This window comes from Ferranicluibacter rubi (genome assembly GCF_011603255.1).
GTDB classification, from domain to species: Bacteria; Pseudomonadota; Alphaproteobacteria; order Rhizobiales; family Rhizobiaceae; genus Ferranicluibacter; species Ferranicluibacter rubi.
Genome location: NZ_JAANCM010000016.1, coordinates 1 through 57,272, shown reverse-complemented (window position 1 = coordinate 57,272; position 57,272 = coordinate 1). Strand labels below are relative to the sequence as shown.

At 59.8% G+C, this 57,272-nt stretch carries 48 protein-coding genes, 8 pseudogenes and 1 other annotated feature (1 of these 57 running past the window's edge); of the genes and pseudogenes, 32 read left to right on the top strand and 24 right to left on the bottom strand.

The genetic code is table 11. The annotated features are described in order from the left end of the window. Positions 1-75 (top strand): IS5 family transposase gene (locus tag G8E10_RS22990; RefSeq protein ID WP_167130816.1) (it extends 680 nt beyond the left edge of the window). Within the gene, positions 1-75 belong to an annotated coding region that runs on past the window's edge; the region does not span the whole gene. A gap of 177 nt (positions 76-252) precedes the next feature. Here the strand turns inward: G8E10_RS22990 and G8E10_RS22985 are convergent. Next, positions 253-975 carry a Crp/Fnr family transcriptional regulator gene (locus G8E10_RS22985; protein ID WP_167130815.1) on the bottom strand — a complete coding sequence of 241 codons (723 nt, stop codon included), beginning with the start codon at positions 973-975 and terminating at the stop codon, positions 253-255. A gap of 435 nt (positions 976-1,410) precedes the next feature. Between G8E10_RS22985 and G8E10_RS22980 the strand changes: the two genes are divergently transcribed. Beyond that, on the top strand, positions 1,411-1,902 hold the full coding sequence (locus G8E10_RS22980) for a sigma-70 family RNA polymerase sigma factor (protein ID WP_167130814.1): 492 nt from the start codon (positions 1,411-1,413) through the stop codon (positions 1,900-1,902). Positions 1,903-2,004: 102 nt separating this feature from the next. Here the strand turns inward: G8E10_RS22980 and G8E10_RS22975 are convergent, their stop codons facing one another. From G8E10_RS22975 to tnpA, 4 genes and pseudogenes are all read right to left on the bottom strand, one after another. Next, positions 2,005-2,304: a hypothetical protein gene (locus tag G8E10_RS22975; protein ID WP_110808511.1), complete on the bottom strand. Its 300-nt coding sequence runs from the start codon at positions 2,302-2,304 to the stop codon at positions 2,005-2,007. Further along, positions 2,304-3,981, bottom strand: a pseudogene (gene tnpC, locus G8E10_RS22970) (IS66 family transposase). The gene G8E10_RS22975 and the pseudogene tnpC overlap by 1 nt, the downstream one beginning before the upstream one ends. Positions 3,982-4,040: 59 nt before the next feature. Next, a complete protein-coding gene (gene tnpB, locus G8E10_RS22965) occupies positions 4,041-4,391 on the bottom strand; it encodes an IS66 family insertion sequence element accessory protein TnpB (protein WP_062594513.1) in 351 nt (116 codons plus the stop codon). Next, entirely contained in the window at positions 4,388-4,792 is a 405-nt protein-coding gene (tnpA, locus tag G8E10_RS26370) for an IS66-like element accessory protein TnpA (protein WP_132449928.1), read from the bottom strand. Before tnpA ends, tnpB begins: the two co-directional genes overlap by 4 nt. 61 nt (positions 4,793-4,853) lie before the next feature. Between tnpA and G8E10_RS26135 the strand changes: the two genes are divergently transcribed. From G8E10_RS26135 to G8E10_RS22935, 6 genes and pseudogenes are all read left to right on the top strand, one after another. Then, positions 4,854-4,982, top strand: a complete 129-nt coding sequence (locus tag G8E10_RS26135; protein ID WP_281517762.1) for a hypothetical protein — start codon at positions 4,854-4,856, stop codon at positions 4,980-4,982. An 83-nt stretch (positions 4,983-5,065) separates the two neighbouring features. After that, positions 5,066-5,392: a hypothetical protein gene (locus G8E10_RS22950; RefSeq protein WP_167130793.1), complete on the top strand. Its 327-nt coding sequence runs from the start codon at positions 5,066-5,068 to the stop codon at positions 5,390-5,392. 96 nt (positions 5,393-5,488) lie between these two features. Beyond that, positions 5,489-6,982, top strand: a pseudogene (gene istA / locus G8E10_RS26130) (IS21 family transposase); the annotation flags it as partial. Positions 6,983-6,997: 15 nt separating this feature from the next. Continuing rightward, on the top strand, positions 6,998-7,792 hold the full coding sequence (gene istB, locus G8E10_RS26125; protein ID WP_281517768.1) for an IS21-like element helper ATPase IstB: 795 nt from the start codon (positions 6,998-7,000) through the stop codon (positions 7,790-7,792). A gap of 72 nt (positions 7,793-7,864) precedes the next feature. Beyond that, positions 7,865-8,017 (top strand): annotated as a pseudogene (locus tag G8E10_RS22940) (rhizopine-binding protein); the annotation flags it as partial. Between the two features lie 16 nt (positions 8,018-8,033). Beyond that, positions 8,034-10,178 (top strand): annotated as a pseudogene (locus G8E10_RS22935) (methyl-accepting chemotaxis protein). A gap of 386 nt (positions 10,179-10,564) precedes the next feature. Here the strand turns inward: G8E10_RS22935 and G8E10_RS22930 are convergent. The 3 genes from G8E10_RS22930 to G8E10_RS22920 all read right to left on the bottom strand — a co-directional run bounded on the left by G8E10_RS22930 (position 10,565) and on the right by G8E10_RS22920 (position 15,064). Continuing rightward, on the bottom strand, positions 10,565-12,421 hold the full coding sequence (locus tag G8E10_RS22930; RefSeq protein WP_167130812.1) for an EAL domain-containing protein: 1,857 nt from the start codon (positions 12,419-12,421) through the stop codon (positions 10,565-10,567). 177 nt (positions 12,422-12,598) lie between these two features. Further along, positions 12,599-13,804: a GGDEF domain-containing protein gene (locus G8E10_RS22925; RefSeq protein ID WP_167130811.1), complete on the bottom strand. Its 1,206-nt coding sequence runs from the start codon at positions 13,802-13,804 to the stop codon at positions 12,599-12,601. Between the two features lie 357 nt (positions 13,805-14,161). Next, a complete protein-coding gene (locus tag G8E10_RS22920; protein WP_281517766.1) occupies positions 14,162-15,064 on the bottom strand; it encodes a LysR family transcriptional regulator in 903 nt (300 codons plus the stop codon). A gap of 111 nt (positions 15,065-15,175) precedes the next feature. On the opposite strand from G8E10_RS22920, the gene G8E10_RS22915 reads away from it, so the two are divergent. Next, positions 15,176-16,345: an L-talarate/galactarate dehydratase gene (locus G8E10_RS22915; RefSeq protein WP_132449923.1), complete on the top strand. Its 1,170-nt coding sequence runs from the start codon at positions 15,176-15,178 to the stop codon at positions 16,343-16,345. Between the two features lie 9 nt (positions 16,346-16,354). On the opposite strand, the gene G8E10_RS22910 is transcribed toward G8E10_RS22915, so the two are convergent. Further along, entirely contained in the window at positions 16,355-17,380 is a 1,026-nt protein-coding gene (locus G8E10_RS22910; protein ID WP_132449922.1) for a LacI family DNA-binding transcriptional regulator, read from the bottom strand. Between the two features lie 239 nt (positions 17,381-17,619). Between G8E10_RS22910 and G8E10_RS22905 the strand changes: the two genes are divergently transcribed. From G8E10_RS22905 to G8E10_RS22885, 5 genes are all read left to right on the top strand, one after another. Then, positions 17,620-18,603 (top strand): Bug family tripartite tricarboxylate transporter substrate binding protein, encoded by a 984-nt coding sequence (locus G8E10_RS22905; protein WP_132449921.1) that lies wholly within the window; start codon positions 17,620-17,622, stop codon positions 18,601-18,603. Positions 18,604-18,665: 62 nt separating this feature from the next. After that, positions 18,666-19,142, top strand: coding sequence for a tripartite tricarboxylate transporter TctB family protein (locus G8E10_RS22900; protein WP_167130810.1), 477 nt, complete (start codon positions 18,666-18,668; stop codon positions 19,140-19,142). Positions 19,143-19,178: 36 nt separating this feature from the next. Continuing rightward, positions 19,179-20,678: a tripartite tricarboxylate transporter permease gene (locus G8E10_RS22895; RefSeq protein WP_167130809.1), complete on the top strand. Its 1,500-nt coding sequence runs from the start codon at positions 19,179-19,181 to the stop codon at positions 20,676-20,678. A 65-nt stretch (positions 20,679-20,743) separates the two neighbouring features. Next, entirely contained in the window at positions 20,744-22,480 is a 1,737-nt protein-coding gene (gene araD / locus G8E10_RS22890; RefSeq protein ID WP_132449918.1) for an L-arabinonate dehydratase, read from the top strand. Positions 22,481-22,502: 22 nt separating this feature from the next. Further along, positions 22,503-23,213 (top strand): ribonuclease activity regulator RraA, encoded by a 711-nt coding sequence (locus tag G8E10_RS22885; protein ID WP_132449917.1) that lies wholly within the window; start codon positions 22,503-22,505, stop codon positions 23,211-23,213. Between the two features lie 68 nt (positions 23,214-23,281). Here the strand turns inward: G8E10_RS22885 and G8E10_RS22880 are convergent. Beyond that, a pseudogene (locus G8E10_RS22880) lies at positions 23,282-23,716 on the bottom strand (ABC transporter ATP-binding protein); the annotation flags it as partial. 578 nt (positions 23,717-24,294) lie between these two features. Here G8E10_RS22880 and G8E10_RS22875 point away from each other — a divergent pair. Then, the gene (locus tag G8E10_RS22875) at positions 24,295-26,073 is read left to right on the top strand and encodes a sensor domain-containing phosphodiesterase (RefSeq protein ID WP_281517761.1); all 1,779 of its coding nucleotides are present in this window, start codon (positions 24,295-24,297) and stop codon (positions 26,071-26,073) included. 86 nt (positions 26,074-26,159) lie between these two features. Here G8E10_RS22875 and G8E10_RS22870 read toward each other — a convergent pair. Beyond that, positions 26,160-27,325: pseudogene (locus G8E10_RS22870) on the bottom strand (IS3 family transposase). Next, positions 26,886-27,000: a sequence feature (AL1L pseudoknot), on the bottom strand. (Overlaps the previous pseudogene by 115 nt.) A gap of 211 nt (positions 27,326-27,536) precedes the next feature. Between G8E10_RS22870 and G8E10_RS22865 the strand changes: the two are divergent. Beyond that, positions 27,537-27,800 (top strand): hypothetical protein, encoded by a 264-nt coding sequence (locus G8E10_RS22865; protein ID WP_167130844.1) that lies wholly within the window; start codon positions 27,537-27,539, stop codon positions 27,798-27,800. 11 nt (positions 27,801-27,811) lie between these two features. After that, positions 27,812-28,402, top strand: a complete 591-nt coding sequence (locus tag G8E10_RS22860; protein ID WP_167130807.1) for a nucleotidyl transferase AbiEii/AbiGii toxin family protein — start codon at positions 27,812-27,814, stop codon at positions 28,400-28,402. A 401-nt stretch (positions 28,403-28,803) separates the two neighbouring features. On the opposite strand, the gene G8E10_RS22855 is transcribed toward G8E10_RS22860, so the two are convergent. The 6 genes from G8E10_RS22855 to G8E10_RS22830 are packed head-to-tail and all read right to left on the bottom strand — an operon-like array spanning position 28,804 to position 34,322. Further along, positions 28,804-29,490: an amino acid ABC transporter permease gene (locus G8E10_RS22855; RefSeq protein WP_110802702.1), complete on the bottom strand. Its 687-nt coding sequence runs from the start codon at positions 29,488-29,490 to the stop codon at positions 28,804-28,806. Between the two features lie 19 nt (positions 29,491-29,509). Next, entirely contained in the window at positions 29,510-30,217 is a 708-nt protein-coding gene (locus tag G8E10_RS22850) for an ABC transporter permease subunit (protein ID WP_167130806.1), read from the bottom strand. A 53-nt stretch (positions 30,218-30,270) separates the two neighbouring features. Then, positions 30,271-31,095, bottom strand: coding sequence for an amino acid ABC transporter substrate-binding protein (locus G8E10_RS22845; protein ID WP_110802700.1), 825 nt, complete (start codon positions 31,093-31,095; stop codon positions 30,271-30,273). A 16-nt stretch (positions 31,096-31,111) separates the two neighbouring features. Continuing rightward, on the bottom strand, positions 31,112-31,852 hold the full coding sequence (locus G8E10_RS22840; protein ID WP_110802699.1) for an amino acid ABC transporter ATP-binding protein: 741 nt from the start codon (positions 31,850-31,852) through the stop codon (positions 31,112-31,114). Next, positions 31,846-33,327 (bottom strand): NAD(P)-binding domain-containing protein, encoded by a 1,482-nt coding sequence (locus G8E10_RS22835; RefSeq protein ID WP_132449881.1) that lies wholly within the window; start codon positions 33,325-33,327, stop codon positions 31,846-31,848. Before G8E10_RS22835 ends, G8E10_RS22840 begins: the two co-directional genes overlap by 7 nt. After that, positions 33,324-34,322, bottom strand: coding sequence for a LysR family transcriptional regulator (locus G8E10_RS22830; protein WP_167130805.1), 999 nt, complete (start codon positions 34,320-34,322; stop codon positions 33,324-33,326). Before G8E10_RS22830 ends, G8E10_RS22835 begins: the two co-directional genes overlap by 4 nt. Positions 34,323-34,484: 162 nt before the next feature. Between G8E10_RS22830 and G8E10_RS22825 the strand changes: the two genes are divergently transcribed. Both G8E10_RS22825 and G8E10_RS22820 read left to right on the top strand, forming a co-directional pair. After that, positions 34,485-34,967 carry a CMD domain-containing protein gene (locus G8E10_RS22825; RefSeq protein ID WP_132449879.1) on the top strand — a complete coding sequence of 161 codons (483 nt, stop codon included), beginning with the start codon at positions 34,485-34,487 and terminating at the stop codon, positions 34,965-34,967. Continuing rightward, a complete protein-coding gene (locus G8E10_RS22820; RefSeq protein ID WP_167130804.1) occupies positions 34,964-35,533 on the top strand; it encodes a peroxidase-related enzyme in 570 nt (189 codons plus the stop codon). The genes G8E10_RS22825 and G8E10_RS22820 overlap by 4 nt, the downstream gene beginning before the upstream one ends. Positions 35,534-36,043: 510 nt before the next feature. Here the strand turns inward: G8E10_RS22820 and G8E10_RS22815 are convergent. Together G8E10_RS22815 and G8E10_RS22810 are read right to left on the bottom strand one after the other, a co-directional pair. After that, positions 36,044-38,554 (bottom strand): glycoside hydrolase family 3 C-terminal domain-containing protein, encoded by a 2,511-nt coding sequence (locus G8E10_RS22815; protein WP_167130803.1) that lies wholly within the window; start codon positions 38,552-38,554, stop codon positions 36,044-36,046. 154 nt (positions 38,555-38,708) lie between these two features. Further along, on the bottom strand, positions 38,709-39,914 hold the full coding sequence (locus tag G8E10_RS22810; RefSeq protein ID WP_281517759.1) for an MFS transporter: 1,206 nt from the start codon (positions 39,912-39,914) through the stop codon (positions 38,709-38,711). 205 nt (positions 39,915-40,119) lie between these two features. On the opposite strand from G8E10_RS22810, the gene G8E10_RS22805 reads away from it, so the two are divergent. Further along, positions 40,120-40,794 (top strand): TetR/AcrR family transcriptional regulator, encoded by a 675-nt coding sequence (locus tag G8E10_RS22805; RefSeq protein WP_167130802.1) that lies wholly within the window; start codon positions 40,120-40,122, stop codon positions 40,792-40,794. A 143-nt stretch (positions 40,795-40,937) separates the two neighbouring features. On the opposite strand, the gene G8E10_RS22800 is transcribed toward G8E10_RS22805, so the two are convergent. Beyond that, the gene (locus G8E10_RS22800; RefSeq protein WP_110802692.1) at positions 40,938-41,351 is read right to left on the bottom strand and encodes a Fur family transcriptional regulator; all 414 of its coding nucleotides are present in this window, start codon (positions 41,349-41,351) and stop codon (positions 40,938-40,940) included. Between the two features lie 356 nt (positions 41,352-41,707). Here G8E10_RS22800 and aztA point away from each other — a divergent pair, with 356 nt between their 5' ends. The 7 genes from aztA to G8E10_RS22765 all read left to right on the top strand — a co-directional run bounded on the left by aztA (position 41,708) and on the right by G8E10_RS22765 (position 48,033). Next, complete coding sequence (gene aztA / locus G8E10_RS22795) at positions 41,708-42,514, top strand: zinc ABC transporter ATP-binding protein AztA (RefSeq protein WP_167130801.1); 807 nt, start codon at positions 41,708-41,710, stop codon at positions 42,512-42,514. After that, positions 42,507-43,373 (top strand): zinc ABC transporter permease AztB, encoded by an 867-nt coding sequence (gene aztB / locus G8E10_RS22790; protein WP_110802726.1) that lies wholly within the window; start codon positions 42,507-42,509, stop codon positions 43,371-43,373. Before aztA ends, aztB begins: the two co-directional genes overlap by 8 nt. Before the next feature lie 20 nt (positions 43,374-43,393). Next, complete coding sequence (aztC, locus tag G8E10_RS22785; protein ID WP_167130800.1) at positions 43,394-44,344, top strand: zinc ABC transporter substrate-binding protein AztC; 951 nt, start codon at positions 43,394-43,396, stop codon at positions 44,342-44,344. Between the two features lie 74 nt (positions 44,345-44,418). Then, positions 44,419-45,546, top strand: a complete 1,128-nt coding sequence (locus G8E10_RS22780) for a CobW family GTP-binding protein (protein WP_167130799.1) — start codon at positions 44,419-44,421, stop codon at positions 45,544-45,546. Then, positions 45,543-45,830, top strand: a complete 288-nt coding sequence (locus G8E10_RS22775) for a hypothetical protein (RefSeq protein ID WP_110802687.1) — start codon at positions 45,543-45,545, stop codon at positions 45,828-45,830. The genes G8E10_RS22780 and G8E10_RS22775 overlap by 4 nt, the downstream gene beginning before the upstream one ends. Positions 45,831-46,223: 393 nt before the next feature. Further along, the gene (locus tag G8E10_RS22770) at positions 46,224-46,814 is read left to right on the top strand and encodes a helix-turn-helix domain-containing protein (RefSeq protein ID WP_167130798.1); all 591 of its coding nucleotides are present in this window, start codon (positions 46,224-46,226) and stop codon (positions 46,812-46,814) included. Then, positions 46,807-48,033 carry a type II toxin-antitoxin system HipA family toxin gene (locus tag G8E10_RS22765; RefSeq protein WP_132449886.1) on the top strand — a complete coding sequence of 409 codons (1,227 nt, stop codon included), beginning with the start codon at positions 46,807-46,809 and terminating at the stop codon, positions 48,031-48,033. The genes G8E10_RS22770 and G8E10_RS22765 overlap by 8 nt, the downstream gene beginning before the upstream one ends. A 167-nt stretch (positions 48,034-48,200) precedes the next feature. On the opposite strand, the pseudogene G8E10_RS26120 reads toward G8E10_RS22765, so the two are convergent. Beyond that, a pseudogene (locus tag G8E10_RS26120) lies at positions 48,201-48,356 on the bottom strand (IS630 family transposase); the annotation flags it as partial. A gap of 81 nt (positions 48,357-48,437) precedes the next feature. On the opposite strand from G8E10_RS26120, the gene G8E10_RS22760 reads away from it, so the two are divergent. The 3 genes and pseudogenes from G8E10_RS22760 to G8E10_RS26365 all read left to right on the top strand — a co-directional run. Continuing rightward, a complete protein-coding gene (locus G8E10_RS22760; RefSeq protein WP_167130797.1) occupies positions 48,438-49,448 on the top strand; it encodes an IS110 family RNA-guided transposase in 1,011 nt (336 codons plus the stop codon). A 749-nt stretch (positions 49,449-50,197) separates the two neighbouring features. Next, on the top strand, positions 50,198-51,199 hold the full coding sequence (locus tag G8E10_RS22755; protein ID WP_167130796.1) for an IS30 family transposase: 1,002 nt from the start codon (positions 50,198-50,200) through the stop codon (positions 51,197-51,199). Between the two features lie 15 nt (positions 51,200-51,214). Further along, positions 51,215-51,357: pseudogene (locus tag G8E10_RS26365) on the top strand (helix-turn-helix domain-containing protein); the annotation flags it as partial. A 68-nt stretch (positions 51,358-51,425) separates the two neighbouring features. Here G8E10_RS26365 and G8E10_RS22750 read toward each other — a convergent pair. The 3 genes from G8E10_RS22750 to G8E10_RS22740 all read right to left on the bottom strand — a co-directional run bounded on the left by G8E10_RS22750 (position 51,426) and on the right by G8E10_RS22740 (position 54,473). Then, positions 51,426-52,601, bottom strand: coding sequence for a lactonase family protein (locus G8E10_RS22750; protein WP_245507238.1), 1,176 nt, complete (start codon positions 52,599-52,601; stop codon positions 51,426-51,428). A gap of 112 nt (positions 52,602-52,713) precedes the next feature. Beyond that, a complete protein-coding gene (locus G8E10_RS22745) occupies positions 52,714-53,694 on the bottom strand; it encodes a mannonate dehydratase (protein WP_167130795.1) in 981 nt (326 codons plus the stop codon). A 74-nt stretch (positions 53,695-53,768) separates the two neighbouring features. Further along, positions 53,769-54,473: a FadR/GntR family transcriptional regulator gene (locus G8E10_RS22740; protein ID WP_132449974.1), complete on the bottom strand. Its 705-nt coding sequence runs from the start codon at positions 54,471-54,473 to the stop codon at positions 53,769-53,771. A 134-nt stretch (positions 54,474-54,607) separates the two neighbouring features. Between G8E10_RS22740 and G8E10_RS22735 the strand changes: the two genes are divergently transcribed. Both G8E10_RS22735 and G8E10_RS22730 read left to right on the top strand, forming a co-directional pair. After that, positions 54,608-56,209 carry an ABC transporter substrate-binding protein gene (locus G8E10_RS22735; RefSeq protein WP_132449972.1) on the top strand — a complete coding sequence of 534 codons (1,602 nt, stop codon included), beginning with the start codon at positions 54,608-54,610 and terminating at the stop codon, positions 56,207-56,209. Positions 56,210-56,225: 16 nt separating this feature from the next. Next, on the top strand, positions 56,226-57,254 hold the full coding sequence (locus tag G8E10_RS22730) for an ABC transporter permease (protein ID WP_167130794.1): 1,029 nt from the start codon (positions 56,226-56,228) through the stop codon (positions 57,252-57,254). The last annotated feature ends 18 nt before the right edge of the window (positions 57,255-57,272 follow it).

Sequence of the window (57,272 nt, the reverse complement as noted above, 5' to 3'; positions counted from 1 at the left end):
ACACGATACGACCGATGCGCCCACACTTTCTTCTCAGCCATCTGCATCGCTGCAACCGTCATCTTCTGGATTTGAAACAATGAGTCTTGAGCCTAGTGGCAAAAGTCCTGATACCAAGCTCAAGCAAATTGCTGTCGATCACGAACAGCGCATGGTGGGAGTGACAGTAGCGCTCTGTGCCGTCTGTCGATATGGCTCTCTACATCGCAATATTGGGAAATGACGCTAATCGACGCGAAGCCCAGCGGACAATTATCGATATCGAAGCGCTACACCGATCAAACGCTCATATTCTCCTTCCGCCACGCCATAGCTTCCCCCCGCAATTTCCTCGAGCTTGGCCCTATCCAAAATTCGGATGTTGCCCCGTGTCGATCTGATCGCTCCAATACCTTCGAGCAGATGCAATTGATTGGTTATGCCCGATCGGCGAACGCCGAGCATGATGGAAAGGAATTGATGGGTGAGGCCGAGGTCCTGGCCAAGGCGGTCCTGGCACATCAGCAGCCAGCGCGACAAACGTTCGTAAATGCTAAAGCGGGCATTCGCCAACGCGGTATACGAGACCTGGATGTTAAACGAATGCAGATATCTCAGAACCAGAGTTTCGAAATCGGGTTGGGTGTCGAGCGTACACCTTACGATCGAAGTCGGAACCAAATATCCTGCTCCCTCGCCTTGTATAAACGTCCTAGTTGGTGATTGACCGCTATGGAGGGCCGTATGCAAACCGGTCGCTCCCTCAAAGCCAATATGTCCTACCTCGACCATGTCCTTCTCGTCGGTGACCGCAACGACAGAGGCCAGACCGCTGTCCAGAAAGCAGACAACATCGGTTGGTTCATCTGGCTCTACGAGCGTCAACTTAAGAGGCAGGTGAACGGAACGCATGTGCGGAGCGATCAGTGCATACGCATCCGGACTGGCGGCACGAAGCAAGAGATTCTGCACTAGGTCCTGCGAAGGTGGGTTCATTTCTCCCCCTCCAAGGGAAGAGCTGGAGCTCGTTGTTGTGATCTAATATCAACGGCTTATGCCGCAAGCTTCTTTCATTTTCCATAGCTTCGCGCTGTTGGTACGAAATCCGACAGACCGGAGATCTTGGCACCGCCGGCTCCAACAAGAGATTGTTCTGACGAGCCCTCAGTCGGATCGCTGGCGAGTGCAGCACCGTGAAAAACGTACGGAGGTACGGCTGGCAGAAACGCTATATCGCCTGACGTGTTGGCGTATCAATGGTCGCGCTGTGGAGAGGAGACAGCATGCAGTTGAGCAGAACGGTAGCTCGAGCTCAGCGAAGCGCATCACAATTGCTCGCGCCGGTTACGCCGTACTGCAATCCGTACGAAACCGCACCAGAACTAATGTTGGATACGAAAGTTTCCCGTCTGCCAGATCAGGGAGATGTATATGTTGAAGAATGGCAGTGCTCATGACAATTTCTCCAAGGATGTCCTAAACTGGCAGCCAGTCTTACAAAAATATGCCACGCGTCTAACGCGCGGCGGAAGCGAAGCGGAGGATCTCGTTCAGGAAACGATCGCTAAGGCGCTGAACGCGTCCGAGAGGTTCCATACGGGTACCAATCTGAAGTCTTGGCTGTTCAAGATCATGTTCAACACGTTTTGTTCGGCTTACAAAAATCGACAGCGAGAGGTTCTGGGGTTGGGCGATTGCGCGGCCCTACACCCGTCGGTACCGCCGTCGCAGGAATGGGCGATCCGACAGTCAGAGGTGGATGAGGCCTTGAAGGCTCTGCCAACGTCGATGCGCGAGGCGGTCCTGATCATAGCCTGCGGAACCTCCTACCAGGACGCGGCGATCGAGATGAATTGCGAAGTCGGCACAGTGAAGAGCCGGGTCTGCCGGGCGCGTAGCGCGCTTGTCTCGGCGCTCGGTTAGCCGCCATGCTCACCGACGATATCATCCGGCCGCCAGACGCTCACCTTCCCAACCTCCAGAGGGTGCTGGTGCATCGTATCCATCCGGCGAAGGCCGCGGAGCTTATGATTTAGGCTGGTCCGCCATGATGCGTTCGATCCTTTCCGGATCACATTGCTCGTCGATAAGGAACTGCCGCACACCTCCGTCCCAGGTGCGGATATCGGCGAGGAATTCCTGCAAGCTTTCGATCCCCCGGTCCGTGAAGGTGGTGATGCCCTCTTCGCTGCCGTCATGGACATGGATCATCTCGCCGTAGTCGATGTTGTCGGAATTGTTGGCGATTTTCTGGAGAAGTTCAATGTTCTCGCCGATCAGCGAGGCAACATAGTCGATCGTGTAGACATGCGTCGGGCGCGCCATCAGGCTGCTTTCTGGTGGACGTGGCCTGCGGAAGACCAGTTCCACGGCAACAGTTCAGGCAGCCGCGACACGGGGATGCCAGGCATGCGAGCGAGCACGTCCGCCATGCTCTTAGCCGACAGGCGCATGCTTGCATGCGCCGTAAGGCCAGGCCTGCGGATCGATGTCGTTCATCTTGGCCGTGACGATCAGGGAATACATGAAGGCAGCACGCTCGCCGCCGCGCTGGGAGCCGGCGAATAGCCACGCCTTTCTTCCGAGAGCTATCCCGCGCAGGGCGCGCTCGGCCGCATTGTTGGTCAGACATAGCCTGCCGTCATCGAGGAACCGGGTGAAGGCCTCCCAGCGTCCCTCCTTCTCGAACATGTAGTTGATCGCCTTGGCGACGGGATTGTGCTTCGACATCTGGGAACGCTGGGCCATGAGCCAGTCGCGCAGTTCCTCGGCGATCGGAAGCGCATGCTGCCGCCTCGCTACCAGTCTCTCCTCGGCGGACTTCCCATTTATGCCTCGCTCGATATCGAAGAGCGCGTCGATGCGGGCGACGGCCTCGAGCGCGACAGGCGATATCTCGTGGGCAGGTTTGCCCTTGCGCACATTGCCGGCGATATCGGCCAGTTCGAAGAACTTGCGCCGTGCATGGCTCCAGCAGAGCGCGCTCTTGACCGGTTCGGGGCGGCGATCCGCACGATAGAGATCGTTGTAGCCACCATAGGCATCCGCCTGCAGTATGCCGTGCCATCCGGCAAGATGCGTGTTGGGATGGGTCTTCTCCCGGTCCGGAGAAAAGTGGAAGAGCGCTGCAGGAGGCCCGCCGCCCGCAAAGGGACGATCATCGCGGACGTAGGTCCATAACCTTGCCTGCCTTGTTGCACCCCTGGCCAGAAGCGGCACGGTGGTGTCGTCACCATGCAGCCGAACGGCTGCCAGAACATGGGCACGGATCAGGTCATGGATCGGCTGGAGGGCGGTCGCGCAGGCTCCGACCTGGTCGGCCAACGTGGAGAGGCTGAGATCGACGCCTTCCCTGGCGTAGCGCTCGGCTTGGCGATTCAATGGCTGATGCTGGCCGAACTTCTCGAACAGGATCGTAGCGAGCAAGTTGGGACCTGCCCATCCCCGCGGTGTCGCATGGAACGGGGCCGGTGACTGGCTGATCTTCTCGCAGTCCCGGCAGGTGAACTTCTCCCGCACCGTCTGGATCACTTTCCACTGGCGCGGGATCGCCTCCAGCGTCTCGGTGACGTCTTCGCCCATCTTCACGATCCGGGCCGAGCCGCAGCAGGCGCATTGCGTGGGAGCTTCGATGACCAGGCGCTCGCGCAGCAGATGTTCGGGAAACGGCTTGCGGGCCGGCCGGCGGCGTTCGAAGGCGGAGACATTTGTGATCTTCGCTGCCACGCGTTCAGCCGCGATCTCGTCTTCGGTGGCGTCAGCTTCGAGTTCTTCGAGCTGCAGTTCCATCTGGTCGATCAGCCGGGCGCGCCGTTCCGAGCTCTGGCCATACTGCTCACGGCGCAGCTTTGCGATCTCGAGCTTGAGGTGCCGGATCATCGCCTCCGAAGTCGTCACGACGGCGCGCACCTGCGCGAGATCGGCCTCGGCGGAGGCGGCACGCGCTTCCGATACCGCAAGCGCGGCGCGCAATCTGGCTATCTCCGAAGCAGCATCATCCATGGCCGAAAGCTACCATGGAACCACAGAAAGCCCAACAAAAACAGTGGAACGGTTGGCGACTATCCTGCCGTTGCAGGTCGCTGCGTCCAGCGTGGATTGCGCCAGTCGATCCCTTCCAGAAGATAGCCGAGTTGCGCCGCCGACACTGGCACGGCGGAGCTATTCTGGCTGACCGGCCAGATGAACTTTCCAGCCTCAAGCCGCTTCAGGTAAAGCGACATGCCGATCCCGTCGTGCCACAAAACCTTGATCAGATCACCCTTGCGACCCCGGAAGCAGAAGACCTCACCGCCATGAGGATCGCGGCCAAGACCCTGTTGCACCTTCAGCGCCAGGCTGTTCATGCCGCAACGCATGTCCGTCACGCCGCCCGCGATCCACACCTTCACCCCGGCCGGAAAGGCGATCATGACGCATCCAGGACCGGCAAAAGGCCGGCAAGGATGTTCGGATCAAGCGAGGCCGGGATCGTCAGGCGACGACCGTTCGGCAGGCCGATCTCGATCGTCTTGTCGCCGTCCGACCAGAGCGGACCGGCCATCTCGGAAGATGCCGGCGGCGGCAAAATCGAAAGCGGCACGAAGCTTGTTGATGCGGTAACGCTCAGAAGCCCGCTCCGGTATTCCCGACGCCAACGGGTCAACAACGACCGAGACAATCCATATCGCCGCGCCGTCACTGAACCCTGCCGAAAGCCTTGCAAGCTCTCCTCAACGATCCGAACCTTCTCTTCGTCCGACCAATCCCGTCGACGGCCAAGATCGTCCGCGGAAGAGACCTCAATAGGGGAAATGATTGTAGCGCATGACATAAGGCATGGACTTAAAGCCAATCACCAAATCAGGGCAGACGGCCTTCGGCGGAGGCATACGGTGCATCTAGCTGCCGCAAAGGAAATCGCTCGGTTCGAGGGCACTGAGCGTTCCGCAGGGCTTATGGCCCTCATCGATGCGGCGCTCGACCAGGCGTATCTGCAATTCCGCCATGTGCAGGATGGATGACGCCGTACCGAAGCGCACATCGGAGCTTATAGCCGTGAGGCAGAGACGATAAGCCCGTCAGGGTAGGATAACGAGGGGATACGATGTGTAGGAACAGACAGCATCACCACCGGGATCCAACCGCGGCACAGGTCCGTGGCGACATCCAGGCTGGAAAGACGGGTGACATTCGCCAGGGCTTCGACCCGGCGGCAGCACCATTAGAAACCGATGGGGAGGCTGCCGGGACCCCCCTGTCATCGGAACAGGCCCGGCTCGCCATAAAGACGCAGCGTTCGCTGGTAGGTGACGACCAGACGGATTTCGACACTGCCATGCGGGCGCCGGGCTCGATGAAGACGGTGCCCCAGGGCAAAGTCAGCGCCGGATTTCTCGTCCGCTTGATCGGATCGTTGTTGGTTTCCACGTAGAACTGAGCCGGTTAGGCGCATAATTTCCATTGAGAATTGAGCCATGTGAACCTTCCCCCCAACGCGGCGAGCGACGGGGGCAACGGAGTGATCCACATGGGACTTTTAAACATCATCCGTCGGATGGCGCTGCGTGAGAAACAGTCGATCCGGGAGATCAGCCGGCGCACCGGGTTGTCACGCAACACGATCGCGAAGTATTTGAATGCCGGCACGATCGAACCGACATTCACGGTACCGGAACGACCGAGCAAGCTTGATCCTTTCGCCGATAAACTATCTGGCTGGCTGAAGACCGAGGCCGGGAGGTCGCGCAAGCAGCGCCGAACCTTGAAGCAGCTTCATGCCGATCTGATGGCTCTCGGATTTACTGGCTCCTATGGTCGGGTTGCCGCGTTCGCCCGTGACTGGCGGACTGAGCAGCAGACAGTGGGCCGCGGCATATTCATTCCTCTGTCCTTCCGCCCAGGCGAAGCGTTCCAATTCGATTGGAGCGAAGATTATGCCGTGATAGGCGGCGAGCGCACGAAGCTGCAGGTCGCCCATATCAAACTATCACACAGCCGGGCGTTTCTGGTCAGGGCCTATCTGCTGCAAACGCACGAGATGCTCTTCGACGCCCACTGGCACGGGTTCCGTGTGTTCGGCGGCGTGCCTGGCCGCGGCATTTACGATAACATGAAGACAGCGGTCGATCGTGTCGGTCGTGGCAAGGAGCGACAGGTCAATATCCGTTTCCTCGCGATGACGAACCACTACGTTTTTGCGCCCGAGTTCTGCAATCCCGCCGAGGGTTGGGAGAAGGGTCAGGTCGAGAAGAATGTCCAGGATGCCCGACCGCGGCTGTGGCAACAGATGCCGGACTTTCCGGATCTGGCGGCATTGAATACCTGGCTGGAACAGCATTGCCAGGACCTGTGGCGCGACACGGCGCACGGCACCTTACCCGGCACGATCGCGGACGTCTGGTCCGCAGAACAACCAGCATTGATGGCGCTCCCCGGTGCGTTTGACGGCTTCGTCGAGCAGAGCAAGCGCGTCTCACCGACATGCCTGATCACCTTCGAGCGGAATCGTTACAGCGTGCCAGCATCGTTTGCGAACCGGCCCGTCAGCCTGCGGATCTATCCCGAGAGACTGGTCGTTGCGGCCGAGGGCAATATCCTATGCGAGCATGAGCGGGTCATTGAGCGCAGCCACGACAAGCCGCCGCGAACGATTTACGACTGGCGACATTACCTTGCCGTCATCCAGCGCAAACCCGGTGCCCTGCGCAACGGTGCACCCTTTCTGGAACTCCCGGTGGCCTTCAGACAGTTGCAAGATCAGATGCTTCGCCGCCCCGGCGGTGATCGTGAGATGGCCGATATCCTGGCCCTTGTCCTTCATCACGACGAACAGGTCGTCCTCAGGGCTGTGGAACTGGCCCTGGATGCGGGGGTGGCGACCAAGACGCATGTGCTGAACCTGCTGCATCGGCTGATCGACGGCAAGACAATCGATGGTCCCGACATCGATACGCCACAGGCGCTGACCTTGGTGCGTGAACCCGAGGCCAATGTCGAACGCTATGATGGCCTACGCGCCAGGATCGAAGGGGTCGCCATGCGTCATGACCCCGCAAGTGCTGCCGTCGTCATCATGCTACGGAGCCTGAAGATGTATGGCATGGCCCAAGCCGTCACAGACCTTATCGAGCAAGGGGCTCCTGCCTTTGATGCGGCCGTGCCCATCCTGTCACAGTTGCTGAAGGCCGAGATGGCCGAGCGCGAGGTCCGCTCCATCGCCTATCATATGAAGGCCGCTCGCTTTCCTGCGTACAAAGACATCTCCGGCTTCGACTTCGCTGCCAGCGAGATCAACGAGGCCACCGTGCGCCAACTGCATCGATGCGAGTATATGGATGGGGCGCAGAACGTTGTCCTAATCGGTGGCCCTGGCACTGGAAAAACGCATGTCGCGACCGGTCTTGGAATCCAAGCGATCGAGCATCATCGCCGAAAGGTCCGCTTCTTCTCGACCATCGAACTGGTCAATGCTCTCGAGCAGGAGAAGGCCAAGGGCAAGGCGGGCCAGATCGCGGAGACCTTGGTGCGCCTCGATCTGCTCATCTTGGACGAGTTGGGATACCTGCCGTTCAGCGCCTCAGGCGGAGCGCTGCTCTTCCACCTGTTGAGCAAGCTCTACGAACGCACCAGCGTCATCATCACCACCAACCTCAGCTTCAGCGAATGGGCAACAGTCTTCGGCGACGCCAAGATGACCACGGCTCTGCTCGACCGTCTGACCCACCGTTGCCATATCCTGGAAACAGGAAATGACAGCTTCCGCTTCAAGGCCAGCTCGGCTGCAGCAGCGCAGAAGAAAGGACAAAAAGCCAACCCCTTGACCAAACCCTGATCAGAAAACCATACTCAGAGGTGGCTCACTTCTCGGTGGAAAAACCGGCTCAGTTCCGCGTGAAAACCAACAACCGTGCTTCAGAGTGCAACGGGACAAGGCGCTGGCGCGCTGGATGCAGCCATTAAGCTCGCCCAGAAGCAGACCGTGCCACGGGAGAACAACATTCCGTTCGAACTAGTCACGCCACAGACCGTCGCAAAATATCTGCCGAACAGCCAGTGAATAGAAGAGGTCTGAGATGCTTTCTTTATGGAATAAGCGCGGTATCCGCGCCCAGATCACCGCCGGCTTCATACCCCTGATCCTCCTGATGAGCTTGCTGACGATAACAGCCCTTTCCGGTCTGAACGGGCTTGCCTCCATCTTCGCATCCTACCGCACCACGACGGGCCAGAGCCTTGCGATATCGGAGTACAGCGACCGTCTGAACGAGATTCAGATGTCGGTCGAGACATTCCGCGCAACGCCCGGCCAAGCGATCGTGGACCGCTTTCGCGCAGGAGTGAAGGCTTTCGAGGTCGCTGACCAGCGCTTCGACGGCAATGGTGATCTGATGGCAGGCCTCGCAACGATCCGGGAGGATATCGCGTCCTACAGTAAGGCCTTCGAGCAGATTGTCCTGCTACAAGCTAAGCGCGATATGCTAATTTCAAAGGTCACCGAGTTCGGACCGTGGACGGGCGTTGCGCTGAACGATGTGATGACCAGCGCCGGCCGCCAGAACGACGTGGCTCTGCTGCAAAAAACAGCGGCGACCCTCGATGCGCTGAACCGTAGCCTCTATTACTCCGAGCGCTTCGTTCACGCGGGAGACTTCGCCGCCTACGAAACGGCGCAGGCGGCACTTGCGCAAGCAGTGTCGCTCAACGGTAGTGCGTTGGAGGCTGCACGGAACGAGCTGTAGAAAAAGCGCCTGCTCGGTGCTGAACAGCTCATGCAGAACTACACGGCGCGTCTCGGTGACATGAGGACCGTTCTCCAGAACAGCGACAGCATTCGCCAGACGCAACTCAGCGTGCTTGCACCAAAAATCTCTGCAGAATTTGAAGAGCTGCAAGCCGGCATTGCCGGCGCGCAGAAGACGCTCGACGGCTCGGTGGACGAGACGGTTGCTTCCGCTAGCAACACGACGCTTGTCATCAGCGGCCTTCTGATCGTTATCGGCCTTGTGCTGTCCTACTTCATCGGCAAGCTGATCTCCTCGGCTGTCAGCAAGATGGCGCAGTCGATGGAGCGGCTGGCGCGCGGCGACGACCAGTTCACGATAACAGGCGCAGAATACAGGCATGAACTGGGCGCAATGGCGCGCTCGCTGAAGATCTTCCAAGAGACCGGTCGCGCCAAGCTGATCGCGGAATCAAACGCCGAACGCGCACGTTTGTCCGCCGAAGAGGGGCGTCTGCGCCAAGAGGCCGAGCGCTTGAGCGATGCCGATGTGATGGAACATGCTTTTCGCCAGATCTCGTTGGGGCTCGACGCGCTATCGAAGGGCGACCTGACCATCCGGGTCGGCGCGGTCGATCAACGCTATGTCAAGATTCGTGACCACTTCAACAGCTCGGTGGAAAGTCTCCAGGACGTGGTAGACTCTGTCATTCGCGCCGTCGGCACCATCCGTTCAGGGCTTGCCGAAATCTCCACCGCCTCCAATGATCTGGCTCGTCGTACCGAACAGCAGGCTGCCTCGCTCGAGGAAACCGTTGCAGCACTGGGCGATGTGACGCGCGGTGTGAATGGAACTGCCGAAGGCGCCAGCCGCGCCCAGAGCGTGGTGGCGACGGCGCGAACCACCGCCGAGAAGGGTGGTGAAATCGTCGCTCGTGCCATCGCCGCAATGACGGAAATTCAGGGATCGTCGTTGAAGATCGGCAATATTATCAATGTTATCGATGAGATCGCTTTCCAGACGAACCTTCTTGCGCTGAATGCCGGCGTGGAAGCTGCGCGCGCTGGGGAAGCCGGCCGGGGCTTTGCAGTTGTGGCACAGGAAGTTCGCGAGCTTGCCCAACGTTCCGCGAAGGCGGCCCGGGAAATCAAGGATCTGATTTCAACGTCGGCGAAGGAAGTCGACACGGGGGTGCGGCTGGTAGGCGAGTCCGGGGTCTCGCTTCAGCAGATCGTCAGCCAAGTGAGCGCCATGAATGCAACCATCACCGAGATTGCTGTATCTTCTCGCGATCAGGCGCACAGCCTACGCGAAGTGTCGGCCGCGGGTGACGAGATGGACAAGGTCACGCAGCAGAACGCGGCTATGGTTGAGGAAACAACGGCTGCAGCACAGAGCCTAACGCAGGAGACGGAAGATCTTGCTGAGCTTCTACGTGGGTTCAAGACAGTGAGCGGCCGCAGGTCAGAACAAGCATACTACGCGATGGCTTCTTGATGGAGAAGATGCCATCGAAGGGAGAGCGCGTCACCACACGCAGGACACGCTTTGATGATATCCTCGTCATTGGTAACGTTGGCTCCAATGGGCAGCGTTGAAACCTCAAGACCTCCCTGTCGCTACTATCGTTTGGGTCCATCGGCGAGTTCATTGGTTGTGAATGTCAATGGTTCAGATCTACTTCGAGGCGAATGGGAGAAGAAGGAGAACTAAAACCGAATTCTTCGGAGTTCCGTCATTTATGTCGGGGCGTATTTTTCGTGTAGAACGTGCAGTGTCGCAGCGGGTACAGTTGTCTATCAGCTCGTTGCACAAAAGACGAATTACCGGATTGGGGTTTACGGTTAGCGGTTGGCATCTCGTAAGGTGAAACAAGCGTTAGATCACGCTACACCTCGTTCGGGATTGGATCCTGATTGGCCTCGAAGACGGTTCAGCGTATCGTTCAGTGCGGAAACCTTGTCCAAGCGCTGTCCGCGCTCGCGCAGAAGCTCGCAGATCTGGCCAGGAGGTAGTGCCTTTGAGTAGTAATAGCCTTGGCCAAGAACACATCCCCGCTCCAGCAGGAGCTTTGCTTGTTCGCGGGTTTCAATGCCCTCCGCGACAACCCTGATGCCAAGGCATTTGGCGATATGGAGTATGCCCTCAACGATGCTCGTGCCCGGGTCGTTGGGCCCTAAGAGATCGGTGAAGGATTTGTCGATCTTGATAATATCGACAGGAACGGTGATGAGGTGGGTGAGGGACGCAAAGCCAGTCCCGAAATCGTCGAGGGCAACCCGCAAACCTGAAGCGCGTAGCGACGCAATCTTCTTCGCAACACGCCGGTCGCGATCACCGAGGTAAACGGATTCCGTCACTTCTAAAACGGCATGATGCAGCGGCACTCCTTCCTGCCTAAAGGCACTCTCAAGGCTTTCCGGCAAATCCGTGCATGAGAAGTCTGCGGCAGAAAGGTTGATGCCCACATGTTGAAACGGGATGCCAAGCCTGAGCCATCCACCGACATCGCGAGCGATGCACTCGATCATGCGTCGTGTCAGAGCTGCTGCGACCTGGGCATCTTTGGTGGCTTCAAAAAATTCAGCCGCGGGCACGATCACGCCATCGAGTGTGCGGATGCGAGCCAGAGCTTCTACGCCGACAATGTCTCCAGTGTCTATCCGAACGATCGGCTGATACCACGCCTCTACCCTGTTGTCCTTGAGGGCGGCGGCTACCTTATGAATGGCTTCAACACGTCTGGAAATGGCCGTGGTCAGCGCAGCGTTGAAGATAAGTACGCCCCCGCGCATTCCTTCCTTAGCGTGATAGAGAGCGATGTCTGCGTTCTGGCGAACCTCCGCAACCTTGAGCCCAGCCCGGGAATGGGCGATACCAATCGTAACGGTAGGGAACGCTGTGTGCTCCCCGCAGGTGGCCGGGAGGCTCACCTTCCGACCGATACATTCGGCTAGGTCTGCGGGATCGATATCCGTGTCATCTACGATGACCGCAAACTCGTCGCCACCGATGCGATAGGACCGTAACGTGCTTGCAGCGTTGGCAATGCGAGCTGCCACAGCTGTAATCAAGTCGTCGCCGGCAGCGTGACCGAACGTGTCGTTCACGCTTTTGAGGTTGTCGATATCGATCAGCACCAGTGACCACCCGGAGCAAGGGACGGTTTTTAGGTCCTTGTTGTATTTTGCTCGATTGGTAAGCCCCGTTAATGCGTCGGTATACGCGAGACGCTCCCGCTCCAGGTATCTCTCGTGACGCTCAAGGGCGATCATGCAGAGCGGCAGGCAACCTTCGACAACGCTTTGTTCCAAGGCTGTTGGACCGCGGGCCTCGTCGAAATACAGCGCGAACGTGCCAAGGACAAGGCCCCTGCTGCCAAAGATGGGACTGGAATAGCATGCCTTGAAACCCGCAGCCTCAGCCAAGCCTTTAAAGGCGGCCCACCTCGGATCGCTCTCAATGTCATCAACCACAACAACCCGCTGCAGATATGCGGCAGATCCGCAAGATCCCACGGATGGGCCGATCAGGATACCGTCTAGCGCGGCCGAGTAGGCTTTTGGCAAACTTGGTGCTGCGCATGGATGCAACAAGCCGTGTGAATCTAGTGTCAGGATCGACGTCCGCGTGCCCGGCAACAGGCTTTCCAGTTGACGGCACAACGTAGCAAGTGTTGCCTCGAGGTCGTCGCCCTGAGCAACCATCCTCAAAATACTGTTTTGAACTTCAATCAGCACGGCTGCTCCTTTCCCCAATGGAAGGTAGCATAGCGATGAGGTTGCAACGTTAACTACCCCACTGAATTAAAAGCATCCTGAATAAATGGTTACTGCAGCAGGGGAATGCTCGCCTGCGACCTGGAATCAACCAGCATACCCGGCGGACGCCAGGTGCTCGGAAACAGTAGATCGGAATTAGGACCTCAAGACAGATCCAGACTCTGAAAAATCTGAGAGATGAATGATGTTGGAGGCGATAGACGTCGAGCCAAACGCTGTGTAGCCGTTCCGACCCCGGCGTTTCGTCTCATAGAGCGCGCTGTCAGCATTCTCCAACAGGGTTTCAGGTGTGGCAGAAGATTGATTTTGCGTAACAACGCCGATGCTTACCGTGACAGGCAGTCGCATGGCATTCCATCGCACCGGTGTGCCCTGAACTGCGCTAACGATGCGAACTGCAACGGTTGCTGCGTCGTGTGCGCTTGTTTGGGGGAGCAATAGACCGAATTCGTCTCCGCCAAGGCGGGCAAAGACTTCGCCGTTTCGCAACTGCCCCATGATCACCTCAACAACGTGCTTCAGTGCTGCGTCGCCCGCCGCGTGCCCATGTTTATCGTTGATCGCCTTGAACCGATCGAGATCGAACAAGAGCAGGCTGAAATTGTGTCCGGCGCCGGCATGAGCACAGGTCCTGCTCAGACACGTCATAAACATTCTGCGATTGGCGATCCCCGTTAACTCATCCTGGTTTGCCAACCGCTCGACTTGTGAGCGCAAGTGCTCGACGGCTGAGAGAAGAAACCCGAAGTTCCAGATGACCGAGGCGAACAGGAAGACCAGAAGGTCAATCGATGCGACCTGATAAAGCTGGAGGTCAGGCCTAATGCCAGTCACGATGAGCAGGTTGCCCCCAGCGATGACACTGTGGGACAACACGCCCGCCCCCATTGCTATGGCGGCAAAAACCGCTCCAAGATCCCTGCGGTGTCTACGCAGAAGATAGCTGGCCGCTAGTGCCAGCGGGATCGACTGAGCCAGCGTGTAGACAGGATTGCGGCCATACCACGCGTGAAATGTCGCGAGCATTACCAGAATGCTTATGACGACCAAGATGGAGGTCCTCACACCTTGAACGGTATCGCCGTGAAAGAGACGCGAACCACACCAGTTGAGGTAGAAGCCAAGAATGATAAAGCCGTTGCCCGCTACTGTGTTCGCGAGGAGGCCACTCTGACCTTGAAGAGAAAGTGCGATCCCGCCAACGACGCCAGCGGCGCTTCCGGCGAGCCAGTAACGCGCAGCATGCAGATCCCTATACCGGTAGGCGAGCATGCCCCATAGTACGCAATGCGAAAGGCTGAGGAGCAGGACGACAACGAACAGCGTGAAGAAATCCGGCATACGGCATCCTGTTTAAGAGACAGGATGACGGCTACATGCCAAGGATTGAACGGCTGGTGAAATAATCAACACGCATTTGACGGAATCTCCGACGGAAGGATTGCCTTGACATGCGTCCTCAAACGCCTTCTCGTCGGAAAATGTGAAGCCCGGGCTCTAGGATGATGCCCTGCTGAACGCTGCTTTCCGGCCTCTTGATAATTAGCGATATCGTATGCTGCTCCGTCCCGAAGGCTGCGGCTGAACGGTGGTAATGTCGGGCTGATTTTGGAAGCGATTTCAAATTCATCCCGCATGCTACAGGCCGGTCTTCCCAGGAACGGATGCGATTTGTCCGTACCTGCTATTCGATTTATTTCAAGGCGTCAGTTTTCTCGTTTTCGTATTTGCATGCCCGGCGCCAGCTATCTCGCGCAAATCCGTTAACAGGGGATTGCGATTGTCGGCGCTCCAGATCATGTGAAGTTCGGCAACACAGTCGTCGCGCAGGTCAAGCGGCCTAAAGATCACTTCGTTGGAGCAGGCATTTTGCGTTCCAGCCGGTACGATCGCCAGTCCGATGCCGGCACTTACAAGGGAGAGAATCGCTTGCGAATGCGTCATACTTTGAACGATTCGCGGTTCAATGCGGTGTTCGGCGATCATAAGCGTCAGCATGTCGTGCAGGTAGCGCGCCTGCGGCGAAAACATGATGAAGGGCTCTCCGTTCAGGATATCAGGGCGCAAACGCCGATGGGCTGCCAGCGGATGGGTCCTTGGTATCGCTAGTATCATCGCTTCACGGGCAACGCAAAGGCTGGCGAGACGGTGCTGCCCGTTCAGCGGCCGTGAGAAGCCGAGATCGACCTGGCCCTCGTTGATGGCCTTCAACTGCTCGGCGGTTTCCATCTGCACCAGCTCCAGCTCGATCTGCGGCGCGGCCGTGCGCGCTCTCGCGATGAAATCGGGGAGAAACGTGTAGGTCGCCGCACCGACGAACGCGACCCGCACCGATCCCGCGCTACCGCGCGCCGCGCGTCTTGCCGCCGTCATCGCGGCCTCGCCCTGCGCCAGAAGCTTCTGCGCCTCGTGCAGGAAGGTAAGGCCTGCCGGCGTCAGGGCCACGCGCCGGCTGCTGCGCTCGAAGAGCGACACGTCAAGCTGCTCCTCCAGCAGCCGGATCTGGCGGCTGAGCGGCGGCTGCGTCATGTTCAACCGGCGGGCTGCCCTGCTGAAGTTCAGTTCGGACGCCAGAACGATGAAGGATCTGACATGCGTCATGTCCAGCATTCATTCAATTCCTGAATAGATAACCGACAATATTCGATTTGGACTTAGATGGATCGGAGCGGTATTCGTCAAGGGACCAACAAAACATCAGGTGCGCGAACGATGGACACGATAGCCAAGACCGTTTCTCGGCAACAAGACGCCAGCCCGGACAGCATTGCCTGGATCCGGCTGTCATCGATCTTCCTGCCGTTGAAAACGCCGATCAGCGACGCGAAGGTGCTGACCGGCCGGCAGAAGCCTTTGACCGAGGTCGCCTTTCTGTTTGCGGAAATCGAAACGACTGAGGGCCACAGCGGTATCGGGTTCAGCTATTCGAAGCGGGCGGGCGGTCCGGGCCAGTATGCGCATGCGTGCGAGATCGCCAACGTCCTCATCGGCGAGGATCCGAACGACATCGCCAAGCTCTGGATCAAGCTCAGCTGGGCCGGCGCTTCGGTTGGGCGCAGCGGTCTCGCCGTCCAGGCCATCGCCGCTTTTGACATCGCCCTCTGGGACCTGAAGGCCAAGCGCGCCGGTCTTCCGCTCGCCAAGCTGCTTGGCGCCCACCGCGATTCCGTGCGCTGCTACAACACGTCGGGCGGTTTTCTGTCCTCGCCCATCGAAGAGGTGCTCGACAATGTCGAGCAGTCGATCGGCGCGGACATCGGCGGCATAAAGATCAAGGTCGGCCAGCCCGACATGGCGATCGACGCGCAGCGCGTAGCGGCGGTGCACGAGCGCATCGGCGGTCGGGCGGCGATGATGGTCGATGCGAACCAGCAATGGGACCGGCCGGCGGCCATGCGTTTCGGCCGGATGATGGAGCCCTACATGCTGACCTGGATCGAGGAGCCGCTGGATGCTTATGACGTCGAGGGGCATGCGATGCTCGCCGCGCAACTCGACACCCCCATCGCAACCGGCGAGATGCTGGCCAGCGCGCTGGAACATGTGGCGCTCATCAACAACAACGCCGTCGATTTCATCCAGCCCGATGCGCCGCGCGTGGGTGGCATCACCCAGTTCCTGAAGATCTGCGCGTTCGCGGAAGCAAAGAAGCTGCAACTGGCCCCACATTTCGCGATGGAGATCCATCTTCATCTTGCGGCGGCCTACGAGCTGGAGCCCTGGGTAGAGCATTTCGACTGGCTCGACCCGCTTTTCAACGAGCATCTGGAAATCGAAAACGGCCGGATGATCGTGCCGACCCGCCCGGGTCTCGGTATCACGCTGTCCGAACAGGCCCATCGATGGACGAGGGCGCAGGCCGAGTTCGGGAAGCGGCCGTAGCGCCGCACCTCAGGCCGTGCCACGCATCACGATATGGAAATCGACGTTGATCATCGCCTCGACGGTCTCGTCGCCCGCGATCTTGCGCAGGATCGATTGCGCCGCCTTCGTGCCGATGTCGCGGCGATCGATCCGCACGGTGGTCAGCGGCGGATGGGTGTGGGCCGCAAAATCGAAATCGCCGAACCCGACGATGGCGAGGTCTCCCGGCATGCGGCATCCGCGTGCATAGGCTTCGGCGAGAGCCCCATGGGCCACCACATCCGACGAGCAGAAAACGCCGAGCGTGCCGCCGCCGCGATCGAGAAGCTGCGCCATCGCCTGCCGTCCGTCCCGGAAGGTCGACGGGGAACTCATCTCGAGATCGGGGAGCTCCACCTTGGCAATGCCGGCGAGGCGATGGACAAAGCCGTCCCGGCGCTGCACGGCCCGGGGGTCGTTCGCGCCGACCTGTGCATACCGGTCGTAGCCCTTGCGCAGCAGGTGGTCTGCAACCAGCATGCCCACGGCCGCGTGAGAGAATCCGACCGCCGTGTCGAGCGGTGACGGCGTGGAATCCCAGATCTCGACGATCGGCAGCCCGGCGCCCGTCAGCATGGCGCGTGTTTCCTTGAGATGCGTGATCCCCGTCAGGATGATGCCGTCGGGGCGGCGGGCCAGAATTGCGCGCGTCAGCTCTAGCTCCCGCCGCGGGTCATAGCCGCTGAGGCCGAGCAGCAGCTGATACCCCGCTGCGACGAGCTCTGTGTTGAGGCCCTCGATGGTTTCGGCAAAGATTGTGCTGGAGACCGCGGGAACGATTGCGGCGATCAGCTTGGTCCTGCGCGAGGCGAGACCGCCGGCAAGCAGATTGGGAACGTAGCCGGTTCGCGCGATGACGCGTTCGATCGCCTCCAGTGTTCGCGGCTTCACGAGGGCCGGCGTGTTGATGGCCCGCGAGACGGTGACGGGCGACACGTTCGCCAGCCGCGCGATGTCAGCCAGCGTCACCGGTCCGCGCGTCGGGGCCTGCCTGCTCTTCACCGGATCCGTCATGAGTTCCTCCCGTCAAAATGATTTACGCTTTCATTTTGCAGATGATCAAGAGTGCCATCAGGCAGGATTCACTGAAAATCATCAAGCTTATGACTCTATTGTATAATTAATTTTTGTTCGCAACTTGCGGCGAATACATGCGGGCGTAGAATGGAAGCGCTTTCATTTCAGCCGGAGGAGGATCCGGACGAGATGATGTTTCGAGAGCTGGCGACAGCCACGCATAGGGAGGAGACAGCATGAACTTCAAGCGGGTAATGACACTTGCAGCCGTTGCCGCGGCGCTTGTCGCAGCGGGGGGCGGCCCCGGCCGCGCGGCCGACGTCTATCCATCCAAGACCGTGACCGTGGTCGTCCCCTTCGCGGCGGGCGGCAACACCGACACGTTCGGCCGCTTGGTGGCCGAGCAGTTGGACAAGCGGCTGGGCCAGCGGTTCATCGTGGAAAACAAGCCCGGAGCTGGCGGCAATATCGGCCTGGGTGATCTAGCCCGCTCCAAGCCCGATGGCTACACGATCGGCATGGGCACGGTGAGCTCGAATGCCATCAACCAGACGCTCTACAAGACCTTGCCCTACAGCAAGGAAAAGGGCTTCGAGCCGATCTCGCTGATTGCCAGCCTGCCGAACGTGCTGGTGGTCAACCCGGACAAGATCAAGGCGACCACCGTTGAGGAGCTGATCGCGTTCCTGAAGAGCGAGCCGGGCAAGCATACCTATGCTTCCTCGGGCGTCGGCACCTCCATTCATCTTGCGGGTGAACTCATGGCAACCAAGACCGGCATCAAGATGACCCACGTTCCCTACAAGGGCAGTAGCCAAGCCATCCTCGATGTCGTGGCAGGCCATGTGGACATGATGTTCGACAACATCCCGACGGCCGCGCAGCAGGTCAAGGCCGGCAAGGTCAGGGCGCTCGCCGTGACGAGCCTCGGCAAGGCCACCCTTCTGCCCGACGTGCCGACCATGGCAAGCGTCATTCCCGGCTTCGAGGCGACCTCCTGGCACGGCCTTTTCGCTCCTCCCGGCACGCCGCCGGAGATCGTGGAAAAGCTGAGCAAGGAAGTTCAGGCCATCATCGCCGATCCCGCCATGAAGGCGAAGCTTGAGGCGATGGGCGTAACGCCTGTCGGCAGCACGTCGACCGAGTTCAAGGACTTCATCGCCAAGGAAACCGCGAAGTGGGCTGGCGTCATCCAGGCCGCGAACGTTCCCCTGCAATGATCCGTCTTGCCGGCCGAGGCTCCGCCCGGCCGGCAACATCCTTCGTCTGCGAGACCTGATCCATGCTGAAGATACGAAACAGCCGCGACTTCATCGGCGGACTGACGATGATCTGCGTCGCCCTCCTTTTCATCTGGTTCGCCCGCGACCTGACGGTCGGAAATTCGTTCCAGATGGGGCCTGGCTATTTCCCGGTCGTGCTGAGCCTGCTGCTGATCGCGCTCGGCGCGTTGATCACCGTCCAGTCGATCGTGGTCGAGGCGGACGGCAGCGAGCCGGAGACGTGGAACGCCAAGGCCTTCGTGCTGGTCGTTCTTGGGCCGGTCGGCTTCGGACTCGCGCTGGCCGGTCTCGGTCTGGCGCCCACCATGTTCCTTCTCATCGTCGGGGTGGCCACGGCCAGCCGCTATGCGAACTGGCGGCACTCAATCCTGCTCGGCCTGTTTCTTTCCGTCTGTTCGGTGCTGCTGTTCACCCGGCTGCTGTCGCTGCCTGTCGCCCCCTTCGGGCCGTGGGTCCCCCTCATCGGCAGCGTTTGACGTCATCCGGCAACCGGCAACCCGACTGGATTTTTCATGGATCTCTTCTCGAACCTCATGCTCGGTGCATCGACGGCCTTCTTGCCGATGAACCTGCTCTACGGCTTCATCGGATGTCTGCTCGGTACGGCTATCGGCGTGCTTCCCGGCCTTGGGCCGACCGCGACCATCGCCATGCTGCTGCCGATCACCTTCGGCCTGCCGCCGGAATCCGCGCTCATCATGCTCGCAGGCATCTTCTACGGCGCCCAGTATGGCGGCTCGACGACTGCCATCCTCATCAACCTTCCCGGCGAAAGCTCCTCCGTCGTCACGGCGATCGACGGCTACCAGATGGCGCGCAACGGGCGGGCGGGCGCGGCCCTTGCAACGGCTGCGCTCGGCTCCTTCTTCGCCGGCACGGTGGCGACGATCCTGCTCGCCATGGCCGCTCCGCCGCTTGCGGCCGTCGCGCTCAAATTCGGCCCTGCGGAATATTTCTCGCTCATGGTGCTCGGGCTCGTCGCCTCGGTAGCGCTGGCGAGCGGCTCCCTGCCGAAGGCCATGGCGATGATCGTGTTCGGGCTGATGCTTGGCACTGTCGGCACCGACGTGGAGAGCGGCACGCCGCGCTACGTCTTCGACATTCCTGAGCTTTACGACGGCCTGAACTTCGTCGCCGTCAGCATGGGCATTTTCGGGATCTGCGAGATCCTGCGCAATCTCGAGAACGAGCAGGAGCGATCCGTCAGCGTCAAGCGGGTGACGGGGCTGATGCTGACGAAGGACGACGTCAAACGCATCGTCGGCCCGGTGCTGCGCGGCACGGCGCTCGGCTCGTTTCTAGGCGTTCTGCCCGGCGGCGGCGCCATGCTCGCGTCCTTTGCGTCCTATGCGATGGAGAAGCGCCTGTCGCCCAACCGGGCGCAGTTCGGCAAGGGCGCGATCGAAGGCGTGGCCGCACCCGAATCCGCCAACAATGCCGGCGCGCAGACCTCGTTCATTCCCATGCTGACGCTCGGCATTCCCGGCAATCCGGTCATGGCGCTGATGGTGGGTGCGATGATCCTGCAGGGTATCACGCCCGGCCCGAACGTCATTTCCGACGAGCCGGCTCTCTTCTGGGGCATGATCGTCTCCATGTGGTCGGGCAACCTGATGCTCGTCATCCTTAACCTGCCGCTGATCGGCCTGTGGGTGCGCATGCTGACGGTGCCCTACCATCTGCTGTTCCCCGCCATCATCGGCTTCTGCTGCATCGGCGCCTACAGCATCAACAACAGTGTCTTCGACGTTTTCGTCATGGCGGGCTTCAGCTTCGTCGGCTTTGCCCTCAGCAAGCTGCGCTTCGAGCCGGCTCCTCTGCTGCTCGGCTTCATTCTTGGGCCGATGCTGGAGGAAAATCTGCGGCGGGCCATGCTGATCAGCCAGGGCGACCCGACGATCTTCGTGCGCAGCCCGCTCAGCCTGTCGCTGCTCGTTTTCGCCGTGGTCGTTCTTGTGCTCGTGCTGGCACCGGGCATCAGTCGCAAACGCGACGAAGCCTTCACGGAATAGCGGCCGATACCGTCCCTCGGCAGCGTGCAGGGACCAGAATTTACGTTAAGAGTTCGGAGCTCGGAATGGCAGACAGAAAGACCTATGAAGACCTGCGCTCGGCGCGATGGATGGTGCCGGACGACCAGCGCTCCTTTGGCCACCGCTCGCGCACCATGCAGATGGGCTATGCGCCGGAGGACTGGGAGGGGCGGCCGATCATTGCCATCCTCAACACCTGGTCGGACGCTCAGCCGTGCCACATGCATTTCCGCGAGCGGGTCGAGTGGGTGAAGCGCGGCGTGCTGCAATCGGGCGGCTTTCCCATGGAACTGCCGGCGCTGTCGCTGTCGGAGAATTTCGTCAAGCCGACGACGATGCTCTACCGCAACATGCTGGCGATGGAGACCGAGGAGCTGCTGCGCTCGCATCCCGTCGATGGCGCCGTGCTGATGGGCGGGTGCGACAAGACCACGCCGGGACTGGTGATGGGCGCCGTCTCCATGGGCCTTCCCTTCATCTACCTGCCCGCCGGGCCCATGCTGCGCGGCAACTATGCCGGCAAGGCCCTGGGTTCGGGAACCGACGGCTTCAAATACTGGGACGAAAGGCGGGCCGGCACCCTGTCGAAGGAGGAGTGGCAGGGCATCGAGGGCGGGATCGCCCGGAGCTACGGCCATTGCATGACGATGGGTACGGCCTCGACCATGACGGCGATTGCCGAGGCCATGGGCCTGACGCTGCCCAACGCCTCCTCCATTCCCGCCGCGGACGCTAACCACCAGCGCATGTCGGCCAGCTGCGGCCGGCGCATCGTCGAGATGGTCTGGGAAGACCTGAAGCCGGACCGGATCATCACGCAGGCCGCCATCAACAATGCGGTGACCGTGGCCATGGCGACCGGCTGTTCGACCAATGCGATCATCCACCTGATCGCCATGGCGCGGCGCGCCGGCATTCCCCTGGAACTCGACGATCTCGACTGCATCGGCCGCACCACGCCCGTCATCGCCAATATCCGTCCGTCGGGAACGACCTATCTGATGGAGGACTTCTTCTATGCGGGCGGGCTTCGCGCCCTGATGAAACAGCTCGGCGACAAGCTCGATCCCACGGCCATCACCGTCACCGGCAAGCCGCTGGTCGAGGGGCTCGACCAGGTGAAGGTTTGGAACGAGGACGTCATCCGGCCGCTTGCCAACCCGGTCTATCACGAGGGCTCCCTCGCCGTGCTGAAGGGCAATCTCTGCCCGGACGGGGCCGTCATCAAGCCGGCCGCCTGCGATCCGGTGTTTCACCGCCATCGCGGTCCAGCGCTCGTCGCCGACAGCTACATAGAGCTGAAAGCCATCATCGACGATCCCAACTATCCGCTGACGCCGGAGACCGTTCTGGTCCTGCGCAATGCCGGGCCGCAGGGCGGGCCGGGCATGCCGGAATGGGGCATGATCCCGATGCCGAAGGCGCTGTTGAAGCTTGGCCTGCGCGACATGGTGCGCATTTCCGATGCGCGCATGTCGGGCACGAGCTTCGGCGCCTGCGTCCTCCATGCTTCGCCCGAAGCCTTCGTCGGCGGCCCGCTTGCACTGCTGAAAACCGGTGACATGGTGGAGCTGGATATTCCGGCCCGCAGCCTGAACATGCTGGTGCCCGAGGCGGAGCTTGCGCAACGGCGCGCCGGCTGGGTTGCGCCGGAACCGCGCTTCGAGCGCGGCTACGGTTTCATGTTCACCAAGCACATCGAGCAGGCCGACAAGGGCTGCGATTTCGATTTTCTCAAAACCGACTTCGGCGCGCGTGTCAGCGAGCCGGTGATCAACTGACAACTATGTTCGAGGAGGAACCATGAACCCTGCAACCCGTGACAAGCTAATGGGCGTATCCGTGGCAACACTGTGCTCGGCGCTCTTCAAGCGCGGCCTGCGCAACCAGACGATCCAAGACGTGCGCCCCGTCAGGCCGAAGGGCCGCAACATGGTGGGGCCCGCCTTCACACTGCGCTACATGCCGGCGCGCGAAGACCGGAACCCCATGACGATCTTTCGCGATCCGAAGCATCCCCAGCGCCATGCGATCGAAACCTGCCCTGAAGGCCATGTTCTGGTGATGGACAGCCGCAAGGACGCGCGTGCGGCGTCCGCGGGCGACATCCTCATCACCCGGCTTATGATCCGGGGCGGGGCAGGCGTCGTCACCGATGGCGGCTTTCGCGACGCGATGACGATCGGCGATCTCGACATTCCCGCCTATCACCATCGCCCGTCCAGCCCGACGAACCTGACGCTGCACGAGGCGGTCGACATCAACGTGCCGATCGGCTGCGGCGACGTCGCGGTCTTTCCGGGCGACATCATGGTCGGCGACGACGACAGCGTCATCGTCATTCCTGCCGAGATCGTAGACGACATCGCGGACGAAGCGGTGGAAATGACCGCCTATGAGGATTTCGCCGTAGAACGGGTGAAGCAGGGTCACACGATCATCGGCCTTTATCCGGCAACGGACGAGACCAATCTCAAGCTGTTTGCCGAGTGGCGAAAGACGAACAACCGGTAGGCGATCGGCTTGCCATAATGCCGGACGGCCCCCACGGGCCGTTCGGCGGAACGCTTCGGCGCCGCCTTTTAATTCAGGACGGGCACCACGTCCTTCACCGCTCTCAGGCCATTGACGGCTTCCTCGAAGAGCATCTGCGAATAGGCATGATGCGTGACGCCGCGCTGCAGGTCGTCCTTGGTCAGTTCGTCAACAAAGGTGCTGCACTGCATGACGAGGACGCTGTCGCACATATGGGCGATCACGGACAGGTCGTGGCTGACGAGGACATCGGTGAGATTGCGCTCGTCGCGCAGATCGCAGAGGAGGTTGAGCACCTCGGCTTGGACGGAGACGTCGAGGGCCGACGTCGGCTCGTCGAGAAGCAGGATCTCCGACTCGAGCATCAGGGCGCGGGCGATAGCGACGCGCTGGCGCTGGCCGCCGGAGAGCTGGTGCGGAAAGCGCTCTGCAAACGTCTCGGGCAGGCCGATTTGGCGAAGCGCAGGACCGACCAAATCCCATCCGCACTCCTTGGGTGATGTTTTCCGTCGCCCACTAAGTCGAACAGTTCGGCATCAAGCTGACCTTGGTCTCACCGGGGTTTTCCGTACCGATCTGCTCGATACAGGCAATGTCCGCTACCCTAGCCCCCGGTGAGGAGGGCCGCCGTGCGAGGTTGATGGGAACATCGGAAGTCCTAGTGCAAACAGTAGGATCAGTCCTGTGCCATCACTAAACCGTTACGCGAACTTTTCCCAAGGAAAGGGAGAAATCGACGTCGTCTGCATCTTTGAAATCGAAGACAGCAAGATTCTGAAAGTGCGGTCCAAGACGAGTGAGCTCGGAACATATCGGTCCGTCGCCTGCTTTTTCAAGAAACTGAGGTCCGCTTCAGGCCACCAACGGACGGGTGGCTCACGAAGATGTCGCCGACATCCTTCGGAGGAGATTAAAGAGCGGGCGTGGACCTGCCGATATGACAGCTGCCCCCAAGAGAAGCGATCCAAGGCTATTTCGGAGCATACCCACAGCCTTTGAAATATTCATTTATCTATATCTCAATCCTTTTATCGCAATAGATATCCTGGGAGAGTAAGATTTGGATGGACGTCTAGTGGTAAAATTAAACGAGGCCAAACGTCTCGATGCTTTGTACAATCTCAATTTATTGGACACACCGGTAAGCGAGAGCTTTGATCGCATCACCAGGATGGCGAGCCAAATTTTCGATCTCCCCATAGCAGCGGTTTCCTTAACCGACGTCGATCGGCAGTGGTTTAAGTCTCGTGTAGGGGTCGATCATCAATCCATCCCCAGAGATGAAGCCCCCTGCGCCCAGGTTGCTGAAAGCGCCGACGTCCTGGTGATCCCAGACATGGCGACGGATGAATGCTACAAGCAAAGCGTCCTTTGCAAAAGCGGCATTCGTTTCTATGCCGGTGCGCCCTTGATCACCCGCGAAGGGTATGGCCTCGGCGCGTTGTGCGTTCTCGGAACATCGCCTAGAGAAACGACCCCGGAAGAGCTGGCAGCACTGACGGACCTTGCAGCCATGGTGATGGCACAGGTCGAGCTGCAACACGCCTTCGGACGCATTGATCCGATCAGCGGCTTACCGAACAGAACGCAGTTCTTTGATGACATAAGCGACTTTGGGCAGGATGAAACTGTCGACACCCATCGGCTTGCCGTTCTGATTGATTTGGCCGATACCAAACAGGTCGATCACCTATCTCGCGTCCTGGGTCCTGCAGAGATTGATACTGGCGTCAGGGAGGCTGCCTGCTTCTTGAGGGCGGAAACCGGCAGGCGCGCTGCCTATCATATTTCGGCAACTCAGTTTGCTTTTGTGGCACACGACCACGTTGGGGAAGAAAACTACATCAGAGACGTTGCCGCCATGCTCACACGCCTGGAGGCGGCTTCGAGCTTCCAGTTCATGATGACACCGGTGGCCGGTATCGCTCCTTTCGGTCCGGGTATCGATCCGGCCGACCTTTTGAGGGCTATGGGCAGTGCCGCTCAGGATGCCCGGCTACAAGGAGTCCAGGTCAACGTCTTTTCGGCAAAAAGTGATGACAAACATCGCCGCAGTTTCAGGCTGCTGCAAGATTTTGACTCAGCTTTACGGTCTGATGGTCAACTATCGTTGGTATTTCAGCCGCGCGTATCGCTTGACACTGGGCAATGCGTCGCAACGGAAGTACTTTTGCGCTGGCTTCATCCAGAACTGGGTAGCATATCGCCGGGTGAGTTCATCCCGATCATCGAGAACTCGCCGCATGTCAGAGACATGACGAGCTGGGTCCTTGACGCGGCGCTTCGTCAGGCCCGCCTATGGAAAAACCAGGGGCTTACGGTCCCTATGTCTGTCAACATCTCGGCGGCCAATCTGGAGGAAGAAGACTTCGTTGACCGGATTATGGTGATGTTGCTTCGACACGGCATCCTTCCGTCACTCCTCGAACTGGAAGTCACCGAAAGTGCCATCATGAAGGATGCTGGCGCTGCATTGAAGAAGCTGCAGGCTCTGGCCGAGGCCGGCATTGCGCTTTCGATAGACGATTTTGGAACTGGCTACAGCAGTTTGTCGTATCTCCAGAGGTTGCCCACAACGGTCGTGAAGATTGATCAGTCTTTCATCAGAAATCTTGGCGTTGGGGATCGTGACGAAAACCTTGTGCGGTCAATGATCGCCCTATCGCACGACCTCGGTTATCGGGTTGTGGCGGAGGGCGTAGAAAGCGCTCAGGCCGCAGACACTTTGATGGCCATGGGCTGCGACGAAGCTCAGGGATATCTCTTTTCGAAGCCCCTGAAAGTCCATGCTCTTCAGCAGTGGTTTTCGTCCAAGACAGGACGTGCCAACGTCGCGTGAAACGAAATGGACAATCCGAAATCTTGCTTCGCACCGTAGCGATTGCTTAAACCGCACCGGCTTTGCCGGAGACCGTTTGGTTTAAGTTATGCGGCCATGGCTGGCACGTCCAGCATGGCGTAGTATCGTTCTTCGGCCTCGGCTGGCGGGATATTCCGGTGGGCTCCAGAAGGCGGCGGTGGTTGAACCAGTCGACCCATTCCAGTGTGGCGAACTCCACAGCTTCGAAGTTGCGCCATGGTCCTCGCCGATGGATGACCTCGGCCTTGTAAAGACAGTTGATCGTTTCGGCGAGAGCATTGTCGTAACTGTCGCCAACGCTTCCGACAGACGGCTCGATGCCCGCCTCGGCCAGCCGTTCGGAATAGCGAATGAACACGTATTGTGAGCCGCGGTCGGAATGATGAACAAGCCCGCCGCGTTTGACAGGCCGCCGATTATGAAGCGCCTGGTCGAGGGCATCGAGCACGAAGCCTGCATGAGCCGTCCGGCTTGCCCGCCAACCGACGATACGGCGGGCGAAGGCATCAATGACAAAGGCCACGTAAACGAAGCCTTGCCAGGTCGCGACATAGGTGAAATCGGATAACCACAGCATGTTCGGCGCGGGAGCCTTGAAGTGGCGATTGACGCGGTCGAGCGACGTCGAAGCCTTCTCGCTGCAACTGTCGCCACACTTTCCGCACGCCATAGACCTGGAAGTTCTCGTTGAACACCCGGCGTATCTCGACTCTCATGGCAATATCATTCCGTTCGCGGACTGATAGGCGACCCACGTCCGTGCGCTTGGCGACGACTTCATAATAGGTGGACGGGGCAATCGGCAGCAGCCTGCAGATCGGCTCGACCCCGAGCACCGAGCGGTGTTCGTCGATGAAGGAAATCATCGCTTCAGTGGGCGGTCGAGCTCCCCTTGCCCGACAAGCGAATGCTTGCATTCGCTGAAAGGGGCCTGGGCAAAATACGCCGAGGCTTTGCGTAGAATCTCATTCGCCTGACGACGCTCCCGGTTCTCCCGTTCCAGAGCCTTCATCTTCTCAGCCACGTCACTCGGCAAACCTGCGCGCTTGCCGCTGTCGACCTCGGCCTTCTTCACCCATTCATGGAGGGTATGCGCCGAGCAACCGACCTTGGCCGCTATCGACGATACCGCCGCCCAGCGGGAGGGATGTTCGCCTTCATGCTCCATCACCATCCGAACAGCACGGGCACGAACTTCAGGAGAAAATTTGTTCGTCGTTTTGCTTGTCATAGACCCTACTTCTCACGAGTTGAGGTCTCCGGCAAAGCCGGGGCGGTTCAGCGGCGTTTCAGCGTTGCTGATTACGTCGCGACTGGCGCGTGCTCGTTGCGACATCGTTTCCCATTTGTGTAATTGCCGTTGAATGCCTGCATCTGCGGTGTTTCTTGCGTTTTTGACGGATATGTATTACATAGCCTATTGAAAACTGGTGGTAATGACGATGTCTAGCGTTGCGTTTAAGGTACTGTCGACGGTGAACGCCCCCTACGGGACGAACCTTTCGGCTGAGCAACTCGCTTCGAAGATTTTCGATTTCGCTAGTGTTGAGAATTTCGATGCTTCCGCATTCTCATTCTATTCCGAAGTGAAAGTTGAGCTCCAGCACCAGTTTCTGGATGAGATGGAAATTGACTACGGGACCGCATCCGAGATTGCCAAGAAATTCTCGCAGCTAGCCGGATACCCGCTCGCCCTATCCGCCTGAGGGCTGTCCTGATGAGCCAATGGGAAAGCCTCTTCGACCAGTCTGTGTCGATTATCAATCAGGCAAACTCTTCTTTTACACTCCTCGATAGCTGGACTTTCGGCGGCGGGACCGCCCCTATGCTCCAGATCAGCCATCGTGAAAGCTTCGATATCGACATTTTCATCGATGATCCGCAGGTCCTCCCATATCTGAATCCGACAACGCAGGGCTATACCCTGCAGGTGAACCCCGATGAATATATTTCGGACGGGACGCATGCGCTCAAGATCGTGTTCGCGGACATTGGTGAAATCGACTACATTTGCGCTCCAAGCCTGACCGACGATCCTACGTCCCGTGTCACGGTGCGAGGGATCGAAGTTGACCTTGAGACACCGGGCGAGATCATCGCGAAGAAGGTTCACTACCGGGGTGCCTCCCTTCAACCACTCGACATGTTCGATATCGCGTGCATTGCCAAGGCACTCGGCGATCGATACGTTGTCGAAGCTCTCTTGCCCTTCAAAAACAAGGCCGCCGCTGCATTGGCAGTCGCCGAGAGGATGAACGCAGGCCTCGCTAGTACGGTTATGGGGAAGCTTCAGTACAGAGAAGGATAGGCGGATATTTCGAGAACTGCACAAGCGAAGACAATCTCGCTTTTGAAAGCGGTGTGCGAATATAAGCCACCAGTATCCACCGCACCTTCCTCTCCGTTCCCGCGCTGATTTCTCAGCAACCTGGCGACCTCAGCTGTACTACCGTTCGTTAACTATCCCTTCGATGCGGATCATTGCGGGATAGCCAGCGAAACCAAGTGAGGGCGGCGTCAGCAAGCGGAGGTCCTTGCTGCGAGGCTTGGTGATGATGACCGACATCTCCCCGTGTGAGTGAGCCGTTTTTCAAACGTTTAGCGAGTCCACGGCACGTGGTCGACGGTTCAAATCCCTTCAAGGTGGCGGTGCGAACTCAAGATGCTGAACGCAGGATTTCTCGTTTAAGGGCGTGCTAACATTCAATGTCATACTCTCAGCGACCGCTCGAGGCGGTCTGCAACGAATGTGACGATGTAAGCGATCACCATGTAGACGAACACGGCGATCAGGAAAGCTTCGAGGTAGTAGAAGTTAAGGGCCGCAGTCAGTTGCGACTGGGCGAAGATATCGACGACTTCGATCGCAAATCCCAGCGAGAGCGCCTTCATGATCACCATGATCGAGTTGGCGAGATCGGGGATCGCAGCGACGATTACCTGAGGCAACATCACCCGGCGAAAGAGCTGTGTTTTCCTGTAGCCGAGGGAATAGGCAGCCTCTGCTTGCCCGTTGTCGAAGGAATTGAGCGCGCCCTTGACAACCTCCGCCTGGAAGGCCGAGACGCAGAGCGTCAGCGCGACTATCAGGGTGATCCAGTTCGGCGTCGAGTGACCGTTGTAGTCAATGCCGACGAGCGAGGTCAGGAACCTCGATGTCGGTGGTAGGCCGTAGTAGGCGAGGAAGATTACGATCACCATTGGCACGCCTTTGAAGATGACCTTGTAGGCGACGACTAGTTCGCGGAGCAAAGGAATACGCCGATATTCCACCATCGCGAACAGGCTGCCGATCATCGTGGAGAAGACGAAGATGCCGAGAGCCATGGCGAGCGTCACGGGGACTGCGCCGAGTATGTCCCAGAGATCGGGCAGAAGGACTTCGGAGTCGAACATGGTATGACCTTTCGAACGCTCAGACGCTGGGCATGACTGTCGCTTTCGCTCGGGCAGTGTTGGGCGCAAACCGAGCGTTTCGTTTCTCGAAGAAGCGCACGATGCTCCATGCCACGAGGCAAAGCAGCGAATAGATCACCGCCAGGACCAGGTAGGTCTCGAACTGGTACTGGTTGTAGTCGCGCTCCATGACGAGGTGGGCGGTCGCCATGACGTCCGCAGCGCCGATGTACATCACGAGCGCGACGTTGTGGATCAGGTAGATGATGGCATTGCCGTAGCCCGGCAGGGCGATGTGTACCGCCTGAGGACCGACCACCCGGACGAGTTTCTGCAGGAAACTGTAGCCCAGACTGTCGGCCGCATCGTGCTGACCCCGTTCCACGGCGAGGTAAGCAGGCCGCAGCACCTCGGACAGATACCCACCATGATACAGGCTGAGGCCGACCATCGCCGCCACGTTCGGAGAAACGAAGTCCTCCACGTCAAGGAGAGCCACCACCAGCGGCAGTCCATAGAACGCGACGAAGAGTTGGAGAACGACAGGGACGCTTCGGGCGTAGGAGACGTAGAAGTCAGCAAACTGGCTGACCACGGGAATCCTGCGCACACGGAAGGTGGTGGTGACCAGGGCCAGCAAAAAACCGGCGATCATGGCCGTGAACGTGATCGCGAGCGTCAGCGGCAATGCCGAGAGCAGCTCTGGGATCATGATGGAAAGGTCCACTGGGGAGCACTCCTTGTTTCAGTCCTGGGCCTGATCGCCGGTCGTTGCCAACGTCACTTCATGTACGATGTGATGTCTTCACCGAACCATTTCTGCGAGAGCTTCGCCAGTGTGCCGTCAGCCTTCAGTTCTTTCAGAGCCTTGTCGATGCCTTCGGAGAGTGCCTGGTTCTCTTCCGAGCGGTGGATCAGGATAAAGGTGTTGTTGATCGCAGCCGGCTCGCTCGCCGTGATCTCAAGCTTCTGCTGGTCGATCACCGTCTGCTCGCCGAGGTTCGATGGCAAAATCAGCGCGTCGTATTTGCCGTTCTCGACCTCTTTCAGGCGATCCGGATAAGGAATGCCAGCGCTGGAGGCGGTAACCTCGATCTGGGTGTCGGGGTTTTTTTCCTGCCAGGCATTCGCAAACTTGTAGATGCCGCCACCTGCCGTCACGGGCACGATCTTCTTGCCGACGAGATCCTTCATCTCCTTGATGCCGCTGTCCTTGCGGCTGTAGATCTTGATGAGGCTGGCACCAATCGGGCTTTCCGGGATAAGGAACTGCTTTTCGCGGGCGGGTGCCCGATAGTAGCCGCCGGTCGCCATGTCGTACTTGCCCGTTGCAAGGCCGGTCTCCTGCGCAATGTCGGCGGCACCTTCCATCAGGAATTTGTACTGTGGCAGCTTGGCGTTGATCGCTTTCAGGACATCCGGCTCATAGCCCTGAGGCTCGACGCCGATCGCCCCCCAGGAAAGCGGCTTGGATTCGGCGGACGTCGCAATCTTGATCGTGCGGACGTCGTCTGCACGGGCGAGACCAGCGGTCGCAAGTGCGAGTGTGAGGCCTGCAACGGCGAGACCGAAGGTGCGGCGGGATGTTGACGCGAGGAATGACATGTCAGGCAACCTTTCGTTACTGGATGGAGTGTTCTGTGGTGAGGAACTGGGTGAGGCGCGGGTTCGATGAAGCTTCGAAGATCTCGGCGGGACTGCCGTCGGCCGCAACGACGCCGCGATCCATGAAGACGATGCGGTTCGAGATGTTTCTTGCAAACTGCATCTCGTGCGTGACGAGAAGCGAGGTGATCCCCGAGGACGTCACGTCTCTGATCACCTTCAGAACTTCGCCGACAAGTTCGGGGTCGAGCGAGGATGTGGGCTCGTCGAACAGCATGACGTCCGGCTTTACCGCCAAAGCACGGGCGATGCCCGTCCGCTGGAGCTGGCCGCCTGAGAGCTGTGAAGGATAGCTGTCGATCTTGTTCGACAGGCCGACCCGATCCAGCTCTTCCAACGCGATCCTGCGCGCCTCTTCCTTCGACTTGCGCTGGACCACCACGAGCGGATCCATGACGTTCTGGAGGACCGTCATGTTCTTGAAGACGTTGAACTGCTGGAACACCATGGCGGTACGAAGCCGGATCGCCTGGATCGCCGTGCGGTCGAGCTTCTGGTAGTCCATACGAACGTCATCGAAGGCGATCGTACCCGACGACGGTCTAGCCAGAGAGTTGATGCACTTCAGTAGGGTCGTCTTACCCGTGCCGCTCGGTCCGATGATCGACACGACATCGCCGCGCTTTACGGAGAGATCGACACCATTGAGAACCTGCGTGCTTCCGTACGATAGCTTGATGTTCTTCAGCTCTAGCATTTCAGGTCCGTGTCCTTTCGGAGTGGTTCGCGGAGCGCATCGTCGTCGGCCCATTCGTCCCCGAGGAGTTCCGGCGTGTCGAAGGCTTGAAGGTTTTCGAAATGACGCTCCCGATCCTCGACAAAAAGCTCCCGGACGATGCCACGCGCGAGCCGGTCCGCGCCTTCGCTGACCGCAGGGATGTCTCCTGTCAGCTTGCCGTGGGTCAGCGTCGCCGGGAAATTGAAGCAGTGGATCTTCGAAAGAGCGGGGCAGGCGCCGGGCACCGTTTCAAGGAACTCGAACGCGTCGCCGAGATCCGGTGAAGACTCGAGTTCTGCATTCGGCATGCCGGCCGGCACGGGAAAACGATCGCGCCAAAGCCGGATGAACGGTGAAACGGCTGCGAGTTCCGGTCTGTTTTTCAGCTCGATCTTGAAGCCGGTCCCGAAGATCAGGAAGTCGATGCGATAGCGACCCTTCGGCGTGTCGAGTAGGATATGATCGTCCTTCTGAAGGAGCGCCGTGATGGGACTTTGCAGATGCAGATGGGCCTGCGGAAAGGCACTGAGGCGCAGGACGCTCGGGCGTGGCGGTGGTGTCTGCTCGCCCATCGCGTAGTTCAAGAAGCGCCACTTCCACGCGTCGGGAAGGCCTGCGAACCCATGTACGACGCCTTGGCTGCCAATGCCGGTGAACTTGTTGATACGGGGCAGCTCCCTGCGACGAACGAACATATCGAGGCGTGCCGCTCCGGCCTCCAGCGCGGTTGCGGCATTGTCCATCGCCGATGCTCCAGCGCCAACCACCCCGACGCGCTTGCCGCGAAGAGCGGAGAAGTCGATGCTATCCGCAGTATGAGCCCAGAATGTCCGATCGATGTCGTTGGAGATCGGCGGCACATAAGGCCCCCCAAGGCCATCGCGACCGGTGGCCAACACCACGTGACGGGCGATTAGGGTTTTCGTCGAGCCGGACTGGCTGCAGTGAAGATCGAGCATGCCATCCGCGCGCGGCAGGATGGCCTCGACGGAAACACCATTTCGCACGGGAAGGTCGAGGACCCGTCGATACCAGATCAGATAGTCCATCCAGATTTCGCGTGGCGCCCGATCGAGCGCAGCCCAGGCTTCCGATCCGAAACGAGCCTCGTAGTAAGCGCGGAATGTAAGAGCCGGCAGTCCCATGGCGGGTCCGGTGAGCTGCTTGGGGGAGCGCAGCGTGCGCATCCGGGCATAGGTGACCCATGGGCCTTCCTGGCCAGCCGGCGCCTTGTCGAGCACGACATGGTTGGCCACGCCCAGGCGCTTCAGCATGCCGGAAGCAACAAGCCCCGCCATACCGCCACCAAGGATGACGACGTCGATAACCGGCCGATCGCCGATGACACGCGGTGGGACCCAGGACTTCGCCGGGAGCTCCAGCCAAGCCAAGTCCTGTGCCAGCCGCGCTTCAAGTGCGTCGAGGTCTTTTGGGAGAGAGGACGCAGCGCTCATGTCGGCACTCTTTCAGGCGAAGCGGTCGGTCCATAGACCGTGTCTGCCAAAGCGTCCGCGCCACCCGCATCCAGCAGGCGGCAGCCCGGCATGGCCAGCGCGACCGCACGAGCCGCGTCGATCACGGCCGCGACGGTGGCGGTCAGGGGCAGCGCCGCAGGTGAGATTGCCCCAAACAGAAACGGGATGTCGTGGTCAAGCATGCGCATCACCGTGCCCTCTATGGGGACGCCGACCACCGTTGCCGGTTCGACGATCGCCACGCCAAGGCCAGCACGGACCATGGTCAGAGCCGTCATCGATGCATTGACGTCGATCATCTGCTGCGGCTCGACACCGGCCTTTTCCAGTGCCTCATCTATGCGATGACGTAGGCGGTACGGGTTGGCTAGGGTTATGATGCGGCGCGCGGCAAGCTCTGAAAGCTTGACAACCTCGCTGTTGGCGAGCGGATCGCTATCAGCAAGTGCAACAACACACGGCGCATGGGCAACCCAATGGACGTCAAGACCGGGATGTTCCAGCGGCAGGCTTGAAATACCGAAGTCCGCCGAACGTGCGAGCACGGCCTGGACAACGTTTTCCGCAGCAAGCGCCTGTACGTGGAGATGACGCGGGATCAGCCCTGGTGCGACCGCAGCGATGGCTTGAGGAAGCACACCTGCTGCGAGCGAGGGCGTTGCTGCGATCGTCAGGGATACCGGCTCGCCCAAGCCAATTGCGCTGGCCCTTTCGCGGATATGGGCAAGGCTCGACAGATGCCGTTCTACTTCTGCATGGAAAAGTAGCCCGCGTGCCGTTGGTGTTATCCGAGGTCCGCTTCGGTGCAGGAGCGCGTATCCGATATCCGCCTCTAGATCCTGGATGAGCCGGGTCACCGCCGGTTGAGAGCGGCCGAGCAGCCGCGCTGCACCTGTCACGCTTCCGGCGGACATGACGGCTGCGAAGGCCTCGAGTTGTCGAACATCTATAGAGCTAGAATGCATGAATGACATCAATCACCCTCCTTCATGTGAGTAAAGCATGAGCATGCTCAAATGACGATCATTCCTAGATAATAATTCCACATGACTCGGCGACCTTCATTCCAGATTGACATGCTTCGATCCTGTACCTACCTAAATTTCACGCCTGTTCTATGAGCCAAGGAGCGTGTCTTGAACGTGATCGAAACCCTCGTGTCTGCGAGGCCGGGCTCTGCTCTGGCCGACGCCATGGAAAAACGCGCCGAAATCCTTCGCCTCAGCCAGGCGGCACACGATGCGGTTCTCCTTCCTCGGGATCCCGGCGGACTTTCGCATGGCCTCAGGGCAGCACTTGCGGCACGCATGTCGCGGCAGAATGCGGACGAAAGCCTTGCAGCTCACTATGAGACACTCGTCGCCCGCGCCGCCGAGCCGGAGACAAGTCATCTCGTGATCCCCGGCGCGACGAGCGACGATCTACGAACGGCAGCGATCGTCCGGCACGCCGACATGCTCACGGTGTCGCCTCGCGATGCGACCCGAGCCGACATCCTCGCGCTGAGAGACGTGGGTCTTGATGATGCCGACATCGTGCGGCTGTCGGAACTCGCTGCGTTCGTAAGCTATCAGGTGCGCGTGATCGCCGGCATGAACCTGATCGGGAGAAGAACATGAGCGACGTGATCCATAGCTTTACCACCAAGGTTCCGCGTTGGCAGCCGTACGTGGTGCCCGTCGATCTTGAGACGGCAACGGAAGAGCAGCGTGCGGCGATGCAGGTCACTCCCTCGGGCAAGGGCATCTCCACCTATGTCCTGACCCTCGCGCATGATCCGGAGTCGCTCGCCGTCCGTTCGCCGCTCTTCAACGACATCATGTACGGCAAGGACGGGCTTGCTTCGGGTGAACGGGAACTCGGGGCAACCGCAGCGTCCGTCGTAAACCGATGTATCTATTGCGCGGCTGTCCACGCATCTCGGTTTATCAGCCACACCAAGCGGGCAGACGTCATCGATACGATCTTTGCAGACTGGGTTGATGCGGAACTCGAAGAGCATCTCCAGGCGATCTTCACCTTCTCGGCCAAGCTCTCGACGGCCCCGCCCAAGGCGACAGACGACGATGCAAGAGCGCTCGGCGATGTCGGATTCGATGAACTACAGCAGCTGGACTTGGTTTTCTCTTCAGCGATCTTTGGTTGGGCGAACCGCCTCATGCACACGCTCGGCGAAGCAGTTTAAGATTAGGCTGATCGTTTAGACAAGGTAACCATGAATGACGGTGTCCGTATTCTTGGTGCGGCGGCCTCAGCATGTCGTTGATGACCGCCTTTTCACTGTTAGCTGTCACCTGCACTCTCGCGTCAGCGGCCTTAACCGCATCATCGCAGCGCTTGTCTGCCTCAGCGCCATCACTGGCCCGAGAGTCGTCACTTTCGCTCGTCAGCTTGCCGTCTGGCTTGCTGGTCATGTGCTGGCTCCTGGTGAACTGTCGCCAACCTAATTAGCGATGCGCCGAAAGTTCCGCGCAGGGCCAACGTCATCACCAAGTACCGCATTGCGCCAATCGGAGATATTAAAGACGTGCTGCTTGTGGCGAGGCATCAAACTTGTATTGGGTGCTCTGCGAGCGGCCATCATCGGAACGCTCAATCACAACGTCAATGCTCGCGCCTGGGCTATCATGTGGCCATACATCACCGAGCCTCTGCGGAAAACGTTACCGCAATGGCTCGGTGGTTAAGCTAGCGCCTATTGCGCATGCCCCGGCTCCGATCGATGACTATGCCCCTCAGATAGAGGGTCTGTAACGTGACCCAGCCATTCCGCCGGGTTGACGATGGCGATGCGGCTGCGGATATCGGCGGCATTTGCGGCAATCAACAGCTCATAATTACCGGCTTCCGAGCGGAAAGCCTTTGCCGCGACATCGAAGAAGCTCAGATCGCGCAACGTTACCGTCAATGTCGCGGTCGCGGTTTCGCCCGCGGCAAGTTCAAGCTTTGCAAAAGCCCGCAATTCCTTCTCGGGCCGTAAGACAGCCGAGGCCAGCGGACGCACATAAAGCTGCACGACATCAGCGCCCTTGCGCGCGCCGGTATTGGTGACATCGACAGTCACGGTGATACCGTCCTCACCGAGTACCGTAGACGATGCCTTCGCCTCACCCCAAGAAAATTGCGTATAGCCCAGACCGAAGCCGAACGGGAAAAGCGGCTCCACCCCATGGCTGTCGTGGTGGCGATAGCCGACAAACACACCCTCATCATAGCGCACATGACCATCCTGGCCGGGATAGACCAGCGGATTGCCAGTGATGGCGGAATTGTCCGACAGCGATTTCGGGAAGGTCTGCGGCAGGCGGCCACCGGGTTCCGCATCGCCGAACAGCACATCTGCCACAGCATTTCCCAGTTCCTGGCCGGTATACCAGATTTGCAGAACGGCCTGAACCTTGTCCAGCCACGGCATTTCCACAGGCCCGCCGGTCTGGAGGACCACAACGGTGTTCGCATTGACGGCTGCAACCTTTTCGATCAGCTCCTCCTGGCGGCCCGGAAGGCGCATATCGGGAAGATCGAGACCTTCGCTATCCCACTGACCCTCACGGCCAACGAAGACAAGGGCGACATCGCAATCGGCAGCTCTGGCAACGGCTTCATCGATGGCGGCATCGCCGAGCGCCTTTTCGACGCCGAAGCGAATGGCCGTCAGGTGAATGCCATCGGCGGTATCTGCCGGCGAGCAATAGTCGATTGTCAGCGTGTAGCTGCGCCCGGCTTCCAGTTCCAGCCCCTGGCGCTGCTCGCTATTGGCGGTGCCGAAATAATTGTCGCCCCGCGTCCAGCCATCATAGCCGTTTACGACCAGCTTGCCGTCGATAGAGAGCTTCGCAAGACCGGCATTGGTCATGCCGAAAATATGCTCACCACTGTCAGAAGGCACGAATTTCCCGGTGATCCGCGCCGAGAAATTTGCGGGATCGAGATCGGGTGACGGCAGGTCGAACCAGAAGAATTCGCCCTTATCAGCCCTTTCCGTGTGAACGGGCGTGCCTTCCAGCGCCCGGCCGGTGAAATATTCAACTTCGATATCGCCTGCGAAAACCTCGACAAGGCGGTTATTGCTGCATCCGGCCGCGTGGTGCACGCTATTGGCATCGGAAAGGGCGGCGCGAATACCCTGAAGTGGGCTGACGGTGTAATGCGCGGCAATCTGGGCGCTACCGCCACCCATGACGCGGGCTACACCGGCATTGGGCCCGACAACGGCGATGCTGTCGAGCGAGGTTCGCGCGAGTGGCAGAATACCTTCGTTCTTGAGCAGCACCGCGCCTTCGGCACCGATCTGGCGGATAAGGGCGCGATCCTCAGGCAGGTCGAGTGAGCTTTCCGCAAGATCGGGCGCAGTTTCGAGCGCGCCAACCCGCTCCAGCAGCGTCAGAATGCGGCGTGCCGCATCACGCACCGTTTCAGCCTTCACCTCGCCATCGTGAACGGCCTTGACCAGCTTTTCGCCACGGTCACGGCTGGGCCCGGGCATTTCGAGGTCGAGACCGGCATTGACCGTATCGGCCGTTGAATGGGAGCCGAACCAGTCCGACATGACAATGCCGTCGAAGCCCCATTCCTTGCGCAACACGTCAGTCAGCAGCCACGGATGTTCGCTGGTATAGGTGCCGTTGAGGCGATTATAGGATGACATGACAGCCATTACGCCAGCTTTCTTCACCGCCTGCTCGAAGGGCAGAAGATAGATCTCGCGTAGGCTGCGCTCATCGATGTCCGACGACATCGTCTGGCGCTCGATCTCGGATTCATTGCCGGCAAAATGCTTGATCGTTGCCGCAACACCACCGCTCTGCACGCCCTGGATATAGGCAACGGCGAGAGATGCCGTCAGCAAGGGATCTTCGGAGTAGCACTCGAAATTACGACCATTGAGGCCCGAGCGATGGATATTGACGGTGGGCGCCAGCAGAACCGATGCGCCCTTGCTTTTCGCCTGGCCAGCCAGCGAAACACCCATGCGCTTCACAAGCTCCGGGTTCCACGTCGCACCAAGCGCAATCGCTACGGGAAAGCAGGTTGCCTTGACACCGGCAACCAGGGAGCCTGCACCACGGGCGCCATTGGGGCCATCTGTGACCTTGATCTTGGGAATGCCGAGACGCTCGACTGGCACGGTTGTCCAGAAATCTGCGCCTGCCAGCAGCGAAACCTGCTCTTCGAGCGTCATCTGGTTCAGGATATTCTCGATCATACGAGCCTCCGGTTTTGCAATGCTATGGAAGAAGGGATGCGTCAGTCATCGGGAATGGCGCGTCCTTGGCATCCTGTCAGCGGACACCGCGCACGGGGGCAATCGCCAGCGCGCCGAGGAAGGCACTGACAGCGGCCACGGCATAGAGAACGCCTTAACTCTGGCCCCCGGCATTACCGATCGCGAGAAGAAGGGGTGCGACAGCCGGGGCAATCGATTGCGGCACGGCATTGGCGATATTGAGAACGCCGAGATTTCTGGCCGCATGGGTTTCGCGGTCCGGCAAGATATCCACGACCAGCGCCTGATCGACCGCCATGTAAACGCCGAAGCCGATAGAGGTCACTGCGATACCGCTGTAAAAGGCGGCGAGATCGCTTGAGAAAACAATGACCACAATACCCAGCGCATAGGTCATGGCGGCTACCAGCACGAATGCCTTGCGGCGACCCATGCGATCCGACATGTAGCCGGACACGAAAGACGAGCCGACAACGCAGATCGCTGTAATCAACGTCGATATGAACATGATGTCGCCGATATCGGCCTCCGCCACCTTCAGATGATCCATCAGGTAATAGACCTGATAGGATGTCAGGACCGGAAAGCCGAAAAACACCAGAAAGCGGCTAAGCCATGCATAACCGAAATCGGGGTGTTTGACGGGATTGACCCAGAAGCTGCCCAGCAATTCCCACAGTCCCGGTGCAGCCTGCTGCGGCGCATCTCTGGCGGGACGATCTTCGATCACGAGAACGAAGATGAGAACCGTTACCAGGCCGATAGCCGTGGGCATGAGGAACATCGCATTGCTTGCGGTTCCCGTCAGGGCCAGAATGGCGCTGCCGATCAGCAGGGCGATATAGATCGACATGCCCGCAAGCGCAGAAACCAGACCGCGCTGATGTTCGGGTACCTGATCCGGCACGGTTGCCACAAGTGCCGCCAGCATGGCGTTGTAGGCCGTCTGGATTACGCACCACGCGATGCCGATCACCACGAGGCTCGATGTATAGGCCATGAAAATCTGCGCGATACTGCCCACCACCACGCCACCCACCAGCCAGGGCTTGCGTCGCCCGAAGCGCGACCGTGTACGATCCGAGAGTTGTCCGAAAATAGGGTTGGCGAGCAGCGCGAAAAGCGCGCCGATGCCGAGGATGGCTCCAAGGCTGGCACCTTTGCCTGCGGGGTCAAGCGTATTGACGCGAATGGCCAGCGTCATGGCAACGGGCGTCATGACGGCCGTGAAGAAGCCGACACTGGCAAGCCCGTAAGTGAGGATGAATGGCAGACCGACCGATTTTTCGGTCGCCTTGCCCGAAGGAACTGCAATAATATCCGGGCCTGCAATGCTCATTTCCGAAATCCTCCACCTCGAAAAAGTTCGTACCGGTATCGTCCTCCGTCGAACCTCCTATTAAATCTACCGACTACTAGGTATTTATAAAGAGTCAACTTTTTTGTTTGTCCATGGACTGGCATTCGGGATTTGCGCTGAAAAGGTTACGGGCCGGATATTTCACGCTAGAAGAGCACAAACGCATCGAGGGGGTGGAAGAGGTATGAATGAAGGGAAAACCGTCGGAGAAACCTCCGATGGATCGTCGATCAAACGGCGTAAATCCTCAAAAGGCATTATCCGGCGAGAGGAAATCCTCACCGCGGCCATGCGTCACTTCGCCAGTGCCGGCTATCAAAGCGCCTCTTTCGCAGCCATCGCCGCCGATGTCGGCCTCTCATTGCCCGGCCTTCTACATTATTTCCCGACAAAGGTGGATCTTCTGCTTGCCATTCTCGACAAGCGCGATCTGGAAAGCACATCGGCTATCGACGCCAGTAGCGCCAACTGGCGCACATTCCTGCTTGGCCTGATAGAGGTTGCCAGAAACAACCAGACCATTCCCGGCGTTGTGCAGGCATTTTCGGTTCTCAATGCCGAAAGCCTGACGACAGACCACCCGGCGCAGGCGTGGTTCGCCTCAAGGGTGCACGATCTCAAGGGAAACCTGGTGCTCTCGCTGCAAAAGGGGTTAACCGCGGGCGAACTGAAGGCCGATACCGATCCCGACATCATCGCGGCCGAACTGATAGCCATGATGGATGGTCTTCAGATGCTCTGGCTCAGATCGCCAGAAGAGTTCGATATGGTCACGATTTTCTCGGCTTATACCCATCGCCTGATTGCAGCAATCGAGCGTGTCGAGCCACGACATCACACGGAAAAAGCAGGCCGATAACCGGCCCGCGTCAGGTCGAAGGCAACGTCAAACGCCTCAAATCCATCAAGCGGCAAATGTTTGCCGGGCTAAGCTCGGCCTGCTCGAGGCAAGAGTTATGGCTGCCCTATGACCCTTTACTGCGCGGAATATGAGTCAGACCCTCAGCGGCATTCGGCGCAAAGGCCGTGCACCTCGATCGTGGTCGAGCGGATCTTGAAGCCGCTGATCCGGGCGCGGGATCCCAAGGCGTCTTCGATCGTCGCGTCGTGGAATTCGTTGACCTTTCCGCAGGACTCGCAGATCTCGAAGGCGGTGATCCGCGGGTGGATCTGCCCGTGCATTGAATGACAACACACGACGAAGGCATTCATGCTTTCCAAACGGTGAATGCGGCCGGCCTGCATCAGCTTGTCCAGCGCCCGATACACCTGAAGCGGTGCGCGCAAGCCGTCGTCGCGCAGCCTGTTCAGAATGCTGTAGGCGCTCAGCGGCTGATCGGACGCTTGCAGAACCGAGAGCACGAGGCTCTGGTTTCGCGTCAGCTTCAGATCGTGGGAAGGAACGGCGGGCAACATGCGGATCTCCGAAAGGGTGCCGGTCTTTGAGGTCGGCCCGGGATTGTTTCTGCCGGTTCCGGGTCGTGGCTTCATCGCATCGCGGTGGATCCTCGAGGCGGCAACGGCGACGGTAGGCGGGCCCTTGCTCTTCAGCGTGCAGACCTCGTTCCGGCTTACGGCAGCGGAAACCCCAATGAGGTCGTCGCGTCGTTTGATCTCGCCTATCACCTGGGGTTGATCCGCCGGCTGCAAGGTCACCGTCTTCTCGGATCCGCGCCGTCATCGGAACGTCGAACATATGTTATTACGTAACAATTCATTTGACGTATGTAATAACATTACTTATACCGCCGCTGTCAATCCCTGAGGACGCGATGAGCAGCACCTGCCTGGAATTCAAAGATCTGACGCTCGGCTATCAGCGCCACGCAGCCGTCCACCACCTTTCGGGTGTGGTCGAGCGGGGTTCGCTGACGGCGGTCGTGGGTGCCAACGGATCCGGCAAATCCACGCTGATGAAGGGCGTCGCCGGCATCCTGAAGCCGATCAGCGGCAGCTTCGACGCCGCGTACAGGCGGCTCGCCTATCTTCCGCAGCAATCCGAAATCGATCGGTCCTTTCCGGCACGGGTGATCGATCTCGTCTCGCTCGGTTTCTGGCAGGAGAGGGGGCTCCTTGGTCGCATGACCCGCAGCGACAAGGCGCGGCTTCTGGACTGTCTTGCGGCCGTCGGCCTCTCGGGTTTCGAGACCCGGTCGCTTGACAGTCTTTCCGGCGGGCAGATGCAAAGGACGCTCTTTGCCCGCACCATGCTGCAGGATGCCGATCTAATCCTGCTGGACGAACCCTTCAACGCGGTGGACGAGCGCACGGTCCGCGACCTGCTTGCGCTGATCCGGCAATGGGCGGACGAAGGCCGGACGATCCTTTGCGTCCTGCACGATCATGCGCTGGTGAACGGCCATTTTCCGCAGACGCTGCTGATGGCCCGCAAGCCCGTGGCATGGGGCAGGACGACCGATGTCATGACGCCGAACAATCTCTCGGCGGCCCGCACATTCCAGGAGGCCTGGGACGAGAACGCCGCCTGGTGCGTGGAGCCGGTCCCGGCGCTGCTGCCTCAGGCCCCCGAAGATCCCCTGCATGGCCGGGATGTGGCGCGGAGTGCCGCGCATGTTTGAATGGCTGGTGTCTCCCTTCGTCGAATACGGCTTCATGCAACGGGCGCTTCTGGGCTCGCTGGTGCTCTCCGTCAGCTGCGCACCTGTTGGCGTCTTCCTGATGCTGCGCCGCATGAGCCTGACAGGCGATGCCATGTCCCATGCCATCCTGCCGGGTGCGGCCATCGGCTTTGTTCTCTTCGGGCTCGAGATCATGCCGATGACGATCGGCGGGCTGGTCGTCGGCCTGCTGGTGGCGCTCGGCTCTGGTTTCGTGTCGCGCTTCACGGTCCAGAAGGAGGATGCCTCGATGGCGGCCTTCTATCTCATCTCGCTCGCCGTGGGGGTGCTGCTGGTATCCTGGCGCGGATCGAGCGTCGATCTGATGCATGTGCTGTTCGGCTCCGTCCTTGCGCTCAACGACGAAGCGCTGGTCTTGATCCTCGGAATTGCCGTTGTCACGTTTCTGGCCCTGGGCATTTTCTGGCGCGCGCTGGTCGCCGAATGCCTCGATCCTTTATTCCTGCGCTCCGTCAGCCGCATCGGCGGCCCGACGCACCTCCTGTTTCTGGTGCTCGTCGTTCTCAATCTGGTCGGCGGCTTCCAGGCACTCGGCACGCTGCTGTCGGTCGGGCTGATGATGCTGCCGGCCGTGACCTCGCGCTTCTGGTCGAACGATGTCCGGGCGCTTTGCGGGATCGCCATTGCTATCGCCGTCGTCTCGTCGCTTGGCGGCCTGCTTTTATCCTATCACGCCTCCATGCCATCCGGCCCGGCCATCATCATGGTCGCGGGCGTCGCCTACCTGTTCTCCGCTCTCTTCGGCCGAAGGGGCGTGCTTGCCAGCGCGCTTCCCTCGCGCCGGCATACGTCCGCCTGATCACCAAAAAGGAGATTTCCATGTTCAGGACAGTCCGTCTCATCACCTGCGCCAGCATTCTTGCCCTTGGCGGCTTCGCGTCCGGCGCGTCGGCCGCCGACCTCAAGGTCGTGGCCAGCTTTTCCATCATCGCGGATCTCGCGAAGAACGTCGGAGGGAGCCGCGTTCAGATCTCGACCCTCGTGCCGGTGGATGGCGACGCCCACGTCTACGAGCCGCGTCCGGCCGATGCCGCAGCGCTCAAGAAGGCGCAGGTCGTTCTGGTCAACGGCCTCCATCTCGAAGGCTTCATGTCCCGGCTGATCGAGACCAGCGGCACCGAAGCGTCCGTCATCGAGGTCAGCAAGGGCGTCGAGCCGTTGAAGGCGGACGAGGCGGAAGGGCACCACGACGAAGCCGGCAAGGCGCCCGAGGCCGGCCATGCGGGCCATGATCACGGCGCGTTCGATCCCCATGCCTGGCAGTCGATCGCCAACGGCGAGATTTACGTGAAGAACATCGCCGACGCCTTCTGCGCGGCGGACAAGGCGGGTTGCGCGACGTATACGGCCAATGCCACAGACTATCTGGCAAAACTCAAGGCGCTGGATACGGAGGTGAAGGCGGCGATCGCCGGCATCCCGCAGGACAAGCGCACCATCATCACCTCGCATGATGCCTTCGGCTACTTCTCCCATGCCTACGGCCTGAACTTCATCGCGCCGGAAGGCATATCGACCGAAGCGGAAGCTTCTGCGGCCGATGTCGCCAAGCTCGTCGATCAGGTGAAGCAGGACAAGGCGTCGGCGATCTTCGTCGAAAACATCACCAACCCGCGGCTTGTCGAGCAGATTGGCCGCGAGACCGGCTTGAAGATCGGCGGCACGCTCTATTCCGACGCGCTTTCGGCCAAGGACGGCCCGGCCTCCACCTATATCGACATGTTCCATCACAACGTAAAGACGATGACGGCCGCCATTCTCGGCAGCTGATCCGCAAGCGCCTGTCCGGCTTTGGTCGGGCAGGCGTCTGACCCCGACCTCAAACCGCAGGGAGTCCCTGGACGATGGCGGGCAGCGTGTTCAAGCGATGGCGCAAGGCAGCGGGTGCTACGGAGGATGGGGTGAAACGGCTGTACGATTCCGTGCCGGTCACGCTTCTGACCGGCTTTCTCGGATCGGGCAAGACAACGTTGCTGAACGATGTTCTGGCTGATCCGCGCATGCAGGGTACGGCCGTGATCATCAACGAGTTCGGCACTGTCCCGATCGATCACGATCTGGTCCGCAAGGGCTCCGAAACCTATGCCCGGACGACCACCGGCTGCATCTGCTGCACGGCGACAAGCGACATCCGGCGCTCCCTATCGGAGCTTCACGATGCTCAGATGCGTGGCGACATACCCCCGGTCGCTCGGGTGGTGATCGAGACGACCGGACTCGCCGACCCGGCACCGATCATCAACAGCGTCATTCCCGGGGGATCGCCGGCGCTGGCGCTGCGGGATCATGTCGTCGCCCGGCATTTCCACCTTGCCCGTGTCGTAACCACCTTCGATGTGCTGGGCGGCCGCGCGACGCTCGACGGTTTCATGGAAGGCTGGAAGCAACTGGCCTTTGCCGATCACGTGGTCCTGACCAAGACCGATATCGCCGGGGGGCATCACGACTGGCCGGGAGAACTGAGCGCGCTCAATCCGGCCGCTGTCTATCACGACCGCCACCGGCAAGGGTTTGCGCTCGCCGAACTCTTCGGCACGGGTGCCTATTCCGTCAGCGGCAAGACCGAGGACGTCCCCGGCTGGCTAGCGATGGAGAGGCTGGCGGCTCACGGAGATCACGCCCACGACCCCAACCGGCACGGGGATGAAGTCGAGGCGATCAGTCTGCGTCATGACGTGACCCTTTCGCCCCAGGCGGTCGAGACCTTCCTGCACATCGTGACGACCAATATCGGCTCCGGCCTGCTGCGGCTGAAGGGCCTGTTCGCGCTTTCGGATGATCCGGCCCGGCCGCTGGTCGCGCACGCCGTGCAGCATCGCCTCTACCCGCTCCAGCGCCTGGAACGCTGGCCGGACGACGATCGCGGCAGCCGCGTGGTGCTCATAGGCCGGAACATGCCGGTCAAGCCGATCCGCGATCTCTTCGAGGTGCTGGCTCCCCGTGCGCCAACACGCAAGCGCGGCGCGGCATGAGTGCGGCCTTCGTCAACCCGCTGGCGCGAAATGGAGCCTCGGTCATCAACAGCGCACGCTCGATCAAATCCTGGGCGCGCCAGCTGCTCGCGCTGCCGGACGAGGCAGTTGTCACGGTGAGCGAGCTCGCTTGCCACGTGCCCGGCTGCCCGCCGAAGGAGACGGTCATTCTGGTGATGCAAGACACGGATATGCTCCAGGTCTCCATCCATATGGCGATGAAGGATGTGTCGGAGCAGGATCTCGCCCATGCGTTTTCCGATGCCGTGAAGGCCAAGCAATGAAATGAACGCATGATGTGAGGAAGCGCGATGCGATGTTTGGTTCGGATCGACGCATCGTGCGTCGCGTGAGAGTGGCGAGCATCTGTCGCGCGACTAGTCGATACCGAAAAGGCCGAGCAATGTCCCCTCGACATGCGTGCGGCCCCTGTCGGACTTGGCAATCGCGACTGCCTCGCCTTCACTGGAGCCGTGGTCGTTGTGCGCGTTCATGCGACCGGGGATCGAATTTGGGCGATTATCAACACCCGCCGGTGCTGCACGCGTCAGGATGATATAGAATCCTGCATAAAACACCCAGTTAATACACTATCATATATCATCATTGCCATGCCTTGCAGAATCCTTTATATATTATCCTGTATATATGGTATTGCCTGATACAGGATAATGATTATGGCATACAAAACTGAGCACATCACCCAGCAGATACGTGCAGCACGCGAGGCACGTAACATGTCCCAGCGCGAGCTAAGTGCGCGCTCTGGCCTGACACAGAGCCATATATCGCAGATAGAGCGGGGCACCATGGAGCCGGGACTTGCAAGTCTCGTGGATGTTGCGCGTGCGCTCGATCTCGAGATCGTCCTCGCTCCTAGAAAGCTGATGCCGGCGATAGGAAACATCCTCGCCAACGCATCCTTAACGAGCAATTCCCTGACCTCGCAACAGCGCCATCTGGTGGGACGTATCGACCGTTGGCTGGCTGAAGGAAGAGATCGCTTCGCTGTCGCCTCGGATGCCGATAGCCTTAAGGACAGTCTAGCGCTCCTGCGCCATCTGCCATTGACGGCCGACGAGCTGGAAACGCTACATGACCTGACCATGAGGCTTCAACGCTGGAAGAGCGATCCGCCCTCGCCCAAGGAAGTGCGCGATTTTGTGCACGCCGTAAGGGCACTGCGCAATGCAGCGGTGCATCGTGACCGCGATGACGCGATTCCGCGCTCGGCCTATGCGCTGGACGAGGAGGACGATGATGCCTAAGGTCACGGTACTGGATGTCAGGCTTAATGGCGAACGGGTCGCGACCCTGACCAACCTGCAGGATGGCCGCACCATCTTCGCGTTCAACACGGATTATATCGACAACGAGAAGCGCCCGACACTCAGTCTTTCCTACAAAGACGCCTTCGGCGGGCTTGTGACCAAGTTCCGGCCTTATAACATGGTCGTGCCGCCGTTCTTCTCGAACCTTCTGCCGGAGGGACCTCTGCGCCGATACCTTGCCGAACGCGCCCGCGTAAAGCAGACGCGCGAATTTTTTCTGCTTTGGATGTTGGGGCGCGACCTGCCGGGCGCGGTAACCGTACACTCCTCGGAAGGGGATGACGCACCTCCGGACGACGATCGGGACGATCTCGAGGCACGACCGAACGCCTTGCGGTTTTCGCTGGCCGGCGTGCAGCTGAAATTCTCGGCATTCAAAAATACGGGAAGAGCAGGCGGCCTGACCATACCGGCGGAAGGGACCGGCGGTTCATGGATCGTGAAACTGCCTTCTCAGCAATATAGCGGCGTTCCCGAGAACGAGTTCGCGATGATGACGATCGCCGGCATGATGGGGATGAATGTCCCCGAGATCCAGCTGGTCGATCTGGATGCCGTCGACGGTCTACCGCAAGGCTTGGGCGAGCTGCAAGGTCAGGCGCTGGCGATAAGGCGCTTCGATCGCACGGCGGAAGGTCCGGTCCATATCGAAGATTTCGCGCAGGTGTTCGGTGTGTTTCCCGATCACAAATACGACAAAGGCAACTACCGTAGCATCGCGCGCGTGCTGGGTATCGAAACAGGACCTGCCGATGTCGCCGAGTTCATACGGCGGCTCGTTTTCAGTACGCTGATCGGCAATGGCGACATGCATCTGAAGAACTGGTCGCTGATCTATCCCGACCGACGAACACCAGCGCTTTCCCCCGCTTACGACCTGCTATCGACGATACCCTATATGAAAGGTGAGGATACGGCCGCACTAAACTTCTCGCGCACGAGGAAAATGGCCGCGTTGTCACTGGACGAACTGGCGCATCTCGCCGCCAAAGCGGAATTGTCCGAGAAGCTGGTGCTCGATACGGCACGCGAGACGGTGGAGCGTTTCCGAGCCGTGTGGGACGCGGAGACAGCCAACTTGCCAATGGCCGACAAGGTCCGGGAAATGATCAAAGCGCACGCGCCGTCCATCGAGTTGTATCGAGAATGCACGTAGGCGAAGGGCAGGGCGCCGTCCGAAGATGACGCCCCGGCTAGCTGGGCATTGATCCGTGAAAGGTTCAATGCCTCACTGCATAGGCTGACAAGGTCTTTCTCGGCATGAAATGCCGATCGCGTTCGATCTCAGCCCGAGCGGGCGGAAAACGCTAGAGCGCCTCCACTTTACTCGGGGTCATATCCGCACGATTTGAAGTCGTTGGCGCATTCTTGCGGCTCGAACAGGGTGACGATCTGGCCGACCGTATTCCATAAGACCTCGACCGTGCGCTCGGCTTTGGCGCGCAAAGCAGCCTTGAGCTTGGCGAACGCCTTCTCGATTGATGTTGTGGATGGCTCCTGCTTCAGCCGGCGTATTCCGGCATAGTTCGGGTGTCATTGTCCGGAGCAAAGGAGCGATCCATGTCAGAACTTGCCACAGTTGGTATTGACCTCGCAAAGAGCGTCTTCCAGATCCATGGTGTCGACGAGAACGGTCTGGTTCTTGTACGGCGCCAGCTTCGGCGCAGCCAGTTGCTTGCGATTTTCCAGAACCGCCCACGGTGCCTGATTGGCATGGAGGCTTGCGCTGGTGCTTATGACTGGGGACTCAGGCTTCAGCAAATGGGACATGACGTCCGGCTGATGCCGCCGTCTTATGTGAAGCCATACGTGAAGCGCGGAAAGACCGACGCCGCGGACGCGGCCGCCATCTGCGAGGCTGTGACGCGGCCCTCGATGCGGTTTGTCGCCATCAAGAGCGAGTCCTGCTCGTTGGTCATGGTTCTTCATCGCACGCGGGACTTTCTGGTCCGTCAACGCACGCAGATCGGTAATGCGATCCGGGCCCACATGACTGAGTTTGGCATCATAACGGCTAAGGGCGCGCAGAATATCGAGCGGTTGAAGGAACAAGTGGATCAGTTGCCGCAAGCGGCTCGGATGCTCTTGATCTTACTCTTTGAGCAACTTTCCGAAGCGGACATGCGGATCGAGCGGCTGACGGGCGAGATCGAAGAGACCTATTCGCAAAGCGAGACAAGTCAGCGTCTGGCGACGATCCCCGGTGTGGGGGTGCTGTCGGCGACGATTATCGCGGCAACGACACCGAATGTCGACAACTTCGACTGCGCGAGGGATTATGCCGCCTGGCTCGGCCTTACGCCCAAGCCTCACTCTACCGGAGGCAAGCAGAGGGTGGGCGGGATCTCGAAGATGGGTAATCGATACATCCGGCGCCTGCGGTATCTCGGCGCCATGGCGCAGATCATGCTCAGACGTCGGCTCGAGCGAGAGTCAGGATCGGACCGGCTGTCGGGCATGCTCGTGCGGAAGAAGACGAAGATTGTCGCGATTGCCCTGGCGCATCGCATGGCAAGAATGATCTTCGCCGTCCTCAGGGACGGTTCTCGATACGAGCCGCAGGCCGCCTGACAGCTCTCGGAATGGTCAGGGCAACGCGAGGTGATGGCCAATAAGCAGAGACGAAGAACCAGGACACCCCGATCAATCCGAAGCTCTTCGAGAGCGCTCGATTGAGTAGGACCTGCTCTCCAGGCGGATATTCATCAGGGCGCGCAGCGGTCTCGCTGCATATCAGACGCGGTATACCTGGCCGCAACCGACCTGTTCACCGGAGCCAATCGTATCCTTGACTCGCAGGAGCCATCCATACATGGATTGAGCAGGGCTGATTTGAGATGGTAAGCGCTCTCTTCGTTTTCACAGTGATATGGCGGATTGAGATGCTGAGCTTTCAGAGTTTTTGCCGCCATTTTTGGAGACGTTTGGCCTTGAGTGTGTTTCAGCGCGGCATTTGACCCCGCTACAGGCGCGGAAGGCCAACTCACCTGGACAGCAAAAAACAGAAATACATCAGCATGTTACGTCGTAGCGTCTAGGCTCAACCTTCCGCACCTCCAAGGGGTTAAACTTGGCAGCTGGTTCATAGTCGGAACTGAGGCCGACCCGGATAGGATAGGTCTGGATCTCATCGCTGACAAGTCCGGCCACGAAAGCGATATGGGCTATACGGTTCGAAAGACGTGCGAAAGAAAGTGACGGCGCAATGCTCAAGAGTTCCATAAGATATATTATCTAATCGATATATGTAGCCGGGTACATTCTATTTCCAACTGCGACATGCCAATGATTTCAAGGGGTTTCATTTTGGAGATTTAGGCATGTCGCGATCCTATACGCAGATCACCCTCGCCGATCGCCGGCGCCTGCATCACCTAGTGGCGGCAAACGTTCCCATCAACGAGATGGCACGTCAGCTTGGTCGCCATCGCTCAACTATATACCGCGAGATCAAGCGCAACACGTTTCACGATCGCGAACTCCCGGACTACGACGGCTATTACAGCACGGTTGCCGAGGGTATTGCCAAAGAGCGGCGCCGGCGGTTGAGAAAGCTGCAGCGCCACCCGACTTTGCGCGCAGAGATTGTCAACCAGTTGGAGGCTCGCTGGTCACCAGAACAGATTGCCGGACGCCTGCTGTCAGACGGCCTCAGTCTCGTTCGCGTTTGTAAGGAGACAATCTATCGCTTCATCTACAGCAAGGAAGATTATGGGCTTGGTCTCTATCAATATCTACCGGAGGCACGCCGCAAACGTCGTCCTATGCGATCAAGAAAGCCACGCGACGGTGCGTTTCCAGCCACGCACCGCATATCCCAACGGCCTGATTTTGTTGGAGATAGATCACGGTTTGGGCATTGGGAGGGCGACCTGCTCATCTTCCAACGCCCATTCGGCCATGCCAATGTCACCACTCTCGTGGAGCGAAAGAGCCGCTATGCCGTTCTCATCAAGAATCCGAGCCGACACTCGCGCCCGATCATGGACAAGATCATCAGAGCGTTTTCGCCTTTACCGGCATTCGCACGTCAAAGCTTCACATTTGATCGCGGTACCGAGTTTGCCGGGTTCAGGGCTTTGGAAGATGGGATCGGAGCGTGTAGTTGGTTTTGCGACCCAAGTGCACCTTGGCAAAAAGGCACCGTCGAAAACACCAACAAGCGCATTCCGCGCTACCTGCCTGGCACCACAGATCTGGCAGTTGTTTCACAGCGCGACCTTCTACACCTCACGCACCATATCAACAATCAGCCGCGCAAATGTCTTGGATACAGGACGCCAACCGAGGTGTTTACAGCGCATTTGCAGGAAGGCAGCTGATCCAATATCCTCCAAATCAGGCATGATGCACTTGGGTTAGCTTCTCCACGCACCTATTACCATATCGATCTGGATGAACGCCGCAAGATTGCGCGCTGCGTACGGCTGGACTGAGCGTTGACGTGATCGCCGAGAAACTGCATCGACATCGCTCGACCGACGGCGTTCGCGGAAAGGGTGAAGCCGACATCGTTCCCCTTTGCCGACGACGACTGCGACGACCCGATCATGGCACGTCGACGATTTCGATCCAGTTCGCGCCCTTGCCCACGGGATAACGCCCTTGTTCTGTAAGCCTGCCGGTCTGGCCGTCTATGGCGTAGACGGAAAGCCTGTCGGATTTCTCTCCCGATGCGATGAGGAAGCGGCCGGTGGGGTCGATCCGGATGCCCCGCGGCTGTTTCTCCGTGCCGATGCTGCTAAGACGTGTCAGCGCGCCGGTTTCGGGGTCTACCGCAAACGCCGTGATGATGCTGGTCGATCGCTCGGTCGCATAGACGAAGCGGCCGTCGGGCGTCACGCCGATATCGGCCGCCCAGATCCGCGCGGGTGGCGTCGTGGTGCTGGCGGCTGCGGGCTTCAACGGCTGACTGAACGGCGGCGGGGGTGGAGGCGCGACGCCCGGCTCGAGGGTCGATTCGGGTGGGAGGATCGTGGCGGTGTCGCGTTCGGCCAGCGTCCCCGTCGCGGCATCGAGAGCGTAGTGGATGACCTCGCCGGTGAGTTCGGTGAGAATATAGATGGACCGGTTGTCCGGGGAGACGACGATATGTCGGGGACCCTGCCCCGGCTTTGTCTGCACGGATGCCGGGCTGTTTGGCTCCAGCAGGCCTGTCTCGCCGTTCAGCCTGTATTGAAGCACCGCATCTGCGCCGAGATTGGTGACGAAGATGTATTTTCCGCTTTTATCACTGACGATGGAATGCGCGTTGTGCCCGGTCGGGATGACCTGCTTCGCACCGTCCTTGACCAGACCTTCCAGGCCCACCGGAAGGGATGCGATCTTGTTGCCGCCGTAGGACGCAAAGAACAAAAGCCTGCCGGAAGGATCGATCGAGACATACGGCATGCTGTCCGGCAATGCGGCCGATGCCTTCTCCGTCAGGCTGCCCGTGGAGGGATTGATCGCATAGGTCAGCACCCGGTAGGGCTGCGACCGGACGACGGCGTAGAGACGCGTCCGGTCGGGACTGACGGTCATGGGCATGACCGAGGTGCCGGCATCGACATCACCCAGAGATTTGAGATTGCCGGATGTCTCATCCAGCCGATAGGTATCGATCTTCCCGTCTGTCGCGGCGGAAACGTAAACATATGTCTCTGCGCGCGATACGGTGGCAGATACCATCGAGGTGGCGGCAATCGTCAGGCAAAGGGCTGAAACGGACATTACTTTCGGCATCGGCAATCCTTCGCGTTATGATTAAGAGGCAGGCGACCGGGTGCCGGCCGATCCGGCATTTCACGGTGAGGGTGAGAGCGACCGGCTGCCTTCCGTCGGCAGCCAGCAGGTCTCAAGCGTCGAAGGCGTCCAGCGCCTGCAGCAGCCCGGTGGTGTAGCCGTAGCAATAGGCGAAGGCGACGCCCTGCGGGTCGCGGCCGGAGATCGCGGGCACATGATCCGGCATGATCATGTAGGAGTAGCCAACTTCCTTGTAGACCTTCAGGGAGCGGGCCATGTCCATGTCGCCCTCATCCGGGAATGTCTCCATGAAGGAAAGCTTCCGGCCGCGGATGTTGCGGAAGTGAAGGTTGAAGATCTTCTTCCGGCTGCCGAACCAGCGGATGACGTCCTCGATCTCCTCGCGCGGATTGTCGAGCATCTCGCCGACCGTGCCCTGGCAGAAATTGAGGCCGTGATAGGCGCTCTCCCGCATCGTGACGAATTTCTTCAGCCCTTCCACCGTGCCGAGGACGCGGGTCACGCCCTTGTAGCCGGGCGGGGTGTAGGGGTCGTGCGGGTGGCATGCGAGGCGCACGCGGTTGGATTCAGCAACGGGCACGACGCGTTCGAGGAAATAGTCGATCCGCTCCCAGTTCTCCTCTTCGGAAAGGACACCGGCTAGACCGGGTGCGGCGTCACGATCGGTCTTGTCCCAGCGGAAGGACGCGTTGAGAGAACCGCCCCGCCCCTTCTCGTCCGGCGTGCGCGGAATGCCGATCAGGTTGAGATTGTACTTAGCCGCGGGAATGCCGGCCTTTGCGAGGTTCTCGATCAGCGTGCAGATCGCGTCGATCTGCCGGTCGCGGTTCGGGCCCGCCAAAAGGATGTCGGGATAGGTCGCCGTCTCGATCGGGCTCGACGGCAGCGGCAGCTGGATCATGTCCAGGACGAGGCCGAAGCTTTCGACCTTCTCGCGCAATCTCCTGAGATCGTCGAGCGACCAGCGGTCGAGCGGACCGTCTGGATCGGCGCAGATATGGTTGACGCCGAGCTGTGACCAGACCCGGTAATCGTCGTCGTCGCGCGCAGCGAGTTGGGTTCCTACATACATGTCGTATCCTCCTGAACGTGATATGACATAATATGAATTTTGCGGGTTGTCGAGCGAGGCGCGGCGGTGTCGCCCTACCGCGCGAGCCGCCGGTATCGCTTCTGGCTGGCGACGAGATGATCCCGCATCGCCACCCGCGCCATCTCCGGATCCTGATCGGAAATTGCGTCGAGAACGCGTTCATGCTCGGCAAGGACGCCTGTCAGGTACGTCCGGCTTCCGGCATCCGGCAAAGTGGGAAACTGCCCTCGGGGAATGGATCTCTGGCCGTATCGGTCGAGCGCTTCGGCGAAATACCGGTTGTTGGTGGCAGCGGCAATGGCGCGGTGGAACAGGAAGTCGATCTCGACCGTCGGGTCGCCGGCATCGATCTTGCGCGCCATCTCCTGATGCGCCAGACGGATGGCCTCCTCTTGGGAAGCGGAGCGTCTATACGCAGCAATTCCAGCAGCTTCCACCTCAACACCCATGCGAAACTCGATGAGTTCGAGCGTCTGTGGTACGCTTTCCAACTCGATCGGCGTCAGCGTAACGGATGTCCGGCTCGCGGTATCCATGACAAACATGCCCTTGCCCTGGATCGGCGTGACCAGCCCGGCCGCGCGCAGTTCGGCAATCGCTTCACGCACCACTGTACGGCTGACGGAGAACTGGCGTTCCAGTTGTGGTTCCGTCGGCAGTTGTGCGCCGGACGAGAGGGTCCCTGCTCCGATCTGGCGCTTCAACTCGTCTATGACGCCCTGCGCAAGACGCGGCCTTCGATTTGAAACGGTTTTCATTGTTCTGTCCCCATGCCGCGTACAAGGCAGGTATCACATTTTACGACGTGCTATTGCGACTTTCAAAAAATGACCATAATCATAATACGACATATCACCTAATATTGATGAATATGTCTCTGGGAGGACGTTCGATGAAACCTTTTTGCTCACCGTTTCTGGTGGGAGCGGCCCTCGCCGTCTCTCTCGGCAGTGCGACGGCCGTGTTGGCGGAAACTCCGAACGATCAGTTGATCATCGGCACGTCGCTGGCGCAGGTCCTGTCGCTCGATCCACAGCAGGGAACCGAGGTCAAGACGCAGGAGATCCTCGCGAACACCTATGACCGTCTCGTCTTCTCCGACCAGACTGATGGCTACAAGATCAAGCCGCAGCTCGCCGAAAGCTGGGAGGTGGACGACAAGGGCATCACCTTCAAGCTGCGCGAAGCCACCTTCACCTCCGGCAATCCCGTGACGGCGAAGGACGTGGTCTTCTCGATCGTCCGTCTCCTGAAGCTCGACCAGTCGGCCGCCACCAACTACAAGACCGCTGGTTACACGGCCGACAACATCGAAGGCCTCGTGTCCGCCATCGATGACAAGACATTCCGCATCGAACTGACCGACAAGGTTATTCCCGAAGCGCTTCTCTATCGCCTTGCCATGGGCGTTTCGAGCGTCGTCGATAGCGTCGAGGTCGAAAAGCACGTGAAGAACGGCGATTACGGCAATGAATGGCTGCGCACGACGGCCGCCGGTTCAGGTCCCTACACGCTGCGCCGCTGGACGCCGAACGACATCGTCCTGCTGGAAGCCAACAAGGACTATCGCGGCGGCGCGCCGGCGATCCGCCGCATCGTCATGCGGCATGTGCCCGAGAGCCAGGCGGCCCGCCTGATGCTCGAACGCGGCGATATCGACATTGCCAACGCGCTGACGGCCGCCGACGTCCGGACCTTCGAGACGAAGACAGGCTTCGTCATCGATCAGGTCAAGACCGGCGGTTACTACGTGCTGGCGATGAATGCCGGCCGGGAAGCGCTTGCCAAGCCCGAAGTTCGCGAAGCCATCGCCTACGGCATCAACTACAAGGGCATCGCGGATACGATCCTCGGCTCCTACGGCCGCTGGAGAAACGTGCCGGTTCCCGAGGACTGGGCCGGCGCCATCGCCAATCCCGACTGGTCCTTCCAGCCCGAAAAAGCCAAGAAGCTTCTTGCCGACGCAGGCTATCCCAACGGCCTGTCGCTGACGCTGAAGACGATCTCCCAGACGCCGCGTGTCGATATGGCGACAGCGATCCAGGCAAGCCTTGCCGAAATCGGCATCACGGTGACGATCCAGCAAGGCAACGGCGCGGATATCGTCGCGGCGCACCGCGCGCGCGATTTCGACCTGCTTCTTCCCCAGACCGGTTCGTTCATGCCGACGGCGCTCGGGTCGCTGGACAATTTTGCGTCGAACCCGAATAATGCCAAGGAAGCCAACAATGCCGGCAACTTCGTCTGGCGCTCGGCCTGGGACATTCCGGACCTCAATGCGCTGCGCGAACAGGCGAACCGGGAACGCGACGATGCGAAGCGTCTCGACCTCGTCCGGCAGATCCAGGAAAAATTCATCGCGCTGAAGCCGGCGGTGCTTCCGATGTTCGAGCGCTTCGAGCCGATCGTCGTCAGCGGGCGCGTGAAAGGATATAGCGGCCACCCTTGGTCCCTGACTCGCATCGAAGCCGTCACCAAGACAGACGCCCCGTGACCAAGGCGATCGTCTCATGAAAGAGTTCACCCTCATCGAGCTTGGCAAGCGGATTGGCCAGCTGCTCCTCAGCCTGTTCGTTCTGCTCATCGTCACCTTCGTGATCGGTCGCATCCTGCCGACCGACCCCGTCGGGGCGATCGTCGGAGAGCTGGCCGATCCCGCCGCCTATCAGGCCATGCGTGCTCGGCTCGGGCTCGACCTGCCGGTCTATGAGCAGTTCTGGCTGTATCTGACCTCGCTCCTGCACGGCGATCTCGGAACGGCGATCCTGACCGGAAACCCGGTCCTGCAGGATCTGGCGCAGGCCTTTCCCGCGACGCTGGAGCTGGCGACGCTCGCCGTCATCCTCTCGACGCTTGTCGGCGTGCCGCTGGGCATGACGGCGGCCTTCTTTCGCGATACCTGGATCGACAAGCTCACGCGCGTGATCTCGCTCGTAGGCCATTCGATCCCCGTCTTCTGGTTCGGCATCGTCGGCCTCGTGATCTTCTACGCCGGCCTCGAATGGGTCGGCAGTCCGGGGCGGGTGGATGTCTATCTGGAGGGTATCGTCGAGCCGAGGACCGGGTTGCTGCTGGTCGACAGTCTTCTCGCCGGCGATACCGAGGTCTTCTGGAACGCCGTCCACCACATTATCCTGCCCGCCTGCATTCTCGCCTATTCGGCTATGGCCTACATCACGCGCATGACCCGCAGCTTCACGCTGGAGCAGCTCAATCAGGACTATGTGATCGCGGCCCGGGCCAAGGGCGCATCCAGCATGCGGATCGTCACCGGCCATCTCCTGCCGAACATCGCGGTCCAGCTCATCACCGTCCTTGCGATTTCCTACGGCGGGCTGCTCGAAGGCGCTGTCGTCACGGAGATCGTGTTCTCCTGGCCCGGCATCGGACAGTACATGACCAATGCGCTGATGACCGGCGACATGAACGCGATCCTCGCAGGCACCCTCATCATCGGATTGATCTTCATGCTCCTCAATTTCCTGTCGGATCTCGCTTATCTGGTGTTCGATCCCCGTACCCGCGAGGTGACGACATGAGCGCCGGCGATATTCTCT

Coding starts and splice junctions, on each gene's coding strand:
- G8E10_RS22805 (WP_167130802.1), top strand. CDS start 40,120: ATGAATGAAGGGAAAACCGTCGGAGAAACCTCCGATGGATCGTCGATC.
- G8E10_RS22860 (WP_167130807.1), top strand. CDS start 27,812: ATGAGCCAATGGGAAAGCCTCTTCGACCAGTCTGTGTCGATTATCAAT.
- G8E10_RS22750 (WP_245507238.1), bottom strand. CDS start 52,601: ATGCCGAAAGTAATGTCCGTTTCAGCCCTTTGCCTGACGATTGCCGCC.
- aztC (WP_167130800.1), top strand. CDS start 43,394: ATGTTCAGGACAGTCCGTCTCATCACCTGCGCCAGCATTCTTGCCCTT.
- G8E10_RS22770 (WP_167130798.1), top strand. CDS start 46,224: ATGGCATACAAAACTGAGCACATCACCCAGCAGATACGTGCAGCACGC.
- G8E10_RS22740 (WP_132449974.1), bottom strand. CDS start 54,473: ATGAAAACCGTTTCAAATCGAAGGCCGCGTCTTGCGCAGGGCGTCATA.
- aztB (WP_110802726.1), top strand. CDS start 42,507: ATGTTTGAATGGCTGGTGTCTCCCTTCGTCGAATACGGCTTCATGCAA.
- G8E10_RS22775 (WP_110802687.1), top strand. CDS start 45,543: ATGAGTGCGGCCTTCGTCAACCCGCTGGCGCGAAATGGAGCCTCGGTC.
- G8E10_RS22885 (WP_132449917.1), top strand. CDS start 22,503: ATGAACCCTGCAACCCGTGACAAGCTAATGGGCGTATCCGTGGCAACA.
- G8E10_RS22810 (WP_281517759.1), bottom strand. CDS start 39,914: ATGAGCATTGCAGGCCCGGATATTATTGCAGTTCCTTCGGGCAAGGCG.
- G8E10_RS22975 (WP_110808511.1), bottom strand. CDS start 2,304: ATGGCGCGCCCGACGCATGTCTACACGATCGACTATGTTGCCTCGCTG.
- G8E10_RS22950 (WP_167130793.1), top strand. CDS start 5,066: ATGTGTAGGAACAGACAGCATCACCACCGGGATCCAACCGCGGCACAG.
- G8E10_RS22780 (WP_167130799.1), top strand. CDS start 44,419: ATGGCGGGCAGCGTGTTCAAGCGATGGCGCAAGGCAGCGGGTGCTACG.
- G8E10_RS22730 (WP_167130794.1), top strand. CDS start 56,226: ATGAAAGAGTTCACCCTCATCGAGCTTGGCAAGCGGATTGGCCAGCTG.
- araD (WP_132449918.1), top strand. CDS start 20,744: ATGGCAGACAGAAAGACCTATGAAGACCTGCGCTCGGCGCGATGGATG.
- G8E10_RS22760 (WP_167130797.1), top strand. CDS start 48,438: ATGTCAGAACTTGCCACAGTTGGTATTGACCTCGCAAAGAGCGTCTTC.
- G8E10_RS22915 (WP_132449923.1), top strand. CDS start 15,176: ATGGACACGATAGCCAAGACCGTTTCTCGGCAACAAGACGCCAGCCCG.
- G8E10_RS22820 (WP_167130804.1), top strand. CDS start 34,964: ATGAGCGACGTGATCCATAGCTTTACCACCAAGGTTCCGCGTTGGCAG.
- G8E10_RS22830 (WP_167130805.1), bottom strand. CDS start 34,322: ATGTCATTCATGCATTCTAGCTCTATAGATGTTCGACAACTCGAGGCC.
- G8E10_RS22855 (WP_110802702.1), bottom strand. CDS start 29,490: ATGTTCGACTCCGAAGTCCTTCTGCCCGATCTCTGGGACATACTCGGC.
- G8E10_RS22920 (WP_281517766.1), bottom strand. CDS start 15,064: ATGACGCATGTCAGATCCTTCATCGTTCTGGCGTCCGAACTGAACTTC.
- G8E10_RS22895 (WP_167130809.1), top strand. CDS start 19,179: ATGGATCTCTTCTCGAACCTCATGCTCGGTGCATCGACGGCCTTCTTG.
- G8E10_RS22835 (WP_132449881.1), bottom strand. CDS start 33,327: ATGAGCGCTGCGTCCTCTCTCCCAAAAGACCTCGACGCACTTGAAGCG.
- G8E10_RS22840 (WP_110802699.1), bottom strand. CDS start 31,852: ATGCTAGAGCTGAAGAACATCAAGCTATCGTACGGAAGCACGCAGGTT.
- G8E10_RS22815 (WP_167130803.1), bottom strand. CDS start 38,554: ATGATCGAGAATATCCTGAACCAGATGACGCTCGAAGAGCAGGTTTCG.
- G8E10_RS22905 (WP_132449921.1), top strand. CDS start 17,620: ATGAACTTCAAGCGGGTAATGACACTTGCAGCCGTTGCCGCGGCGCTT.
- G8E10_RS22985 (WP_167130815.1), bottom strand. CDS start 975: ATGAACCCACCTTCGCAGGACCTAGTGCAGAATCTCTTGCTTCGTGCC.
- istB (WP_281517768.1), top strand. CDS start 6,998: ATGCGTCATGACCCCGCAAGTGCTGCCGTCGTCATCATGCTACGGAGC.
- G8E10_RS22735 (WP_132449972.1), top strand. CDS start 54,608: ATGAAACCTTTTTGCTCACCGTTTCTGGTGGGAGCGGCCCTCGCCGTC.
- G8E10_RS22800 (WP_110802692.1), bottom strand. CDS start 41,351: ATGTTGCCCGCCGTTCCTTCCCACGATCTGAAGCTGACGCGAAACCAG.
- tnpB (WP_062594513.1), bottom strand. CDS start 4,391: ATGATCGCCTTTCCGGCCGGGGTGAAGGTGTGGATCGCGGGCGGCGTG.
- G8E10_RS22745 (WP_167130795.1), bottom strand. CDS start 53,694: ATGTATGTAGGAACCCAACTCGCTGCGCGCGACGACGACGATTACCGG.
- G8E10_RS22925 (WP_167130811.1), bottom strand. CDS start 13,804: ATGCCGGATTTCTTCACGCTGTTCGTTGTCGTCCTGCTCCTCAGCCTT.
- G8E10_RS22765 (WP_132449886.1), top strand. CDS start 46,807: ATGCCTAAGGTCACGGTACTGGATGTCAGGCTTAATGGCGAACGGGTC.
- tnpA (WP_132449928.1), bottom strand. CDS start 4,792: ATGTCATGCGCTACAATCATTTCCCCTATTGAGGTCTCTTCCGCGGAC.
- G8E10_RS22865 (WP_167130844.1), top strand. CDS start 27,537: ATGTCTAGCGTTGCGTTTAAGGTACTGTCGACGGTGAACGCCCCCTAC.
- G8E10_RS22755 (WP_167130796.1), top strand. CDS start 50,198: ATGTCGCGATCCTATACGCAGATCACCCTCGCCGATCGCCGGCGCCTG.
- G8E10_RS22845 (WP_110802700.1), bottom strand. CDS start 31,095: ATGTCATTCCTCGCGTCAACATCCCGCCGCACCTTCGGTCTCGCCGTT.
- aztA (WP_167130801.1), top strand. CDS start 41,708: ATGAGCAGCACCTGCCTGGAATTCAAAGATCTGACGCTCGGCTATCAG.
- G8E10_RS22910 (WP_132449922.1), bottom strand. CDS start 17,380: ATGACGGATCCGGTGAAGAGCAGGCAGGCCCCGACGCGCGGACCGGTG.
- G8E10_RS22980 (WP_167130814.1), top strand. CDS start 1,411: ATGTTGAAGAATGGCAGTGCTCATGACAATTTCTCCAAGGATGTCCTA.
- G8E10_RS22900 (WP_167130810.1), top strand. CDS start 18,666: ATGCTGAAGATACGAAACAGCCGCGACTTCATCGGCGGACTGACGATG.